The organism is Halovulum sp. GXIMD14794 (assembly GCF_054457455.1).
This window is the reverse complement of the sequence record NZ_JBTLNF010000014.1, coordinates 1-51,575: the sequence shown is the minus strand read 5'-3', so window position 1 is coordinate 51,575 and position 51,575 is coordinate 1. Positions and strand designations below refer to the sequence as shown.

Below are 51,575 nucleotides of genomic sequence, written 5' to 3'. Positions count from 1 at the left end.
CTCGGCGCGACGCACCGCCTCGCCAACCGCGGCAAGGTCGAGGTCGTCCTGATCGAGGTCCAGACCGGCGCATACCTCGGCGAGGACGACATCGTCCGATACGAGGACATATACGCCAGAACCTAGCCGCAGGCAGGCAGCGGCCATTGGATCCGCAGAGCCTCGCGGCACTGCGGATCAGCTCGTTTCCGCCCGCCCGTGCTTGCCGGGCAGGCGCGCTGGCGCCGTCAGTACAGCGCTGCGATATCGGTATCGCGCAGCATCCGGCGCGCAATCGGGAACGCGCCTGCGGTCAGCAGTTCCGGGAAGAGGGTCCTGATTTCGGCCCGCTGCTCGGTTTCGAGCGCATCCAGCGCCAGGTCCGACGGATTCAGGCTCTCGGCCGCCGCACCGTTCGCGGTGACGATTTCATGGTTATCGAACAGCAGGTGGAAATACTCCACCTCCCCGCCTTCTACCGCGAAGACGTCATCGCGCACGGTCAGCTGCCGAGCGGTCGCCAGAACCTCACGCTGCCCGAACAAGGCCTCGGCCTTCCAGCCCTCGATCAGCACCCGGTGCGCCGGCGAGACGGTGAGATCGCGGTCATTGCCGAGCACGCCGGCCTTGATGGTGATCGGCGCCAGCGCTCCTTCGGCCGGAACGGTGCGCGAGCCGACCCAGCGCAACGGTTGCGCGCCTCGGTCGCGGGTCAAGACCATGTCGCCCGCCTCGAGGTCCTCGACCGCGACCTCGCCCCGATCGGTCAGGATCATCGTGCCGCGGGTGAAGCAGATGATCTCGGAATAGAGGAAGCCGGTCAGATCGTTGACCGAATTGATGACCGAGGTGAGAGTCATTTCCGTCCCGACCGGGGGAACCTCGCCCTTGATCACGGTGATGGTTTCGAGCCCACTCGGCAGAAACACGTCCACCCGGCCGAATTCTGTCGTCTGGACTACACCGCCTCCGTCGGTCCAAGTGTAGACCCAGATCTTGCCCAGATCGATGGAGATATCGGTGTTAACCGTACCATCGCTTTCGGTGATGTCGGCTTCAGCATCGTGCCGGGGCTGTCCGTTGCCGTCAACGCCGCCAATTTCACGGAAGATGTTGTCGTCATCGGTGACAACCATGCTGCCCTTCGGCGCACCGAAAGTCGCATCGAAGTTTGCCTGGTCCATCGTGAACGTCGACCCGATCGTATTCGGGAACGTGCTTTGAGAGTTGAACTCGAAAAAAGTGACGTTGAAATCGGGCATTGTCGTACCTGGGTCCTCTACTCGTTAGGCTCCGAGAAGCTCGGCAGGGTCATCCGGAACATGGATCGACCCCAGAATGTTCACTGCGAGATTTGCGATCCCCTCAGGACAGAACTCCCCGATTATGTGCTCGGGCTACGCTCCATCCACCAGTCGGACCACGAGAAAATATAGGCATGCCCCGAATTTCAGGCAAGTTAATACGCGATCAGGATTAATTAATATGTTCAAAAGGTTAACTGGCCCTCGAAAATACTCATCGCATTATTTGGATACCACCCAGAGGCAAGAAGGGCGCTCAACTCATCTGCCTGCATTTGTGCGAATGGAGCGCCCCGGAGCGTCACTCGCATACGGCACCCAAGCCATCAGGCTCAGACCGGCGCCTATCTCTGCAAGGACATCATTCCGCGATAAGATCGCGTTACGCCACGGCGTGGTTCTGGCATGCATTCCTTGATCGCGACGGATCGGGAAAGGCAGCGGCCGACTACCGGGTGGATGTCTCTTTGAGGCCTCTTCGCACGAGACCCGGTCAGTCGCGCATCTTCAGGACCTTGGCAGGCACTCCGGCGACTATGGCGTTGTCGGGAACATCCTGCGTCACGACCGCACCGGCGCCTATGACAGCGCCCTCCCCTACCGTGACCCCCGCAGTCACTATGACCCGCGCTCCCAGCCAGGCTCCTGCGCCAATGCGAATATCACGCTCATTCTTGGGCTGGGCCGTTATCAGTTCATCCTTGGCCAACCCATAATCAGAAGCCGTCAGGAAACAGTCCGGCCCGAAGGTGGCGTCCGCGCCGATCTCGATGCGCCCCTTGCTGTCCCCCCCCCACAGTGAGCAGCGCGCTCCGATCTGCACCCGGTCCCCGATGCTGATCCGTTCCGGATTTGCAAAAGCCACATTCGGTGCGATGCGAACGCCCTGCCCTAGCGACACCCGGCGGAGCGGCGCGACATGCACATAATTATAGTAATGAAGCAAGCGCAGCCCATGCAGCAGCGCACGGGGATCCACGACCGATGCCGCCCCCCGCAAAGTCTTGACGAAAAGCCGAGTGTCCTTGCGATTCTTCATCCGGCGCGCCCCTCACCGGACAGCGCCGGGTACCCGGCCCGCCATTCATCCCGACGCCCCCAGACTTCGAGCCAACCGTCGCGGGTTTTGCGCCAGGAGGGCTTGCCCGTCACCAGCGCCAGCAGGGATGACAACATCAGACGTGAGGCTGGCCACAACGTCAGGAACGCTTTGGCCAACGGCTGCTGCCACACCGGAAAGGTCCGCTGTACCAAGGTCATCTTGGCCTTCAGCAGCATCACATGCTTGCGGCTGCGCACCGTCGTCGACGCCCCCACATAATGGATGATCTCGGCCTCTGGAGATATCCGGGGCTGCGCGCCCAGCTTGCGCGCCCGCAGACAGAGATCCGCCTCTTCGCCATACATGACGTAGGACAGGTCAAACCCCCCTAGCCGATCCCAGAACTCCCGTTCGATCAGGAAGAAACAGCCGGTGACGATGTCCACCTCACGCTCGGTATCGCGAGCCCACCCCCCGTATCCCTCGGCATTGAAAATCGGGCTGTTGGGAAAAACCCGTTCCAGTCCCAAGGTGCGGGACAGAAGCGTCCATAGGTTCATGCGGCGCCAGCAATTCGTCGGGTTCAGCTGGCCATCGCCGTACAATGTGCGGCCGCCCCAGATTTTTGCCTCCGGCGCACGGCGAGCAAAGGCCATCAGCCTGTCGATCGCACGATCCAGCACGACCGTATCGGGGTTCAAGAGCAGGACGTAATGTCCGGAGGAGTGCGGCACCGCCATGTTGTTGCCGCCCGCGAACCCATGATTCGACTTTTCCGCGAACAGGATCACGTCGGGAAACTGCGCCGCGATCGCCTCGGCCGAGCCGTCGTGGGAATCATTGTCGACCACGATGATCTCGTAGCTGGTTTCGCGCGTCTGCTCGATCACCGAGCGCAGGCAGGCCAGCGTCATTTCGCGTGTGTTGAAACTGACGATGATGATCGAGAGGTCAGGCGCCTCCGCCCCACCCTGTCCGTTCGTCACGCCTTCGGCCGTGCCGGATTTCCCCGTCATCCGTCTGTCCCCGATCCCCTCTGCTCCCCGCGTCCGACCCTAGTGTCCCCGGCGCCCCAAAGGAATCGCAATCGGCCAACGCGGAGTGAGAGAACACAACAATAACGCCGATTTCATGGTACTTCCGGATGTGATGGCAGCAAATTGCCCGAGTCCGACATGAACCGCACCGCACCGCACGGCCCGCCCCGCGTGTCCGTCGTCATCCCGCACCTGAACCACGCCGAGGCGCTGCGCCGCTGCCTGGCCGCGCTGGACGCCCAGCAGGACCCGCCGCCCTTCGAGGCGATCGTGGTCGACAACGGCTCGCACGCGCTGCCCGAGGCGGTGCTGGCGGCGTTCCCCTTCGCCCGCCTGCTGACCGAGGCAACGCCTGGCCCCGGCCCCGCGCGCAGCACCGGGGCGCGGCAGGCGCGGGGCGAGCTCCTGGCCTTCATCGACGCCGACTGCATCGCCGCGCCCGACTGGCTGGCGGTGCTGACGGATTACCTGGACGCGCACCCGCAGACCGGGGTGATCGGCGGCAACGTGACCATCGCCCTCGCCGATCCGGCCCTGCCGACCCCGGTCGAGGCCTATGAGAGCGTCTGGGGCTACCGCATGAAACTTTACGTCGAACGCGACGGCTATACCGCGACCTGCAACATGGCCACACGCCGCGCGGTGTTCGAGGCGATCGGCGATTTCGCCGGCATCGGCCTCGCCGAGGACGTGGACTGGGGCCGCCGGGCGAGCGCCGCCGGGGTGCGGCTGGACTATGTGCCGGACATGCGCATCGCCACCCCCGCCCGCGACAGCTTCGCCGAGCTGGCGCGCAAATGGGACCGGCACATCGGCCACGACCACGCCGCGGTGCGCGGGTTGGGGGGCCAACTGCGCTGGGGGGCGCGGGCACTGGCGCTGGCGGCCTCGCCGCTGGCCGAACTGCCCTTGCTGGCGCGCACCGACCGGCTGTCGGGCGCCCGGGCAAAGGCCCGCGCCTTCGGGTGCCTCACGCGAATCCGGCTGCACCGGACACGCCGCATGCTCAGCCTGTTGATGCGCGGCAGCGGCGAAGATCTGGCCGGGCGCTGGCGGCAAACCTGAATTTTGTCACAAAGCACCGCTATCGGAAGACTTACAGCGTGGAAACTGCGGTACCGCACGTCTAATCTCGGGCTCAGGGGACGTTGCCCGAACGGTGGGGACCGTTCGTGTGTGACAAGTGGGGAAGTGACAGCATGAAAGTAGCTATTTTCGCCGGCGGCAAGGGCTCGCGACTGATCGAGGAGACGCGGGTGCGGCCCAAGCCCCTCGTCGAGATCGGCAACCGGCCGATCCTGTGGCACATCATGCAGCACTATTCGCACCACGGGCACCACGAGTTCGTGCTCGCGCTCGGTTACATGGGCAACCTGATCAAGAAATACATCGCCGACCTGTGCCAGTATTCCGGCAACCTGCGGGTCGATTTCGGCCAGCGCGAGCTGTTCGGCCAGCCGGCGCTCAACGGCGTCGACAACGCGCCGCGCCCGCCCTGGGTGGTCGACCTGATCGACACCGGCGAAGAGACCATGACCGGCGGCCGCCTGGCCCGGCTGCAGCCCTATCTCGGCGGCGAGACCTTCATGCTGACCTATGGCGACGGGGTCTCGAACGTCGACCTCAAGGCGCTGATGGAATTCCACCGCTCGCACGGCAAGCTGGCGACCATGACCATGGTGCGGCCGCTGACCACCTTCGGCCATCTGGGCGTGCGCGAGGACGGGCTGGTCGAGGGCTTCCAGGAAAAGCCCGAGACCGCGATGGACTGGATCAACGGCGGCTTCTTCATCCTGGAGCCGGGCGTGTTCGACGCCGTGGCCGACGTCAACGGCGACGAGATCATGTGGGAGCAGGGACCGCTTCCCAAGCTGATGGAAATGGGCGAGCTGATGGCCTACCGCCATCCGGGCTTCTGGTATTGCATGGATCACCTGGCCGACAAGCGCCGGCTCGAGGACATGTGGGCCAGCGGCAAACGTCCCTGGGCCACCTGGGAGCGGGAGCATCCGCCCACCGACACCGCCGGCAAGGCCCACCAGCCCGGCGCCAGCGCCGGCATCGGCCGCGGCGGCAACCCCGGCGACTGGGTGCGTTACCAGTCGCTGTGATCCCGCGCCACCCGGTCGGCGGCCGTTACAGCAACGCGACCCCCAGGGCGAACAGCACCAGGTTGAGCAGGAAGGCCCAGAGATAGACTCGGGTCATCCGCACCGCGGCGCCGTCCGCGTTCCGGGAAAAGGCGATCACCGGCCAGGTGATCGCCGCAACGGCCGTCACCAGCGCCCCAAACAGCAGCCCCGCCGCCGCATAGACAAACAGGTGATACAGCGGCCGCTCGCCCAGCACCCCCAGGCGCAGCCGCGCGCCGGAGAGCGAGTCCCAGATCTCTGCCGGCCAGGGCAGAACGCCCAGCAGCGAAACCAGTGCCGAATAGACCGCGATGAAAGCCGCCGCACCCAGGAAGAAGAGCACACTTACCCACGTCGCCGTAGAAACCGAGTGCCACGTCATCGAACCCACCATTTTAGTCCCCCACCGGGCCAGTTTAACCGCTAAAGGCCAGACCGTGATAGAAAATCATCACACCATTGCCCGTAAATAGTTTCCGAGCTTACGTATTTAGGGTACGGTACGCGCCGGGGAGTATGCGTATGCACCGCCCTGGCGTATCCGTGGCGCCAGGACGGATGCTGGGGGTAATCACGGGCTACCGGTGACATCTTGCAACGTCTGGACTTCGTCGACAGCACCAGGGGCGTGGCGGTCGTACTCGCAATGCTCTCCCACAGCCTGATCGTGTATGCACCCGAGGTCAGCCTGTTCAAACCGATCACCCGCAGCGCCACGCCGACCTTCCTGATCCTGTTCGGCATCATGCTCGAGGTCGCCTACCTGTCCAAGGTCCGCGCCGGCCGGTCTCTGCTGTCCGCCCGGCGCCGACTGCTGGGCAAGGCGATCACCTGCTATCTGCTGTTCGCGCTCATCACGCTCGCCGCCTTCGTCACCGGAAAGCTCGCCGTCACCGAAACCCGAGACGCGCTGCTGATGTCCGGCGGCGGACGGTTCGGCAACATCCTGACGCTCTACACGGCGATGTTCCTGATCTTCTTCCTCGCCGCTCCGCTGGTGCTGCGCCACGGCGCGCCCCTGGTCGCGGGCGCGGCGGCGATCTGCTGGCTGGCCTCGGGCGTCGCGGCACGCGGCGGGCTGTCTGACGCCTATGCGCTGCAGTACCTGCTGGGGCACGACGCTGGACGCGGACCGGCGGTACTGCTGGGACTGGTCCTGGTCGCCTTCGGCATGTTCATCGGCGAAGCGCTGACCGGGCGCCGCAGCTGGCACGCCGCAGGAGCCATGCTGGCCGGGGCGACGACGCTGCTGGTCCATGATGCGGTGACGACGGCGCGCAGCGAAGGCCCAAAGGCATTCCTGTCGGACCTGGTCTATGTCTACCGGGGGACAAACAAACCCACGTACTACGCATACGGCATGATCTGTGCCGCCACATATATGCTTCTATTTAGATATCTAGGAAACACGGGAGTATCGCGGTTTTTCGCGGCGTTGGGATGGCAGACGCTGTTCTACTACGGTTTCGGGAACATCCTGCTGAACCTGCTTCCCGAATATTCCGCCGCCTTCCCGTTCGATATGCTGATCGTTGCGGCCTTCATCGGCGTCCTCACCGTTCTGGCGCTGGACCGCGCCAGCGTCGAACCGCTGCAGCAGCGCTTAAGCTTCGGGATATTCGACAGCGTGGGCAGGGTCTACAGCGGCGCGGTTTCGCGCAGCATCGAACAGGTTCCATTCCTGCGCGACGCGGCGCGGCGCTGAAAGCCCTTGCCTACCGCCGCTGCTTGAATCGTTCGGTGACCAGCGGGTCGGCCGTCACCTTGATCTTCTGCGGGATCTTGTAGGGTTCGAGCCGTCCCGAAAGGCCCTGGCGCAGGGCGGTGCGGACCGCCGTCGGGGTGGCCGCGGGGTCGGTCATGCGGATGCGTGCCGTCACCACTGCGCCCAGGATCGGGTGCGGGGCGCCGCTGACCGCGACCTCGGCGACGCCGGGCAGGCGGGCGATCTCGGCCTCGACCTCGGCCGGAAAGACCTTCTGCCCGCCGACGTTGATCACGTCGCTGTCCCTCCCGAGGAACCGCACCATGTCGCCGCGGACCTCGACCCGGTCGCCGGTGCGGTACCAGCCGTCCTCGGTGAAGGGCGAGGGTGCGTTCAGGTAGCCCAGCATCGCGGTGCCGGTCTTCACCTCCAGCAGCCCCTCGACGACGCGCCAGTCCGCACCCTGCCCTCCGATCCGGATCCAGCGCGAGGCGTTGCCTTCCGATTTCGAGCGCAGCGCGCCGATTTCCGAGGTTCCGTATTTCTGCACCAGCCGCGCCTTCGGAAGCGCCGCCGCGACCCGCTCCAGCAGGGCCTGGGGCATCATCTCGGCGCCGTAGGTGACGATCTTCAGGCTGCTCAGGTCATGGCGTTCATGCGCCCCCGACAGCAGCATCAGGTTCAGGAACGAGGGCGCCGTGGGCAGCACCTCGACCGCCTCGGCCGCGATCAGGCGGCAGATCGCCTCGGGGGTGCGATCGGCCGGACAGACGATCGTCGAGGCGTTCGACAGGCAGTAGAGCAGCGTGTCCACGCCCGCGATATGGTCGAACAGCAGGAAGGCCAGCGTGCGGAAATCCTTGCCGGGCGTCTCGAACTTCGACAGCAGCCGCGTCGCGTCGTGCACCGCGCCCTTGGAGACGCCGGTGGTCCCGGACGAGAAGATCACCAGCCCCGGCACCCCCCTGCCCCGCAGATCGTCATAGAGCGCGTGGGCGGAGGCCCCCGGCCCCGGCTCGATGGTTCCGCTGGCGGCGTCCACGATCCAGGCGGCCTGGCCGACGTCGGCGAACTCGGCGGCCTTTTCCAGGCTCACCGGGGCGACCGGCGAGACCACCGCGCCCCGCGCCCAGAGCGCCAGCAGGAAGGCCGTCGCCGCCGCGCCGAAATCGCCGCGCAGCTGCACCGAGGCGCCGGGGCCCACCCCCGCCGCATCGAGCGCCGCGCCCGCCTCCCCGATCCGCGCCAGCAGCCCGGCATAGCTCTCGCGGCTGCCGTCCGCCTCGACGAAGGCGGTCTTGTCCCCGGCCGCTGCGAAACGCTCCAGCAGGAAGCCGCCCGCCGTCATCGCCTCAGACCCCGCCCAGGTAGAGCGTCTGCCCGGTGACGAAATCCGACTCCCCCCGCAGGAAGAAGTCGCAGACGTTGAGCACATCCTCCATCGTGCCGTAGCGCGGGATCGCCTGGCGGGCGATCAGCGCGTCCATCTTCTCCTGCGGGACGGACCCCACGAGATCGGTCGGCACCGGCGTCGGGCCGACCGCGTTGACGGTGATGCCGAAGGGCGCGAACTCCCGCGCCAGCACTTCCGTCAGCGAGACCACGGCAGCCTTGGACGCGGCATAGACCGCCTCGCCCTCCAGCTTCAGCGGGGTGGCCACGGTGGCGAAGTTTACGATGCGCCCGGTCTTGCGGCGGCCCATGACCTTGGCTGCCTCGCGGCAGAAGTAGAAGCTGCCGTAGACGTTGGTCGCGAACACCCGCTGCATGGTCGAGCCCGGGGTCAGCATCGCATGGTTCATCGAGGCGATGCCGGCGTTGTTCAGGAGCGCGTCCAGCCGGCCATGCGCCCGGCCGACCTGGCGCATCATCGAGGCGACGGCGCGCTCGTCGGCCACGTCCAGTTCGAAATGCGTGTAGCGGCTGTCGTCGATGTCCGCGGCGCCGCGGGCGCAGCCCACGACGGTCCAGCCGCGCTCCAGGTATTGCTCCACCAGGAAGCGCCCGATCCCCTTGCGGGTGCCGGTGATGGCGATCACGCGGGTATCGGTCATTGGCGCTTCGGTCACGCGGTGGCGGCCTGTTCTTCGTTAGAGATCTCGACGGCATATTCGGCCAGCGCGCGCAGGCTGCGATAGGGGCTGCGCTTGCGCGACATGGCCGCCTCGGAGGCCAGCACGATGTCCTCGCCGGTGGCGTCCCCGAGGTGCTGCTCGGCGGCCATGACCAGGTTCACCAGGCCGACGGAATCGAGCAGGCTGCCGGGGCCGAACAGCACCGCGTCCGGGTCCTTGGACAGCTGCTTGTCTTCGGGCTGCGAGAGGTTCATCTCGTCGACGGCGCTCTCCATCGCGCCCAGGGCGGTCTCGTAGGTCAGGGGCATGCCGATACTCCTCGGAACTGAAAACGGTACAGGTACTGATGTGTCATTCGGGCTCCCGCGGAATGACGCGCGGCGGAGGGATGAACAGCGACCGGTCGGCGGGCACATCCGCCGAAACGACGCAATTGGGACCGATGCTGACATTGTCGCCGATGCTGACGTTGCCGATGACGATCACGCCCGGCGCGAAGGAGACGTTGTTGCCGACCACCGGCCCTTGTCCCCGCACCCAATCGGCACCGCTGCCGATGCCGAAGGTCACGCCCTGGCGCACCACGCAATCGTCGCCGATGGTACCGAACTGATGGAAGACGATGCCGTGCTGATGCGCGATCAGCAGGCGCCGCCCGATCCTGGCCGAGCGCATCAGCTCGATCCCGTAGACATTGCGGCAGAAGCGCCTCCCCAGGGAATAGACCAGGCCGACGAGCTGCCGCAGCCCGGGCGGCAGCGTGGTGGCCCAGGTGCCGATGCGGTAGATCCAGAGCGTCTGCAGGCCGGGGCGCGACAGCTCTCCGTGATGGGTGCGCAGATCCTCGCGCAGGATCGTCCAGATGCCCTGCGCACGGATCAGGTCGGCGCCCGTGAGGGTGCCGACACCGGCTTCCATCCCCTGTCCGTCCATGCTCATCCCGTAACCAGGCCTCTCGACAACACCCCCAGGCCAGCCTCCCATCATACCCGTTTCAGGCATGAAGCCCTCAGACAAAAATGCCGCGCATCATTTCTTGTTCCGCACTGGTTCCGTATCGGTCCGCTCCCCGTTCCCTCACTCCCCGATCAACGCCCAGTTCGCATCCTTCTCCGACAGCACCGAGACCGGCACAGGCCAGTCGATCCCCAGCGCCGGATCGTCGTAGCGGTATCCCCCCTCCACGCCCGGCGTGTAGAACTCACCCACCGAGTAGATCGCCTCGGCCCCGTCGGTCAGGGTCAGGTAGCCGTGGGCGAACATCTCGGGCACATAGAGCGCGCGGCGATTGGCGGCGCTCAGCTCCACCCCGAAATGCTGCATGTAGGTGGGCGAGTCGGGGCGGATGTCCACGATCACGTCCCAGATCGCCCCGGCGGTGCAGCGCACCAGCTTGGTCTCGGCGGCGGGGGGGCGCTGGTAGTGCAGCCCGCGCAACGTGCCAGCCTTGTGGTTGAAGGACAGGTTCGCCTGCGCGATCACAGGTTTCAGCCCCTGCGCCTCGAACTCCTTGGCGCAAAAGGCGCGGGCGAAGAACCCGCGGTCATCGCGGATCTCCTCGAGGTCGATGACATAGGCGCCGGCGAGGCCGGTCTCCGTGAAAATCATGCGGGCCCCATCCTTCTCGTTCGCAAGTCTACCCCTTCACCGCCAGGTGATCGGCCAGCCGCAGGGCCAGCTGAACGATGGTCAGCGTCGGATTGACATATCCCCCCGAGGGGAAGACCGACGAGCCGCCGACATAGAGATTGCCCAGGCCGTGCACTTTCAGATCGCTGTCCACGACGCCGTCCGCCGGGCTGGCGCTCATCCGGGTCCCGCCCATGTGGTGATAATGCGCGGGCGTCGATCCCAGCATCATCGGTCTCTCGGGACGAACGATCCAGTCGTTCGGCCGCATCCGGCCCAGGTCGGCCTCGGCGAACCGGCCTGCCAGGCCCAGGGTCAGCGTCTCGATCGTGCGACGGTCGGTTTCGGTGGCGCGCCAGTGCAGCTCCACCTCGGGCAGGCCCAGCGGGTCGGTCGTCGTCCCCAGCGCCACCCGGTTGTCGTAATCCGGAGCCTGCTCCCACATCGCCTGCACGCGGGCGCCGCAGACCAGGTCGCGCTCCAGCAGGCCCATCAGTCGCCGACCTATCGGCGGCGCCACGCACATGATGTCTGCGACCAGCTGCTTGGTGCCGGCATAGGCCTGTTCCAGAAACAGGAAAGTAGCGTTCAGCACCCCTTCACGGCGCTGGAACTCCTCGCTCATCGCGAAATAAAGCTCGCTTCCCTGGCTGCGCCAGGCGGGGCTTTCCATCTCGGCACCGGTCTGGTTCACCAAGTTCCGGGACACCACCGCCTCGGCCACGAGCCCGTCGAAATGCTCCATCCAGTAGCGCCCGATCAGATCCGGGTTCGGCACCAGGCTGCCCCCGGCCTGCTCGTTGGCCCACAGCAGCAGGCGGGAGTTCTCGATCCCGCCCAGGCACAGCACGAAAGTCTCGGCCTCGACGCTCCAGCGGCGGGTCGCCTCGCCCCCGGTCTGCCCCGAGACGATCTCGGCGCTCCGGATCCGCGGCCCGTCCGGCCCCTCGTCCGGGGTCAGGCCCACGAGGGCGCTGTTCAGGAAGACCCGCAGGTTCTGCGAGCGCTCGCAGTAATCGTAGTACTTGTCGCCAAAGCGTACGGGCGGGCTGAAATGGAACGTCACCCGGCGCAGATCCGGCGCCAGTTCCGTCTCGGGAAATTCGGCGGGGATCTCCAGCAACTCGCAGGCCGGTCCCAGCCAGGGATCGAGCGCCTCGCGGCCGATCGGCCAGTCCGCACCGGGCGTGATCGCCCCGATGGCGAAGTCGTGCGCGTCGAGCGGGCGGCACTGGCCGCCCCAATGCCCCGAGGTGCCGCCCAGCATCCGCAGGCGGGCGTCGCGCAGATCGAAATAGGGATCGCCCACGACCTTGCCGGCATAGAGCTCCTGCGAGTCCGGATCCCAGTCGCGGCCCCCGGCCTCGAGAAGCAGCACGTTCTTGCCGTTCTCTGCCAGACTATGGGCAATGGTCATGCCCGCCGGCCCCGAGCCGATCACGCAGACCTGCGCCCGCTCGACATGTCCGTCGGGGAACTCGGTTGCGGACAGGAACATCTCAGACGTCCCCCGGAGCCAGAACCCACCCTCCGCGCAGCAGCAGCGGCGCGCCGAAGCGGATTCCGCCCCCCATCAGCAACAGCGCCGCGGTGCCGGTCATCAGGACCCGGCGCCGAGCCGGTCTGCGGGGCGAATCCCCCCCGCTGTCGGTGTCAGGCATGAGCATGGCCGATGGTCTCCTCGCTTGCGTGACCGCCGTCCTGCATCACTGCGGCGGCGCGTTCTTCCAGCGCCCGCCGGCGGGAGGCGAGTTGCGGCCTCTCCGGCAGGTCGATCAGGTCCAGCAGTTGCTGCCAGCGCCAGGCATAGTCGTGCCGGCGCAGCGCGTTGGACACATTGCGGCGCCGGGCCGCGTCGAGCCGCGCGGGCTGACGCTCCAGTTCCGCCACGAAGGCACCGATGTCCGGGCAGTCGTAGGGGATCTGGAAGACCGCATCCTCCCAGCCGAAATGCGCGTCGAAGGCAGGATTGTCGATACGGTCGCCCAGAAGAATGGTCCCCGCGGCGGTGCCCTCGGTGTAGCGCAGGCCGAACTCGATCTGCGCACCGCGCTCGCCCGGGCGGCTCATCTTGGCCATGTGAGCGAAGAAATACTGCGTGCGCTGCAACTGGCCGGCATAGTTGCGGCGGTGCAGGACATGGGATTTCGCGTTGCGCCGCCCGCCGGTGGTGTCGTGCAGGTAGAACCGTCGCGTGTTCTCGGCATAGTCCACCAGCGCCGCGTGGGTCACCGGGGAGATCCCGCCGATATTGTAGAAATCGATCACCCGCTCCGGCGGATCCGGCCAGGGACAGAAGGCGAGCGCATCGACTCCCCAGGGCAGGTAGGTCACCGGCACCGACAGCCTCTGCTGTAGCGGCTCGGTGCTGTGGTGGAACGGGCTGATCACGTGGTCGAACGCATTCAGCACGTCGAGCAGCCGCCCGAGCGTGGCGATGTCGTCGACCCACAATTCCTGCAGCCAGCACACCGCGCGCCCCGCCCGCTTGCGCCAGTCCGGCAGCGAGCCAAGCGTCAGCAGGTCCCGCGGCTGCGCGGCGAAGAAGAAGAACAGGTCGTAATCCCGGTCGAGGGGAGCAACGTCCAGACCGCTGCCCATCCGCGCCGCAATCGGCGTGCGCCGGGACAACCAGCGATGCGCGCTCAGGCGACGTTCCGACAGGCCTCGGTGACGGGGAGTCAGGATCTCGGCATCGTCCAGATCGCTGGCGACCACATCCTCGAACTCGTAGCCACCGGCGCGCGAAACGTGCGCATCCAACTCACGCATGGAATAAATACACACGCGCGGCTGACCGGCGTGCTGTACCGAAGCATTCATGACCACCCCTCCCCCGGACGCGTTCCCCACCGCCCGAGGCGACGTCAAGCATATGCACGCTTAGGCCCGAGTCTAGCATCAAGGTGCCGCAGAAATGTGATTTTTCCGAGGCTGGAGCCGATCTTGCGCGCTCTGGTAGAGCGCGACTGCGTAGACGCTTCGCGATGAATGCGCCATAACCGCCCCGGGGTATCTTACAAACTGCAGGCGGGGGATTCATGATCCTGGTCGATTCTTCACTCCGGGCGCGGGCTGCGGCCGGCAACCCGGTTCGCTTCGGCATGTTCGGTGCCGGCTTCATGGGACGGGGCATCGCCAACCAGGTGCTGAACTACATGCCGGGCATGGAACTGTCGGTGATCTGCAACCGCACCGTCGCCGCCGCCATCGCCGCCTACGAGGATTACGGCGTCCCGCGCGAGCGCATCGTCGAGGTCACCACGCCGGGCGAGTTGCAGGACGCCATGGACGCCGGCAAGTTCGCCGTCACGGCCGATCCGGCCGTCGCCTGCGGCGCGCCGGGCATCGAGGCGCTGGTCGAGGCCACCGGCCATGTCGAATACGGCGCCCAAGTCACCATGGCCGCGATCGAGCACGGCAAGCACATGGTGCTGATGAACGCCGAACTCGACGGCACCGTCGGCCCGGTGCTGAAGGCCAAGGCCGATGCGGCAGGCGTGATCCTGACCGGCTGCGACGGCGATCAGCCCGGCGTGCAGATCAACCTGCTGCGCTTCGTCGAGAGCATCGGCCTGATCCCGCGGGTCTGCGGCAACATCAAGGGCCTGCAGGACCGCTATCGCAACCCCACCACGCAGGCCGGGTTCGCGAAACAATGGGGCCAGACCCCGCACATGGTCACCAGCTTCGCCGACGGCACCAAGATCTCGTTCGAGCAGGCCATCGTCGCCAATGCCACCGGCATGCAGGTCGCGCAGCGCGGCATGATCGGCATCGAGCATCGCGGCCCGGTCGACGACATGGTGAGCATGTACGACCTCGACATGCTGCGCGAGAAGGGCGGCATCGTCGAATACGTGGTTGGCGGCCTGCCCTCTCCGGGCGTCTATGTCTTCGCCGAGGCGCAGGACAAGGCGCAGGCGCATTACCTGAACTACGGCAAGCTGGGCGAAGGGCCGCTCTACAGCTTCTACGTGCCCTATCACCTGACGATCTTCGAGGTGCCGCTGTCGGTCGCCCGCGTGGTGCTGTTCGGCGATCACGTGATCGCGCCGAAGGGCGCGCCGGTGGTCGACGTGATCGCCACCGCGAAGATCGACCTCAAGGCCGGGCAGACCCTCGACGGGCTGGGCTGGTACATGACCTACGGCCAGTGCGAGAACTACGACGTGGTGCGCCGCGACAACCTGCTGCCGATGGGCCTGGCCGAGGGCGCGACCCTGCGCCGGGACATCCCCAAGGACCAGGTGCTGACGCTGGACGACGTGGACCTGCCCGACAACCTGGCCTGCAAGCTGCGCGCCGAGCAGGACGCGATGTTTCCGGCCGGTTGAGCCGGCAAATCCCGACGCCGGCCGGCCCTGCCATATTTCCGTGGGTCCGGCCTGCTAGTTCCCTTCACGAGTACCGATCCGACCGGAGGCCATTCCGCCCATGAAAACCGCCCAAGACGTCATCGAGGCCGATCTCGACCACATCTGCCGCAACCTCTCCGACGAGTTCCCCGACCTCTCGGGCAAGCGCCTGCTGATCGTCGGCGGCGGCGGGTTCCTGGGCTACTACCTGGTGCAGTCGGTGCTGCACTGGAACAGGACCTCGGGCCAGACGCCCTGCGACGTGACGGTCTGGGACAACTACATCCGCGGCGTGCCCGAGTGGCTGACGGCGCTGGACGGCGATCCCAACCTGACCCTGCAGAAGCACGACATCACCCACCCGCTGCCGGACGGCATGGGCGATTTCGACTACATCATCCACGCGGCCTCGATCGCCTCGCCGACCTATTACCGGCGCTACCCGATCGAGACCATGGACGCCAACGTGGACGGGCTGCGCCGCCTGCTGGACTACGCGCTGGCGCAGTCCAATGCCGGCAAGCCGCTCTCGGGGTTCCTGTTCTACTCGACCTCCGAGATCTACGGCGATCCGGACCCTGCGCACATCCCGACGCCCGAGACCTATCGCGGCAACGTCTCGTGCACCGGCCCGCGCGCCTGCTATGACGAGAGCAAGCGCTATGGCGAGACGCTCTGCGTGAACTTCGCCCGCGCCTACGGGCTGAAGATCTCGATCGCGCGGCCCTTCAACAATTACGGCCCCGGACTGAAGATCTCCGACCGCCGGGTGCTGCCGGATTTCGCCCGCGACATCCTGGAAGGCCGGGACATCGTGATGCTGTCGGACGGCTCGCCGACGCGGACCTTCTGCTACATCGCCGACGCCATCGTCGGCTATTACAAGATCCTGCTGCGGGGTGAACCGGGCGAGGCCTACAACATCGGCACCGAGGAGCCCGAGATCTCGATGGCGGAGCTCGCCGACCGGGTCGCCGAGCTGGGCCGCGAGCTCTACGACTACAAGGGCCAGGTGGTGCGCAAGGTCTCGGAGGAGGCCGCCTACCTGGTCGACAACCCCAACCGCCGCTGCCCGGTGATCGCCAAGGCGCGCGAGGCGCTGGGATACGATCCGTCGGTCGGCGCCGAGGACGGGCTGCGCCGGGCGCTGATCTGGTATGGCGAGAACGCCGTTGCGGAGGACGCGTGAGATGCGGGTATCGGTCATCGGAACGGGCTATGTGGGCCTCGTCTCGGGCGTGTGCCTCGCCTCCAAGGGGCACGAGGTGGTCTGCGTCGACGTGGACGCGGACAAGGTCGCGCGGATCAACGCGGGCGATCCGCCGATCTACGAGCTGGGCCTGGAAGAACTGCTGGGGCAGGTCGCGGGCAAGACCCTGACCGCCACCACCGACCTCGAGGCGGCGGTGCGTGACACCGAACTGTCGCTGATCGCCGTGGGCACGCCCTTCGACGGCAGCGCGATCGATCTGAAATACATCCGCACCGTGGCCGAACAGATCGGCGCGGTGCTGAAGGACAAACCCGGCTATCACTGCGTCGTCGTGAAAAGCACCGTGGTCCCCGGCACCACCGAGGACGAAGTTCTGCCGATCCTCGAACGGGTCTCTGGCAAGACCGCCGGCCCGGATTTCGGCGTCGGCATGAACCCCGAGTTCCTGAAGGAAGGCGAAGCCATCGCCGATTTCATGGAGCCCGACCGGATCGTGCTGGGCGGCATCGACGAGGCCTCCCGCGATGCGTTGGGGCAGCTTTACGACTGCTTCCCGGACGTCGACAAGATCCGCACCACGCCCCGCACCGCCGAGATGATCAAGTACACGGCCAACTCGCTGCTGGCGACGCTGATCTCGTTCTCGAACGAGATCGGCAATCTCTGCGCCGCCTCGGGCGTCGACGTGGTCGAGGCGATGGCGGGCGTGCACCTGGACAAGCGCTTCTCGCCCATCCTGCCGGACGGCAGCCGGGTCAGCCCCTCGTCGCTGGTCTACCTGGCCGCCGGCTGCGGCTTCGGCGGCTCGTGCTTCCCGAAGGACGTGAAGGCGCTGATCTCCTACGGCAAGGCGGCGGGCAACGGCATGGACCTGCTCAGCTCGGTCATCGCGGTAAACGAGGCGCAGCCCGCCCGGATGCTGGAGATGCTGCGGCGGCACCATCCCGACCTTGCGGGCCTGCGCGTGGCAGTGCTCGGCATGGCCTTCAAGCCGGGCACCGACGACATCCGCGAGAGCCCCTCGCTGCCGGTGACGCAGGCGCTGATCGACGCGGGCGCGGACGTCCACGCCCACGACCCGATCGCCCGCCACGAGGCCGAGAAGCAGTTCCCGCAGGGCGTCACCTTCCACGACGACCTGGGCGAGGCGCTGGAGGGCGCCGAGGCGGTGCTGCTGATGACCAGCTGGCCCGAGTACAAGGCCCTGCCCGAGCTGCTGGCGGGCCGCGATCCGGCACCGCTGGTCGTGGACGGCCGCCGGTTCCTGGCCAAGGATTCCCTGCCCCGCTACGAGGGTATCGGCCTGGCCGGTTCCTGAGGTCCTTGCCGTGAAACGGCTGTGCGTTTCGCACGCGAAACGGCTCTGAGTCGTGTTTCGCGTGCGAAACGGTTCTGAGTCATGTTTCGCGCGCGAAACGCTCGGCGCTGGCTCTGCTGACCGCCGCTCAGTCCTCGCAACTCAATCCTCGTCGCCCGGCTGGCGAAGCTTCCACCAGCACCAGGCCCAGTACCAAGCGTAGAGGGCCACGCCGAGGCCGCCCAGCCAGACCATGATCGGCACGCCCGGAAGCGTGTAGGCGTCGTGGGGGATGAGGTTCATCCGGCGCGGCCTTTGGTGGGGGTCTTTGGTGGGGGGCCGGGATCACTCGATCCCGATGCCCACGTCGAAGGTCACCGGCTGGGCGCCGGCGTTCATGATCTCGACGACATGGTCGCCCGATTGCCAGAGTTGCCCCTGGTAGGGCGTGTCCGAGGCGATCAGGTCCAGCAGCGCCGAGCCGTCCGGGTTCTCGATCCGGTAGTCCAGCGCACCGCCGTGAGAGCCGATGTCCACGTTCAGGACCTGCCCCTCGCTGGCGCCGAGGACATAGCGCACGGAGGTGTTCGGATCGAGTACCGCCGTCACCGCCATGCCGCTGGTGCCGGGGGCGAACTGCACCCGCTGGGTGCCCGACACGGCCGCACCCGCCATCGCGCCGCCGCCGTCGTCCGGGGCGTCCACCCCGCCATCAGCCCCACCATCAGAACGGCGCAGCTCGGCGACCTCGGGGCCGGACCAGACGATGCATTCCCAGGTGATGCCGTTCGCGTCCCTGAGCGTGACGAGGGTGCCCGCCTCGCTGCCCTCCTGCCCCAGGACCTCGCCGCCGACGTCCCCGTAGCGGGCGCGCATCTCGTCGATGCAGGCATTCGCCTCGTCGGAAATGTCGGCCAGGGCCGGAGCGGCCAGAAGGCTGCCCAGCACGATAACCCGTTTGAACATGTCGAAATCCCCCAGAGCTGAATGAACCAACCCGGAAAGAGTACCACAAGGGACCGCGGCCTCGTCATGAAGTTGCGCCACCCCTGCGCGCGCCTCCGCCCGTTTCGCGCGCGAAACATTCGACCCGTGTTTCGCGCGCGAAACGCTCAGTCCTGCCGCCAGCGCTCGACCAGGTCCAGGATCGCCCGGTGCAGTTCCGCGTCGACGCGCGGGCCGGTGAGCGTGACCTGCAGGCCCGCCCCCTTGCGTTTCGCGCCCACGGTGATGCCGGGGACGGTTTCGGGGGCTGGTGCGGGTTCAGGCGCAGGCGCGGCCTTGGGGGGCGTCAGCGCCTGCTCCAGGGCGGCCTGCTCGGCCTCGGGGGTCTCGGCATTCGCCTTCTCCAGCGCGCGGCGCAGCGCCCTGGCGGCGGCCCTGTCGTCGGAGACGTGCTTCGCAACGCGCAGGCCCAGCCGCTCTCCCAGCGCGTGGGGGAAGCGCAGCTGCGCGTCCAGCGCCCGGTAGACCGCAAGGAAACTGCCGATCTTCGAGCGTTTCGCGCGCGAAACATTCCCGAACAGCGCCCGCAGCGCCACGCGCTCGTTCTCGAAGACGCCGCGGTCGGCCGAGAGCGCCACGATCCGGGCGCGCTCGTAATGCGAGAGGCCCAGCCGGATCTCGTTCTCCTCGACCATGGCGACATAGGCATCGCCCGAGGTTTCGGGCCGGCGGACCAGCGCGCGGACCGATGCGAAACGCGGGTCGCCGGTCTCCTTCAGCAGCGCCGAAAGCGCGGTCAGCCGCCGCCAGCCCGAGATCAGCCCGTAGCGGCCGTCCGTCAGCGGCGTGACCTCGATCGGCGTGCGCTGGCCGTGGGCGCGCAGGCTTTCGCGCAGCGCCTCCATGTCCTCGTCGTCGCGGGGCAGGCGGTCGCGGTCCAGGTGATCGGCCAGAACGTCGCCCAGCGGCAGGTCCAGCACCATCCGGCCCTCGGCGCGGGCGCGGGCCATGTCGTCAGTCAGCGCCTCGAGCGCCGCGGTGGCCGAGGCCTCGCCCGCGACCTGCGCGATCGGCGCGCGGGAGACCTGGCTGGCAAGCCCGAAGGCCTTGGTTTCCAGCCCCGCACCCGGCTGGGCTGGGGCATCTGCAGGGGACTCGACGGGGGTCAGGCGGCGGCGGGCCATCAGGACGCCTCCTCTTTCAATTGTTGCTGCTCGTGCTGTTGCGCCAGTTCGTCCCTGCGCCACGCGCCGATCAGCAGGCGCTTGAAGGCGGCATAGGTGGCGTCGAAGGCGGCGCGCCCCCTAGCATACGTATCTCGGTTAAAATCCCGATAATCCGCCTCGTAAATTCCGTTCACCTGCTCGCCCGCCTGTCCCACGAGCGCGGTGAAGTCCTGCCGCACGGGGCTGAGCACCGGGCCCAGATAGGCCTGCATCAGCCCTGCCATCTCGGCCTGCTGCGAGCCGTCGAAACGGGTCACCACGGCGCGCACCGCGTCCCATTCGAAGCGCAGCCCCGGACGGCCAAGCGCGCGGGCGGCGGCGTTCTCGCCCTCTTCGATCGAGGCGAAGGTGGCGTGCAGCATGTCGAAGAACCGGCCCGTCGAGTCGAACTCCAGGAAGGACGCGCCCAGCGGCACCAGCAGGATGTCCGCCGTCGCCAGCCCGTTGATCGTCAGGTACCCAAGCGCCGGCGGCGTATCGAGCACGACCAGGTCGTACTGGTCCAGCAGCCCGTCCGCCTCGAGCCCGTTGGACAGCGCGTCCCACAGCTTCCAGCCGCGCAGGCCGGTGCGCCAGACGGGGATCTGGAACTCGGCCCAGTACAGGTTCAGCTGCGCGCCGATCAGGTCGATGTTTGGCCAGTGCGTGCCTTGCACCAGGTCGGCGGCTTTGGTGTCGAGCGCGGTTTGCAGCGCGTCGTCGAAGGGCAGGGGGGGCTCGCCGCGGTCGACGCGGCGGCGGTTCTCGGCCTGCAGGCTGCGGGCATAGTCGCGGGCCAGCAGCGGAAACACCGTCTGCCATTCGTCCGCCACCTGCCCGCCGAAGATCGAGGTGATCGAGCCCTGGCTGTCGAGGTCGATGACCAGCACCCGGTACCCGTCCAGCGCCGCCGACATCGCCAGATGCGCCGCGGTCGAGGTCTTGCCGACGCCGCCCTTGAAATTGGCGACCGCGACGACCTTGGCCGGCAGCCCCTCGGGGCGGTAGGGGCGGTATTCCTTGGCGCGGCTGCCTTCGGCGGCGAAATGGGCGCGCAGGCGCAGCACCTCGTCGAGGGTGAACCACTTGGCGCCGCCCTCGGTCTCGGACCGGCCCTGCGGCAGGTCCGGGTTGGCGCGCAGCACGCGGCGGAAATGGGCGGGGGCGACCGGGATCAGGTAGCGGGTGATCTCCCATGTCGAGAACAGGCGCAGCGTCTTGCGCCCCTCGGGGGACTGGCCGCGGCGGACCAGATCCTCGCGGCCCGAGAGCGAGCGGCTGGCGGTGTCGGCGAACCCGTCGGTGCCCACCGGATCGCCCAGTTCGCGCAAGGCCTGGTCGGGGTCGATATTGAAATACGGGGGCCGCTGGCCGGCCTCGGGATCCTGCATCGAAAACGCCTCATGTGCCCTGTTTTCGGCAATGTACCACAAAACGCGGCACATGTAAGCGAAAGCGGCATCCGATTCGATTTTCTCAGTGAAATCCGGCGTTTCCCAAGGCGATTCCGGCTGGAATCCGGGGCGCGGCGGCAACACTCCGCCAGCCCAGCCGTGTTATTGGGTGTTATATATAGTGTTACGGGTTTCGGGGCCTCTGGCCACCCCCTTGGTTTCACAGGGGAAAAACCGGCGCAGGACAGCCGCATGCGATTCCGGAACCACGTTCATGCGACTCTGAACCCACGCATCCGCGATTCCAAACCCACGTGGAAACCCGTGCCCCGTGCGCCTTGCCGCTGGACGGAGCGGGGGCCCGTCCGTAGGCTGGTGTAAATGAAACCACGATAAAAAACCCCGAGAAACAAGCAGGGTGAGGCAGAGCAGTCATGGCCTCGACACTTCTTCCGGACCGGCATCCGACCGGCGACTTCTTCGTCTGCGACGTGCTGGACGCAATCCCCAAGGACGACCTTGCGTCCATGGAGCATCCGGTGTTCTCGCTCTCGACCCGGCCCGACCGGCGGGTGCTGTCCTATGAGCACGCAGGCGCGAGCATCGAGATCACGCCCTCGGTCAAGGGGCTGGCGACGATCCACGACAAGGACATCCTGATCTACTGCATCAGCCAGCTGATGGCGGCGATCAATGCCGAGCGGCCCGTCAGCCGGCGCCTGGTGCTGACCGCGCGCGACCTGCTGGTGGCGACCAACCGCGAGACCAGCGGCGACGGTTATCGCCGGCTGCGCGAGGCGCTGGAGCGGCTGTCGGGCACGCGGATCGTCACCACGATCGCCACCGGGGGCGTCGAGACCACCCGCGGCTTCGGCCTGATCGACAGCTGGGAGATCGTGCGGCGGACAAGGGCGGGGCGGATGATCTCGGCCGAGGTGGTGCTGTCGGACTGGCTCTACCGCGCGGTGCTGGCGAAATCGGTGCTGACGCTGAGCCGCGACTATTTCCGCCTGCGCAAGCCGCTGGAGCGCCGGGTCTACGAGATCGCCCGCAAGCATTGCGGCCGGCAGCGGGAATGGACCATCGGGCTCGCAACGCTCTTGACCAAGACCGGGTCCACCTCACCTTTGCGGGTGTTTCGCAAGATGATCCGCGACATGGCGGCGGCGGACCTGCTGCCGGATTACTCGATCAGCGTCGAGCCGGGCGACCTGGTGCGGGTGCGCGCCCGGGCGAAGATGGCGGCGACGGGATCCGGGCGCGGGGCAGGGGGGGCGGAGCTGCCGCCGCTCTCTCCGGCGGCCTACGACCGGGCCCGCGCCGCCGCGCCGGGCTTCGACGTCTACGCCCTCGAGGCCGACTGGCGCGCCTGGTGGGCGGCCTCGGGCAAGCCCCGGCTGCACGCGCCGGAGGCGGCGTTCGTGGCGTTTGTGCGCACTCGGGCCAAACTGTGAGATGCAACGGTCGCACGCTCCGGTGGGGGATGGTATGAGGCCCGGCGGGCCGGATCATATTACCGGGCACAGAAGGAACAGCGCGCCATGAGCGTCCGACGCGGATTATTCTACAGCTTCGGCCAGACTGGCGGGCAGTTTTTCATCCAGTTCTTCTCGGCGATTGTCATCGCCCGGCTTCTGCCGCCCTCGGAACTCGGTGTGGCGGCGGTGGCGCTGGCCGCGATCGCGGTGCTCGAAGCGCTGCGTGAATTCGGGGTGCAGCGCTACGTGATCAAGGAGCCGGATCTGACCGAGGACAAGATCCGCACCGTATTCGGCGTGGCGCTGTTGGTCAGTTGGACGTTGGCCCTTGCCATCTTCCTGGGCCGAGAGCCTATCGCCGATTTCTATGACGAGCCGCGGCTGGCGCCGATTTTCGCGCTACTGTCGGTGAGCTTCCTGATCCTGCCCATCGGACTACCTGCGGGAGGGCTGCTGCGGCGTGACCGCCGCTACAAGGAACTGTCGGTAATCGTCTTGTCGGGAACGCTGGCCAATACCGTGGTCTCGATCCTTTTCGCGCTTGCCGGTTTTGGTCCGATCTCGCTGGCCTGGGGGGCGGTGGCGCAATCGGTGGGGTTCGTCGGTGTAACGTTGGCTTATCGTCGTGACCATCTGCACCTTCGTCCGTCGCTGAAGGAATGGCGTGCAGTGGCCAGTTTTGGCGGCCTGACCTCGATCGAGTCGGTGGTTTCGACTCTCGGATCGCAACTGCCGCAGATCCTTATGGGAAAGGTCTTCGCCTTCGATACTGTTGGCTATTACGTGCGGAGCTATCGCCTGGCGATCATGGTCCAGCGGCTATTCTTGAGTTCGGTCAACTGGGTCACCGGCTCCGAGTTGGGTGCCATGCATCGGGCCGGCGCCGACATGCGGCCGCTGTTGATGAAAGTCACCGCCTATACGCTGGTGGTGGCGTGGCCAGCGCTGCTGTTTATGGCGATTGAGGCATACGCGGTCATAGGTCTGCTCTTCGGGGAAAAGTGGCTTGGTGCTGCACCTGTATTGCAGGCGCTTTGCATTGCGCAGTTGCTGCAACTCATAGCGGGACAGGCCAATGCGGTCTACATAGCCACCGGCGACGTCAAGCTGAAGTTGCGTAACGAGCTGATCCTGCAGAGCATTGCGTTGGCGCTGCTGATGCTGGGGCTGAGCCATTCGGTTTTGGCGGTGGCCTGGTTGCGGGTCGGCTTCGGCGCGGCGCATCTGCTGGTACACATGACGGCGCTGCGGCGCTACGTAGGGCTGGATTTCGCGACCCTCGGCGCCACCGTGGCGCGTCCGGCAGCGATCTCGGTCCTGTTCGGATTGACCCTTCTGGGGTTGCGGCAGGCGCTGCCCGAAAGCTGGCGCGACGCGCCCCTGTCGGTGTTCCCGCTGGCGGCGGCCATGGGGCTGGTCTTCATGCTGTTGCTGGTGGTCTTCCGGCACCCGCTGGTGGGCGAGATCACCCGGTTGCTCGACCGCCGCCGCGCGGTCTGAGCGCGGTCCGAACTCGCGCCGCCTGGACCTGGGCGCTCAGAACCCCCAGCGGGCGGTGTTTATCCCCCATTCGTCGCGCAGCCGGGCCATGTCCGGGGCCAGCGTTTCGGCCACCTCGGCACGCTGCGCCGGGGTCAACCGCACCGGTTGCGGCCGCGTCGCCTCCAACAGCCGGCGAACCGGGGCCTTCACCCCGGCCGGCAGCCGCGAGAGCGCCGGGGCCGCGCGGCGCAGCATCCGTTCGGCTTCGGATTTCGGTCGGGCCGAGACGTTGCGTGCCGAACTGTCGGCGATCTCCGCCATCGGGGCGATGTCGAGAAAGGCACAGACTCTGTTGACGGTGGCGAGCGGCTTGTCGGTCAGGTCCTCGTAGTCGATCAGCAGCAGCGCCTCGCGGCCGAATACCCGCGTCCAGGCCTCCGCCTGGGCGAAGTAGTTCGAGGTCTGTACCAGGTCGGGATGCGTGATCGGCAGCCGCCATTGCGGGTGCCTGCGCATGAAATTGTAATGCGACTCGATCCGGGCAAACGGGTCGCGCATCGCATAGGCCAGCCGGGGACGGATCCCGTGCGCCGCGACCCGTTCCGCTACGCCGGGTTCCTCGTGCTTGGTATAGCCTGTAGAGGCTTCCATCGCCCAAGCGTGCCGGGCCGGATCGAAATCCCAAAGATCCGTATAGGCCGAGATGCTGTTGCGGGTGTCGTGGGGCCGTTCCTGGCGCGAGAAGTACTCCGGCTCCTTCACCGAGGCGGGGCAGACCGCCGGATGCTCGGCCAGGTAGCTGAACAGCGAGGTCGTGGCGCATTTCATCGAGCCGATGATCAGGAAATACTGATCGTCCCGGATCGTCGTGCTGGTATCAGGCATGTCGGCTCTCCGCAGGGCAGGGGCTTGGATTGCTTGGCCGAGCATCGTGCCCATTTCAAGGCATCGCCAATCCCGGGACGTGCGAAAAATCGTACCGGCCGCGCAAAAGCGCTTGGCCCAGTCGCGATCGGGCTGCCATAACACGTCGCGGGGGCGCCGGACGGCGTCGAGGGGCAGCCAGCAGGGCAGGAGACCGTATGACATATCCCGCCGGGAAGCCGACGGTTTCGGTGATCCTGCCGGTCTACAACCGTCTGCGCTCGCTCGATGATTCGATCCGCAGCGTGCTGGGGCAGACCTATGGCGACCTGGAACTGATCGTGGTCGACGACGCCTCGACCGAGGATCTGAGCCAGGTGATCGACCGGATCGACGATCCGCGGCTGCGTTACGTCCGCCGGCCGGTGAACGGCGGTGCCTCGGCGGCGCGCAACACCGGTCTTGCCGAGGCCCGTGGCGCGTTCATCGCTTTTCAGGACAGCGACGATCTGTGGTTACCGCGCAAGCTCGAGCGGCAGATGAAGCTCCTGGAGGAGCGACCCGAGATCGACGTGGTCACCGGCGCCAAGGTGCTCTACGGCGGCGGTCCGGACGGCAGTTACGGCATCGACAAGGTCTCGCTGCGCCCGCCGCCCGACGGGCGGCTACGCGAGGACGAGGACCAGGTCGCGAAATTCCTCGTCGAGAACCGGATCAGCCTGCAGAATGCGCTGTTCCGCCGCGACTGCTATCCGAGCATGACCTGGTTCGACGAGCGTGTGCGCTCGAACGCCGACTGGGCCTTCACCGTGTCGCTGGCCCAGCACGCCCGGATCCTGGAACAGGCCGAGCCGGTGGTGATGGCATTCTCGTCCACGGATTCGATCTCGAAGAACAAGCGGGCGAAGGCGATCGGCCTGGTGCGGATCCTGCGCCGCAACCGCGAGGCCTATGCCAGCCACCCGCGCGAGTATGCCCTCAACCTCTGGCGCCTGGGGCGTGCGCTGATCAATGCGGGCAAGCCGCGGATCGGCCGGCGCTTCTGCGGCGCCGCGCTGCGCCACCATCCGGCCCTCGGCGTGCAGATCCTGGGCGAGAAGCTCAGCCGCAAACCGCGGCTTTAGCTTGTCTCAGGTCTCGGCCCATCTGCGCACCCGGCGCCGGACTCGGCGCAGCAGCCGGTTCACCGGCCGCGCGCTGCGCGCGCGCGCGGCAGCTGCCTCTGCGATGATCTGCGGATCCAGCGTGGGTGGCGCGGCGATTGGATCAGGGCTGTCAGGTCGATAACCCAGGCGGCGGAAATCTTCGGCATAGATCTCGGCCAGCAGCGCAATCTCAGATGGACCGGCGCTGGCTTTCGTGGCTGTCTTGGCCCCTGCCATATTTACGCCCGGTGCCGTTTTTGCCGTGCCTCTGCTGTTGATGTGGCCGATTGCGCGGGGACCATCGGATACCCCAGTCAGCCGGTCGAGATAGGGCACCAGCGCATCCAGCCCGTGCTCCAGGTGGAAGATCGCGCAATCCTCGGGCAGGAAATCGACCTGCGGCCGGAAATGGTTGTCGATCGCGAACGGGTCCAGCGCCTGACGGCTGCGCATCTCCTGCAACCAGTCATGGAAGGAGATGTCCGCCGGAGCGGTGCCTTCGACTTCAATCTGGAAATGATAGGCACTGATCGCACGACTGACCGGGTGACGCACCACCGCGAAGGCGCCATCGAAGAACCCCTCGCCGAACAGCCGGCGGACGGTCGTCCAATCGGCGTGCTGTGGCGAGGTGCGGGTCCAGCGCTCGGCCTCGGGACGCAGCAGGAAGCGGTCGTCGAGAAAACTCATCTCGCCGAACCGTGTGCGCAGGTAAGCCTCGACAGAGGACCCGGCGCATTTCGGCACGTGCGCGAAATAGTAGATCCCCGATCCAGCCCTGAAGAAAGGCATGAGTCCCCCGTTCCCTTGCGCGCGGCATCCCCGTGCATCCATCCGCGCGCTGCAACCTAGCACTGCCACCGTGCAAATCGGAAGGCCGAACCCGCTGATGCTGCTTGGATATAGCCCGGCCGGAGACTACCATGCCATGGAGGTCGGGCCCGGCGGGTGTTTGCCGGAGGGCCCGGCCCGGGGGCGGGGGACATGTACGCAAGCCATACGCGCTTCGGCGCAGACACATCGCAGCCGGTGGTTTGGCGAAGCGGCCCTTTGCGTCCTTACGAGACGCTGACCAGACATGCGCTGATTATGGAGATCTTCGGTTCCTTCTCGGATGTGCCTGGCCGAAGCACAAAAGAGCCGCGGCTGGGTTCACATGGTGCGCAAGGCATCGGCCGGACGCCGACGTCTTGCGCTATTCCCGCTCCCAGCTCGTAGAGGCTCGCAAGGAGAGACATACGTGATACTTTCGATCCTGATCCGTGGCCCCATTCTGGGCCTCATCCTAGTAGTCATGGCGCTGGTGCCGGGGACAGTGGTCGCCGAGCAGCGCGTCACGACGCCTACGGAGCTGGGTGCGGCGCTGAAGGCCCCGGAAACCGGCCAGATCCTGCTGGCCCCTGGGGACTACGGTAAGCTGAAGATCCGCGGCACCTACCCGCAGGGGCTCGTGCTGCGTGCGGACCCGCCGCGTGAGGCGCGCTTCGACACGATTGAGATCTCCGGTGCTGTGAATGTCACCCTCGATGGCCTGCGTATCGGGGGAATGAAGACTGCCGGAAAATACCTTCAGGTGATCGACAGCAGCAGAAACATCACCATCCGCAATTCGGAGATCGGCGGCCCCCCTGGCAGCTACAAGGGTTTTGGAATCCGCGCCGCGAATGGCGCGCAGCTGGTTTACGAGAACAACTACGTTCACCACGTCACCAACGGCATTGCCAACTTCCAGAACTCGGACATCGTGCTGAAGGGCAATGTCGTCGACCATGTCGCGGGGGATTCCTACAAGTTCGGCGGCGTTAACGGCGGCCTCGTGGAGAATAATATCGGGGCGGCACATGTCTCTGCCCGCGAGGGTGCCCATAACGATTTCATGCAGTTTCAGGGCACGCCCTCGCGCAACATCGTTATCCGCGGCAATGCTGTGCTGCCGGCGGAAGGTGCTGACGCTTCGCACCAAGGCATCTTCGTCAACACCAAGGGCGATGTGGAGAACTTTCTGGTCGAACAGAACATCATTATCGGCGCACTGTTACGCGGCATCTCGATCGAGGACGGCAAGAACGTCACCATCCGCTATAACACGCTGCTAGATGTCCCCGGGCAGGCCGTTAATTCGACACGGATATTCGCGAACTCCAATGCCGTGATCGAGAACAACATTTGGACCGAGGAAACCGGTCGTGCCGACGGTAGCAACGTGGTCGTCCAGCATGTTTCCCCATATCGAGCGTACTATGTGTATGACCTGTTTCGGGATTTTCGCGGAACGGGTACCACGCTCGAAGGGCTGATACCGGTTGCCGGGAAGGCTGCCGAGGGGCGCGGTGCGCACCGCCGACTGATGCAGATGCTGGGTGGTTGACGAGAGGCCGTTATAAAGAGGCCTTTATAAAAAGGCCGGGTCCAGCGAACCGGACCCGGCCTTGTTTCAAGATCGGCTCGGGGATTGCGGCGAAAGCCGGATCTCAGAGCACGAAGTCGTTCTGATCCAGATCGGACACCTCGATACCCTTGAAGCGGATGCTGCCCTCGGTGCCCAGCACGGACATGTCGAAGCTGGCATCTCCACCGGCGCTGGAGAGCGCCGAGGCCAGGATGTCGCCGAAGTCGCCGCTATCGATGTCGAACCGGGTCAGGTCGATAAGGTCCGTCCCGGTCTCGAAATCGGTGATGACATCATTGCCTGGCGACAGGCGGAACTTGAACGTGTCGCTTCCGGCGCCGCCCGTCATCACGTCATCGCCGCGGCCACCGTCGACGATATCGTTGCCGTCGCCGCCATCGAGCGTGTCATTGCCCCTGGTGCCGCGCAGGACATCGTCGCCTTCGCCGCCGTTGAGTACGTCATCGCCGGTGCGACCGTTCAACCGGTCATTGCCGGTGCCACCACTGATTTTGTCATCGCCGCGACCGCCGTTCAGCCGGTCCGCGCCGCTGTTGCCATTGAGCGTGTCGTTGCCGCCATGAGCCTTGATGCGGTCGTCGCCGGCGCCGCCCTTGAGCGTGTCGTTTCCGGCATAGCCCGACAGCACGTCGTCGCCATCGCCGCCTGAGATATTGTTGGCGTTGCCGTCACCGTAAAGCCGGTCATCACCATCGTCGCCCGAAACCCAATCGCTGTCGGGGGTCTCGGGGGTGTCCGGCGTTGCATCGGGCGTCTCGGGCGCCGATGTGTCCGGCGTGTCCGAACTCTCGCCGGTCAGCAGTTCGACCAGACGGGCGTAGGCGCCCTTGCCGTCGACGACGCTGTCCTCGACCGGGATCAGCCCTTCGAGGGTGGTGCCGGTTCCGTGGAAGTCGGTGAACAGGTCGTAGATGTAGTTCTTGTCGCCTGCGTCGTCGTGCTGGACGATGACGTTGCTGCCCTCGGTCCCGCCGGACTGTTCCGTCCAGATGTTGTTCTCGACCACTGCACCCGCGCCCGCGATGATCTGCGTGGCGTCGGTGGCCTGTCCGGGGATATCGAGAACGGTATTGTCCCGGATCGTGACGTTCTTGCCGTCCTCGATGGAAATGCCCCGCAGCAGCGCCGACAGGACGATGTTCTGCTCGATCAGGACGTTCTGCGACGGGCTGTCGGTGTTGAAGAAGATGCCCTGATTGGTGGCATCGTCGCCTTCCGCCGGCAACAGCACATTGCCGCGGATCACGATGTCGTTCGACGCCTTGCCTTGGAACTGCATGAAATCGACATGCGCACCGTCGAGCGCCCGGACATGCGCCGCGCCGGTGTTGTTCTCGATCAGGCCGCCATCGACACCGCCGAACTTGTAGGAATCATGGCCGATGTGGTCGACCACATTGCCCTTCAGCACGATGTCCGAGTTCTGGAAGTTGGCAATGCCGTTGGTCACGTGGTGAACGTAGTTGTTCTGGTAGACCAGGTTCGACGATTCCGAGGCGTAGATGCCAAAGCCGTTGTAATTGCCACTCGGCCCCGCGATCTCGGAGTTCTTGATGGTGATGTTCTTGCTGCCATCGAGAATATCGACGAAGTGGGTCCTCTCACCAAGGCTGCCCGAGGGCGCGATCTTCAGCCCGTCGAGTGTCACGTTGGTGGCGCCGACGATGTCGACGAAGCCTAGTTCGGCCTTGAGCGGCGATGCCGACTTCAGCGTGACCTCGCTGGCGTAATCCTTGGTGATCGTCAGATCGCCATAGTCGCCGGCTTCCAGCAGGATGGTTTCGCCGCCATTTGCGGCCTTCAGCACTGCCTTGAGTTCCGAAGCGGAAGAAACAGTCACCGTCTTGCCGCTGGTCGAGGTGTTGTCGCTGGCTTCCGGGGTCCAGATCTCGGGCGCGTCACCGCCGTTCGTGCCGCTGTCGTCTGTTTCCGGGGCCGGCGAGGTGGTAGGGGTCTCGGTTTCGGGTTCAACCGGATCGGAACCGGTCGGAACACTCGGTGCTTCGCCGGTCAGAAGCTCGATCAGCCGGGCGTAGGCGCCTTTCTCGTCGACGGAACTGCCGTCCACGGGCATCAGCCCCTCGAGCGTGGTGCCGACGCCCTGATAGTCCTTGAACAGGTCGTAGAGGTAGTTGGTGTCGTTGGCATTGTCGTGCTGGACCACGACGTTGGTGCCTTCGGTGCCGCCGGCATAGCTGGTCCAGATGTTGTGCTCGACAGTGGCACTGTCGTTGGTGAGGATTTTTGTCGGATCCCCCGCCACTCCCGGCAGGTCGAGTACGGTGTTGTAGCGGATGGTTACGTTCGTGGGGTCTTCAAGCGAGATACCGCGCAGCAGAGCTGCCAGGATGATGTTCTGCTCGATCAGAATGTTGTCCGAACTGCCGCTGGTGTTGAAGAAGATGCCTTGGGTGGTTGCCTCGTTGGCCGGCAGCAGGATGTTGCCGCGGATCACGATGTCGTTCGACGGTGTGCCCTGAAACTGCATGAAGTCGTTGTGCGCACCGGCGGGGGCATTGATGTGCGCGGCACCGGTGTTGTTCTCGATCAGGCCGCCGTCGATGCCGCCGAACTTGAACGAATCGCCGCCGATATGGTCGATCACGTTGCCCTTCAGCACGATGTCCGAGTTCTGGAAGTTGGCAATGCCGTTGGTCACGTGGTGGATGTAGTTGTTCTCGTAGACCAGGTCCGACGACAGCGATGCATAGATGCCAAAGCCGTTGTAGCTCCCGCTTGGCCCGCCGATCTCGGAATTCTTGATCGTGATGTGATGGCTGCCGTCGACCACCTCGACATATCTGCCCGCCGTGCTGGTGCCGCCGACGCGGACGCCATCGAGGGTGATGTTGCTCGCGCCCGAGAACTCGACGGTGTCAAAACGGGCACCCTGAGGGTCGTCCGAGACGATGGTGACGTTGCTGGCAAAGTCCTGGGTGATCCGCAGATCGCCATAGGATCCGGATTCAAGGCGAATCGTGTCGCCGCCGGAGGCGCTGCTGAGCGCGGATTGCAGTTCTGACTTCGAAGATACGGTGTACGTAGCCATTGGGGGGAGAGCCTGTGTTTGTGGCCTTGGGGGTAGGCCAGTTTCCAGTTCAGGCGCGCGCACTTGTCCTGTACCCGCCCAAGGTTACGGAGCGGGGGCACAAGGTCCGAACTCCACTTCGAGTACTTCCTGACAAACCGAATATTTACGGCGCCAGGACAGACAAACTCAAAGTTTGCTCAGAACAAGGCTGACATTAAGGACACACACGCCTGCAGATTACTGAGTTAACTCAGGATTGTTACGTATTCATCTTGACTGATGTGTATCGGCCGATTCTGCCGAAATCAAGGCAACCCGCCGGAGCCAATTCCGGGTTGGCCGATTATCGCCAACCGTGCGCCGCAACACTGACATCACTGTCAAAATTTTATCGTGAGCCAAAGCACTTACTACATCGGCCCGCTTCCTGTAAGGACACAAGGGTGGGGTAACATTCTCGGGTGGGGGAGTATGAGGGTATCGGTTTTCGGCATGGGGTATGTCGGGGTGGTGTCGGCGGCCTGTCTGGCGCGTGATGGACATCAGGTGACGGGGGTCGATCCGCAGGAAGCCAAGGTCGCCCTGGTCAACGAGGGCAAGGCCCCGATCGTCGAGAAATACGTCGGCGAGCTGATCGAGGAGGCGGTCGCCGGGGGGCGGCTGACCGCCACGACGGACGCCGCCGCGGCGGTGGCGCAGAGCGACATGAGCCTTGTCTGCGTGGGCACGCCCTCGCGCCGCAACGGCAGTCTCGACACCACGGCGGTGGAACGGGTCTGCGAGCAGATCGGCCAGGCCATCGCCGCCAAGGATACGCCGCACCTGGTGGTGATGCGCTCGACGATTCTGCCCGGCACGATGCGCGGGACGGTGATCCCGACGCTGGAGAGCGCTTCGGGGCTGACGCAGGGGGCGCGGTTGAAGATCGCCAACAACCCCGAATTCCTGCGTGAATCGACCGCCGTCTACGATTACGACAATCCGCCCAAGACCGTGGTGGGCGCCTCGGACCCGGCGGTGGCCGAAGAGGTCCTGGCTCTCTACGAGGATCTGCCGGGCCCGAAGATCGCCACCGAGGTCGAAGTGGCCGAGATGGTGAAATACGCCGACAACGCCTGGCATGCGGTCAAGGTCGCCTTCGCCAACGAGATCGGCAATATCGCCAAGGCGGTCGGCGTCGACAGCTGGCAGGTGATGGACATCTTCTGCCAGGACGAGAAACTCAACATCTCGCCCTACTATCTCAAGCCGGGCTTCGCCTTCGGCGGCTCCTGCCTGCCCAAGGACGTACGGGCGCTGACCTACAAGGGCCGCGACCTGGACCTGGAACTGCCGCTGCTGCAGAGCGTGATGCCCACCAACGCCCGCCAGATCGAACGTGCCTTCGAGGCGATTGCCGCGCAGGGCCGGCGCAAGATCTCGTTCCTCGGCATCAGCTTCAAGTCCGGCACCGACGATCTGCGCGAAAGCCCGCAGGTCACCCTGGTCGAGCGGTTGATCGGCAAGGGGTACGATCTGCGCATCTATGACCGCAACGTGCACCTGGCCCGGCTGACCGGGGCCAACCGGGACTACATCCACAACGTGATCCCGCATATCTCCGAGATCCTGTCCGACGATCTCGACGCGGTGCTGGCGCATGGCGAACTGGTCGTGGTCGGCAATGGCGCGCCCGAGTTCCGCACGCTGCCGGGCCGCCTGGGTGCCGAGCAGGTTCTGTTCGACCTGGCCCGCATTCCCGGAGCGGCCGAAACGCTGGGGGCGCGCTATGACGGCGTCAACTGGTAACGGCCGCCGCGTCCTGATCATCGTCGAGAACCTGCCGGTGCCCTTCGATCGGCGGGTCTGGTCCGAGGCCACCGAACTGGCGCGCGCAGGCTACACGGTCTCGGTAATCTGCCCGACCGGCAAGGGTCACGATGCGGCCTACGAGGAGCTCGAGGGCGTCCACATCTATCGTCACCCGCTGCCGCTAGAGGCGCACGGGGCCTGGGGCTACCTGCGCGAGTACGGCGCCGCGCTGTGGCACGAGGCGCGGCTTGCCTTCCGGGTGCGCCGTGAGCATGGCATCGACCTGATCCACGGCTGCAACCCGCCGGACCTGATCTTCCTGGTCGCATGGCTGCTGCGCCCCTTCGGCGTGCGCTACCTGTTCGACCATCACGACATCTGCCCCGAGCTGTTCGAGACCAAGTTCGGCAAACGCGGACTGCTGTGGCGGCTGACCCTGCTGCAGGAGTGGCTGACCTTCAAGACCGCCATCGTCTCGATTGCCACCAATGAAAGCTACGCCCGCATCGCCCGCGAACGCGGCGGCATGGCGCCCGAGGATGTCTTCGTGGTCCGCTCCGGCCCGAAGGTCGAGAAGCTCGAACTGCGCCCGCCGCGGCCCGAGCTGAAAAAGGGTGCGGCGCATCTGATCGGCTATGTCGGGGTGATCGGCCAGCAGGAGGGGCTGGATCTGCTGATCGACGCGGCCGCGCACCTGACCGGGCCGATGGGTCGCCGGGACGTGCATTTCGGCATCGTCGGCGGCGGACCCGAACTGCCGGTCGTCGAGGCCGAGGTCGTCCGCCGTGGGCTGGAGGAGTTCTTCACCTTCACGGGCCGCGCCCCGGACGACCTGCTGCTCGACATGCTCAACACGGCCGACATCTGCGTGAACCCGGACCGGGCGACGCCGATGAACGACCTGTCGACGATGAACAAGATCCTCGAGTACATGACGCTCAAAAAGCCGATCGTGCAGTTCGATCTGCGGGAAGGTCGCGAAAGCGCGGGGCCGGCGTCGCTCTACGCCCGCAAGAATGATCCCGTCGACTTCGCCGAGAAGATCGCCGAACTGCTGGACGACCCCGACCGCCGGGCCGAGATGGGTGCCGCCGGCCGCGCCCGGATCCTCGACCGGTTCTCCTGGGACCATTCCGCGCCTGCGCTGCTGGCGGCATATGATCGTGCGTTCGGGAAGATGGGAAAGGATGTCATCGAACCCGGAACCGCGGAGAGCCGGACATGACGGCACCCCGGTTTTTCGTGGGCATCGGGGCCCAGAAGGCCGGGACAACCTGGTTGTCGGACTATCTCCGCGCCCATCCCGAGGTCGGCCTGTCGCCGATCAAGGAGCTGCACTTCTTCGATTCGCATTTCACCGACGTGCATGCCGGGGCGGATCGCGAGTGGCCTCGGCTCCGCCGCAACCTGGCGACCCTAGCCGCCGAGACCGCGGCGGCGCCCGGTCGGGGGTCGCGCCTGTCGCGGCACTACCTGGGCATGTTGCGCGGATCGGTGGAAAGCTACCGGCGCTATCTTGAGATCCTGCTCGATGGACATCGCATGGCGGGCGAGATCACCCCCGCCTACACGATGCTCGACGACGGCGGGTTCCGGCGAATCGAAAGCGCGCTGGACGGGCCTATCTACCTGCTGCTGCTACGCAACCCGGCCGACCGGTTCTGGTCGCAGATCCGTTATCGCGGCCGCTGGGCGCACGACGTCGAACAGGTGGATGACCTCGTCGACCTGCTGCAGCAGGAAACCTATCTTCTGCGCTCAAGTTGCGCGCGGGTGCAGGCCGCGATGGACCGGATCGCGGGCGATCGGCTGCTGGTGGTATTCTATGAGAACCTGTTTGCCGCTGGAAAAACCCAGGCCGTCTGCGACGAACTGTGCGACGCAATGGGGCTCTCGCATCTGCCCGCGGATCCGGGCAAGCGGGTGAATGCGGGCGACGTGTGGGCCGAGGACGGGTTCGACCGGACGGCGGTGGTCCGGGCGTTGAAAGAGGAATACCTGGATGCGGCGCGGCGCCATGGAGATGTGCTGCCCGAAAGCTGGCGAAGGGACATGGCGCTGCTGTAGGTCGAGGCCGCCCGGGGAGCCGCCGCCCCGAGCGGCGGCGTCACAGACCGAAGGGGATCGAAATCCCGACAGAGACTATGTGCGAGGTGGTCGAGGGGCCGGTCTCTTCCTCCTCGTAGGTGTATTCATAGCCCATGACCAGGTCGGCCCGCTCGCTCAGGGCGTAGTTGTATCCCAGATCGAAACTGGTTCCGGGCAGGTTGTCTATGTCGGAATCGTTCAGGCCGTTGCGCAGGAAGAAGCTGGCGCCGATCTCTGCCGAACTGCGGTTCGTCAGGTCCCGCTTCAAGGCGAGGCGCGCCGTCGAGCGCAGTTCGTCGTCGCCGTCCTGGTTGACCGCGATACGCTGATCCAGGCTGGCGCTCAGAACGTTGGTGCTGTTCAGCGCATAGTCAGTCGCCAGTCCGCCAACCACCGAAACATCTGCATCACGGTCGGTGTCGAGGCCGATAAAACCGCTGACATTGCCGCGCGCCGTCTCGCGCAAGGCGGTGATTTCGCCCGAGGGGCGCACAACGTCCTCAAACACCCGCACACCGGCGGCAGCGCCCAGCACCCAGAGCTTGCCTTCGTATTCGGCGCCGAGGTCGAAGAACAGGCTTTCGGTGGTGTCCAACTCGCCATCGTTCTCGGCGCCATCGGAGCGATAGCCCGCCCGGGCATTGACCGAGAGGCCCGGGGTCAGGCTGCGAATGACCTTGCCAGAGATCAGGTACTCCTGGGCAAAGGTATCCTCGTCCACTTCGTCCAGCCGGTAGTACCCGTCCAGTTCGAAGCCGGTACGCGTTCCCTCAATGCCGTAGAACAGCTCGACCGTGGGCAGCGCCTTGAAATCATCCGACTTGTCGGAGTCATCCCCGAAAATACGGCTGCGCCCGGCGACGGATGCATCCAGTGCGAAGGTCTGCGTCTCGGTCTCGGACAGAAAACCAAGCCCGAGAGTAGTGATGGAGCGCCACCCGAACTCGTCGTTGCCTGGCTCGAGCCCGAGGTTGGTGCCCGCTTCCAACGTTTCCGAGATGAATCCAGTCAACTGCGGGTTCGGCTCCTGCGCCTGCGTTCCGCTGCCGGCCGCCAGGAGCGCCACCGAACTGAGAAGACCGACCCTGCTCACCAGTCGGTCCTTGCTCATCGTTCGAACAGCCGCCGTTCGGGCACCACGATCACGTCACCGTTCTGCAGCGGGAACAGGTTGTTCAGCGCGGCGCCTTGGGTGACGGCCTTGTAGTTGAACATCGTGGTGTAGGTTTTCCCGGTGCTGGGATCTGTGCGGCGCAGCTGGATCCGCTTGGTGGCGGCGAAGCGCGACGGGCCGCCGGCGATCGCCAGCGCCTGCAGGATGTTGATGCCGGGCGAAACCTCGGCCAGGCCCGGGGAGTTCACCTCTCCCAGAACGAAGACGTCGATGGTCGCGGCGACCACTGGCGCGGCGGCCCGCGGCTCGGCCAGCGACGAGATGCCCACCGAGACGTTCGGGCGGCTGGCGAAGTTGCCGGCGATGCTGTCGGCGATCGAGGCCTGCACCTGCTCGACGGTCCGGCCCGAGGCCTGCACGGTCCCGGCCATCGGCAGCGAGATCCGCCCGTCGGGCAGCACCAGCGCCTGCCGGTTCAGGCTGTCGTCTTCCAGAACAGAGATGTCGAGCGTGTCGCCCGGCTTGATGAGATAGGAACTCTGCGCCAGCGCGGGCAGCGCCGCCATGACCAGAGAAAGAGCAACGATCAGTATCCGCATGGACTAACCCCTCCGAGCGTGGTGTCGCCAGACTCCGCCGCATGAAACTTCGGCGAAGAACTACCAGAAATGATAAGGATTTTCGCCCCGGAGGCGACAGATATTCCGGTGGGCGTAATGAAAATGCTACAGGTCCGGGTCAATAACCGTACTCCTCGGGCGTGTAGCGGCACTTGTTCACGACGATCCCCATGACGTTCGTATGGGCGCCGAGTTCGCGCTCGCAGCGGTCGATTTCGGCCATCTTGGATTCTTCCGCCGCCGCCACCAGCAGCACGCAGTCCACGTTCGGCAGGAAGGCCATCACGTCGTCGGCGCGCATCACCGGGGGCATGTCGCAGAGGATCACCTCGGGGGCGAAGATCGCTTCGATCCGCTTCATGGTGACCGAGGCGGTGCGGCTGTTGAGCACCTCCGACGGGTTGCCCGCCGCGTGGCCCGGCGTGCTGATCGCCAGCGTGTCGCCGTACCGCAGGAAATTGTCCTCGATCGGGGCGGCGCCGGTCAGCACCTCGGCCATCGTGCCCTGGCCCGGCAGGCCCAGCAGCCGCGCCAGCGACGGCCGGCGCAGGTCCAGGTCCATCACCACGGTGCGGGTGTCGGGCTGGTGCGCGAAGGAGAACGCCAGGTTGGCGATCAGCGTGCTCTTGCCGCAGTTCGGCCCGGGCGAGGTCACCACCACCGTGCGCCAGCCGTTCTCGCGCATGATCCGCAGCATCCGGGTGCGGATCATGTCGATCGGCGCATGGTCCGCGGTGCGGCGCTCGAAGCTGACGATGCGGTTGGCGCGCAGCAGTTTCTTGTTCGGCTCGTAGCTGCCGAGCGCGTCCCAGGCCATCGGCCAGCTGTCCTGCACCTCGATCGCGGGCCCGGCCGCAGGCGCCGGTTCGGGCGCGGCCGCTCCGGGTTCCGGGGGCGGCGGCTGCTTGAGGTGGAACCGCGGCGGCTGCGGCAGCGGCCCATGGCCGTCGCGCTTGCGGGCGGCGGCCGGGCGCGGCGGCTGCACCTCCGGTGCTGGCGGAATCGGCACCGGATCGGCCTGGGCCGGTTGCTCCGGGGCCTTGGCCAGCCGCAGCTTGCCGCCGGCGGGCGGTTCCGCCGAAGCGGGCGGCGGTGTGACCTCGGCCGATGTCCTTGTTTGGGGCGGCGTCTGGGTCTGCTCCGCCGAGACTGGATGGCCTTTCCAGTCCAGCCCTTTCTCGCCCGGCGGCTGCCGCCGCAGGGCCTGCTTCATTTCCTTCTGGCGCTTCTCGCGCAGCAGGTGGGCTTTCTCGATCGCCGCCTGAACTCTGTCCATGTCGTCCTCGCGAATTCCGATCGATCTAGAGACTGCTGTCCGCCGCGCCGGATCCGGCGCGGTCGGTCACCTGCAAGAGCAGTTGATCCAGCGGCATGTAGTAGACGTGCACCGCATAGGTGGCGAGCGGCAGGATCACCACCGCGGTCACCACCGCCGCGCCGATCGCCAGCCGCTTCACGATCATCTCGCGCCGGGTGCGGATATAGGGCACCGCGCCGAAGGCCTGGATGTCGAACTTGCGCGCCAGATCCTCGGGCCGGCGGATCGCGCCGTTCAGAAGCTCCAGCAGCAGCACCAGACCCAGCCCGGCGAACAGGCCCGCCGCCACCGCGCCCGCTGCGATCAGCTTGCGGTTCGGGCGGTCCGGCGAGGCGGAGGCGACCGCCTCCTGCACCACGGAGAACCGCTCTCCTTTCGAGAGCGCTTCGATCCGCTCGCCGGTTGCGGCGCTGGCAAGGTTCGCCACCGCGGCATCATACTGTCCCTGGACGCTCGAATAACGCCGCTCAAGGGCGTTGAGTCTGACTTCGTTGACCGGTGTTGCACTGATGGTTTCGCTTAGCTGCGCCAAGTCGGCCTGCAACCGCTCGGTCTCGGTCTCGATCTGGGAAATCTGCGTATCATAGTCGCGCAACTGCAATTCCAGCTGGCTGGGAGGTGCGGTTTGGGCATCTTCGCCGGTGGCCGCGCTGGCGGCATTCTCTTCGGCGACCCGTCGCTCCAGTGCCGCGACCCGGTTCTTGAGCATGACCACGCGAGGGTTGCTCTCTGAGAAAATCGCCAACTGCTGGTCCAGTTCGCGTCTCAGCTTCTGCAATTCCTCCTCGGTCGGCGACAGATCGCCCTGCGTCTCCAGAAGGCGCCCCGTGGATTCGTAGACCTCGACCAGGCGTGCCCGCGCGGCGCGCAGGGTGGAGACCTCTCTATCCAACTGCGTCAGGCGCTCTTGTACTCGGGCCTGTTCGGCGCGACGAAATTCGAGGCTGTCAGGCAGCGCGCTTATGTTGTCGTTCTTGAATTCCAAGATCTCGTTCGAGATCCTATCCAGCTCAACGCCAAGCCGCTCGACCTCGCTGTTGAAGAACTCCAGCGTATCCGAGGCCCGGCCCGTGCGCAGGCGCTGGTTCTCTTCCAGCACCAGGCTGGCAAATTCGTTCGCCACATCCGCGGCCACCTGCGGTGTGGGCGCTTCGAAAGCCAGCTCGATCGTGGGCGCAGGGGCTCGGCGGTCCCCCATGTCCCGAGCGTCGAAAAACAGCCGGGCACGCATTTCGGCGACCTGCTCACCCTCGCTCGTGGCTTCCGGGAATACTTCGAGCCGCTTCGCCACGTCGAGCAACGTATCGCGAGAGTACAATCGCTGCTGGATGATCTGGATGACCTGCATCGACTCGACCTCGACCGTCGACTGCGCCAGGTCCTCCGAAATCTGCCCCGGCTCGACCAGGATCATCGCTGACGAACGGTAGACCGCGGGCATCATCACCGCGACGCTGATCCCGGCGGCGGCGACGAACAGAAATACCACCAGGAAATAGGGCAGCCGGCGCAGGAAGATCTGCACGTAGAACTTGATGTCGGTCATGCTCATAGCCGGAGCCTCCCGCGGGACCGGGCCGCCTTGGCGGAGGTCTTGAGCGGCGCGAAGGAGCCGTTGACGTTGCGGTCCTCGACCACGGTCTCGATCATGTTGCGGTCGACCCGGTAGACGCCCTCGCCGAAGGCGTAGAGCAGGGAGTAGTCGCACAGCTGGTTGATAAGACGCGGCACGCCGCCGGTGGCCTCGTGGATCGCCGCCGCCGCGTCCTCGGTGAAGACGTTGCGGGTGGCGCCCGAGGTCAGCATGCGGAAGTCGATGTACTCGCGCACCGCCAGTTTCGACATCGAGTTCAGGTGGAAGTCCGACGAGACACGCTGCGCGAACTGCACCAGCTTGGGACTGGCCAGCTTCTCGCGCAGCTCGGGCTGTCCGACCAGGATCAGCTGCACCAGCTCGTCCTCGTCGGCATTGATGTTCGAGAACATCCGCAGTTCTTCCAGCGTGTCCTCGGACAGATTCTGTGCCTCGTCGAAGATCAAAATGGTGCGCCGCCCGGCGTTGTATTCCTCGATCAGGTAGGCCTGGAAGCGGCTGAAGAGCGAGACGTAGGACGCGTCCTCGGGGGCGTGCTGGCCGAGCGCCAGCAGCACCCATTGCAGCAGTTCGCCCCGGTCGCCGTGCGCGTTCGAGACCAGGCCGACGGTGATGTCGTCTTCAAGGTTGCGCAGCAGGTGCCGCACCAGCGTGGTCTTGCCGGCACCGATCTCGCCGGTGATGACGGTGATCGGCGCGTTGGTCATCACGCCGTATTCCAGCATCGCGTAGGCCTTCTTGTGCTGCGCCGACCAGAACAGGAAGTCCGGGTCCGGCTGCAGGGTGAAGGGCCTGCGCGTCAGGCCGAAGTATTCTGTATATATGTCCAGCCGGCCCGCCTTGCGGGCGGTTTCGGCGGATCCGCTCTTCTCGAACCCCACTCTGCGTACTACTCCCGACATGCCGCAGCCGACCGCCCCCGGCTGGCCGCAGCCCCCAATTACCACACGGGCCCATAACAACACGCTCCGCGGAAAGAGTCTCCCCGTAGATGACGCCTTCCCGGGCAGGTGTTAAAATTTTCACAGTGCCTGGGCCTTCCCGACACTAAACTATGCCATAAATTAGGCACAATTGCGGTTTTGTTATTGAATGAATCGTTAACATCGCGGAACATCGGACCCGTGGAAGGGGTTCCACCAGTTGTCCAGATCCTACAGACGGGGAATTAGGGTCTGACATTCACGAAATGCGATGTGTTCGATTCGTATCGTGTGACTGAGTACTTGGGTGGTAGTGTGTTGGGGGAAAGTAAATGGTAGGGGCTACAGATAGCCTTGCTCCGCTTAAAAGCGGACATGACAGTCGTTCCGGGCTGGGGTTGTATTCCGGATTCGGCAAAAGGCTGCTTGATATTGTACTGGTTCTACTGGCCGCACCCATAGTCTTGCCGGTGATTGCCGCGCTTGCGCTGTGGATCGGACTTCAGGGACAGTCTCCGTTCTACATCCAGGACCGGGTCGGCAAGGGTGGCCGCATCTTCCGGCTGTGGAAGCTGCGCACCATGGTGCCGAACGCCGAGGCCGCGCTCGAGGCCTATCTCGCGGCGAACCCGGCGGCCCGGCGCGAATGGGACACCAACCAGAAACTGGCCGACGATCCGCGGATCCTGCCCTGCGGGCATGTGCTGCGCGCGACCTCGCTGGACGAATTGCCGCAGCTCTGGAACGTGCTGGTGGGCGACATGAGCCTGATCGGCCCGCGCCCGATGATGCCGAGCCAGGTCCGGATGTATCCCGGCCGCGCCTATTACGCGCTGCGCCCGGGGATCAGCGGGCTGTGGCAGGTCTCGCAGCGCAACGCCTGCTCCTTCGAGGGCCGGGCGGCCTATGACACCACCTACTACGAGAAGCTCACGCTGCTTCTCGACCTGCGGGTGCTTGTCCAGACCGTCTCAGTGGTGCTGCGCCGGACCGGCGCCTGAACCCGCCCCACCACCTACCCGTTTCCACCGGCGGTCCCTTCGGGGGCCGCTTTTCCTTGCGCCCCATGCCCGGGGCTGGTCTTAAAGCTTCATACAGAGGACCTTTAACGGACCGCGCGGAGGAGATCGCATGAAGGTTACCGTTTTCGGCACCGGTTACGTGGGCCTGGTGCAGGGCGCCGCCCTGGCCGAGGTCGGCCACGAAGTCTGCTGCGTGGACGTGGACCCGGCCAAGGTAGCCGCGCTCGAAGAAGGCATCATCCCGATCTACGAGCCCGGCCTCGACCGGCTGGTGCAGGAGAACACCGCCGCCGGGCGGCTGAGCTTCTCGACCGATGCGGCGCATGGCGTGGCGCACGGGCGGGTGATCTTCATCGCCGTGGGCACGCCGCCGGGGCCCGATGGCGGCGCCGACCTGACCTATGTGCTGTCCGTGGCCGAAAGCGTCGCCACCCACATGGAAAAGCCCCGGCTGGTGATCAACAAGTCCACCGTGCCGGTGGGCACGGAATCCGCGGTGCGCGCGAAACTCGCCGAAACCCTGGCCGCCCGCGGCCGCGCGGATCTCGATTTCGACGTGGTCTCGAACCCCGAGTTCCTGAAGGAAGGCTCGGCGGTGGCCGACTGCATGCGCCCGGACCGGATCATCGTCGGCGTCACCCGCAAGGACAGCGAGGCGCTGCTGCGCGAGCTGTTCGCGCCCTTCAACCGCAACCGCGAGAAGATGATCGTGATGGACCCGCGCTCGGCCGAGCTGACCAAGTACGCGGCGAACTGCATGCTGGCGACCAAGATCAGCTTCATGAACGAGATGGCCGCCATCGCCGACCGGCTGGATTGCGACATCGAGGCGGTCCGCCAGGGCATCGGCTCGGACCCGCGGATCGGCTATCACTTCATCTACGCGGGCGCCGGCTATGGCGGCTCGTGCTTCCCCAAGGACGTGAAGGCGCTGATCCACACCGCACGCGCCGCCGGCTGCGAGCCGCATGTGCTGCGCGCGGTCGAGGACCGGAACGCCGACGCCAAGACGGTGATCTTCGAGAAGATGCAGGCGCATTTCGGGGCCAGATTCGGCGAGGACGGCCTGAAGGGCAAGACCATCGCGCTCTGGGGTCTGGCGTTCAAGCCGAACACCGACGACATGCGCGAGGCCTCGGCCCGCGTGCTGATGGAGGCCCTGTGGCAGGCTGGCGCCACCGTGCAGGCCTATGACCCGCAGGCGATGGAAGAGACCCAGAAGATCTACGGCAGCCGCGACGACCTGCGCCTGTGCGGCACCAAGGAGGCGGCGCTCTCGGGCGCCGACGCGCTGGTGGTGCTGACCGAATGGCGCGTCTTCCAGTCGCCGGATTTCGAGGCGATCCGCGAGGCGCTGTCCGAGCCCGTGCTCTTCGACGGCCGCAACCTCTACGACCCCGAGCGGATGCAGGACTACGGCTTCACCCATTACGGCATCGGCCGCGGCATGAGACCAGCGCAACGCCCAGTACAAGGTCCAGCATCAGTTTCTGACGTGGCACACAAGATATCGATATGACTCGATCAGAGGAAAAGTACGAAGCGCCGGGCTTCGTCAAGCTATTCTTAGTATTTCTTCTGATCCCGATATTTTTCGACATCGGACAGCTCAGCATGAGCTTTTCGAAATTATTTTTTATATTTGTGACCCCATACCTTGTAATAAAGATACTAAGTTCAAAAGAAATAAATCTAAATATAATTGACTATTTAATATTTTTCTTCTGCTTTTGGAACGGTGTGTCCATATTGAGAAATCACAACCCGTCCATAGCCGTGGAATTTACCGGATCCATATCCCTCACACTGCTTGGGGGGTACCTGATGGGCCGAATGTTTCTAACCGACAAGTTCAAGTTCATAGGAACGTTCAAGTTCCTTTCTCTGATAATACTTATCAGCCTTCCGTTTTCGATACATGAAGTCATCACCAGCAAGCCCATAATAACCACGACCTTGAGTTCGCTCGGGTTCGACACGCACAAGGACATCAACCATGACCCGAGGATGGGGTTGTGGAGGGCTCAGTTCATCTTCGTACACCCCATTCACTACGGGCTGTTTTGCGCGAGCTTGTTCTCGATAATATTTTACGGAGCCAGGAAGGCCACGAACGCGACATTCTGGTTCATGATGAGCGCGTCACTGGCGATTTGCTGCTTCCTCTCTCTTTCAAGCGGCCCCCTTCTATCCCTTCTTGTGCAGTTCGCTCTCATTTTCTGGGCTCTCGTGACAAGAAATCTTGAAAAACGCTGGGCCTATTTCTGGGTTCTGCTCGCGATACTCTATGTTGTCATCGAGATTCTGTCCGACAGAAGCGGCATCTACGCCGTTGTCGAAAGAATGACGTTCAACAAGCAAAACGCTTACGTAAGGCTTGTCCTGTTCGAATACGGAATTGAACAGATAGGAAGGGAGCCGATATTCGGAGTTGGTTACAATCCATGGCCTCTTCCCACATGGATGACCGGAAGCATCGACAACTACTGGCTCATGGCCGCGGTCCTGTTCGGGCTGCCCGCTTTCGTGGCCATCTTCGGAGCGTTCATCATCACGATGCTGAAAGTCGGCGCCAGGGACTTCAGTCAGAACCCAGAGCTGAACCTGATCCGTCGCGGCTGGATCTTCTCGGTGGTCGGCCTGATGCTCACGCTCGGAACCGTGGCCATATGGGGCGAAGTCTACTCCTTCGCGCTGTTCATCCTGGGCAGCGGCGCCTGGATGATAAGCACCGAAACCGTGACATCCGATGCCCCCGCCGCAGCGCGGCCGCTGCGCACCGCGCTGCCCTATTCCAGAGGGGCACCAGCGCGTCCGAACGCACTCGGGGTTCGCCGTGACTGATACCCCTCATCATTCGGCTGGCGGAACGGCCAGCCTCCAGGCGACGGCGACACGCCCTCACGCCCGGCATGGGCGCTCTGAGCCTCTCGACTGCATCCGGGCGGTGGCCATCATCAGCGTCGTCATCTTTCACGTCATGACGCGGTACGAGAGCCAGGAACTGGATGCCGTTGCCCGCTTCTTCAGGCGTTTCGGCCTTCTTGGCGTGGACATCTTCTTCCCGCTCAGCGGCTTCCTGATAACCGGGTACTTGATCAGAAGAAACGATCCGGGCTCCCTGAAGATCTTCTTCATGAGACGTTTCTACAGGATCGTCCCTCTGTATATGGCCGCCACGACCATATACTTCTGCATCTTCCAATTCGTTCTGAACGATGAAGCCAAAGTGTCCGGGATATGGAAGGTATACACGCTTCTGACCGGATGGTTCCTCTTCTTTGGGGGCGAAGAAAGCGTTCCCTACACGATAACGTGGTCAATATCCGTAGAGGAGTTTGCCTACATACTGTTCGGCCTTTCGGCACTTATCTTCAAGAGAAGATTCCTGTACATCATTGCCACTCTGGCAGCTCTTTCGATGCTGCTCAGGCTGTGCATAAATATGTATGATCTTGGGTATGGGTACTATTTCCCCCCGGCCCGCGTCGACTCGATCGCCATTGGCGGCCTGTGCGCATTCTTCTACCTGAAAAACAAATACCTAGCCACAGCGGTGTTTGCTGCCCTATCTATGGTATTTCTGGTCGTATTCCTGAATTATCCAGAGCTTAGACTGACATTCAAGTACACGCTCATCTCCTTCGCAACATGTACCGTAATATGTATTTTCGCCTCTCTTAAGGACAAGGGGTACGGATTATTTATAAGCCTGCTATCCCAGATAGGATTTTATTCGTACTTCACCTACCTCTTCCACCTGTTCAATATCGAGGCGATACTTTTGGTGTCTACCCGGATCGACTTGGGCGTGTTCGGCGAGCCATGGGGGGTCTCCGCGCTGGCGCTATTTCTGACGCATGTTCAGGCAATGGTGTCCTATCATGTGTTCGAAGGCCCGATCATGCGCTTCGGTCGAAGCCGGGAGTAATCCCATCAGGGCGCCCGGCCGATCAGGCCAGCGTGGCGACCTCTTCGGCGATCGACAGCGAACTGGTCAGGCCCGGCGACTCGATCCCGTAAAGCGCGACCCAGCCGGGCACGCCATGGCTCTCGCGGCCCTGGATCAGGAAATCCGTCGCCGCGCCGCCCGGACCATCGGTCTTGGGACGGATCCCGGCATAGGCCGGTTGCAGCGCGCCCTCGGGCAGGCCGGGCCAGTAGCGGCGGATCGCATCGTAGAACCGGACCCCGCGCGCCGGATCGACCGTGTAGTCGATCGCGTCCACCCATTCGACATCCGGGCCGAACTTGCCGCGCCCGGCCAGGTCCACGGTATAGTGACAGCCCAGCCCCCCCGGCTCGGGCACCGGGTAGACCGGGCGCGAGAACGGCTGTTTGCCGGTCAGGGTGAAATAGACCCCGCGCGCGAAGTGGCGCGGCGGGATGCTGGGGGCCGGAATGCCCGCGATCGACTGTGCCACCGGCTGCGCCCAGAGCCCGGCGGCGTTGACGACCGTCGTGGCGCAGACCGTCACCGGATCGGCGCCGCCGACGTGCAGCACGATGCCGTCATCGGTGATCGCGCCGCCCTCGACCGGGCTCGACAGCGCCAGCATCGCGCCGGCCTCTTCCGCATCGCCCAGCAGGGCCAGCATCAGCCCGTGACTGTCCACCAGCCCCGTCGAGGGCGACAGGATCGCGTCGGTGCAGGACACCTCGGGCTCCAGCGCGCGGGCCTCGGCCGCGCCGATGCGCCTCAGGTCCTCGACCCCCGCGCCGCGGGCGGCGGCGGCGATCCGGTCGAGGTCGGCGTGCTGCGCCGCGTCGCTGGCCACGATGATCTTGCCGCAGTTCCGGTGCGCCACCCCGTGCGCGGCGCAGAAGTCGTAGAGCATTTCCTTGCCGCGCACGCAGTGCCGCGCCTTGGCGCTGCCTTGCGGATAGTAGATCCCGGCGTGGATGATCTCGGAATTGCGGGCGCTGGTCTCGGTCCCGAAGGCGTTCGCCGCCTCGAGGATCACCACCTCGCGGCCCCGAAGCGCCAGCGCGCGGGCGCAGGCCAGGCCGACCACCCCCGCGCCGATCACCACAGCATCGAGCCGGTCCATCGCCTAGACCCGCTGCTCGACCAGACGGATCAGGTACTGTCCATATTCCGTCTTGAGGAAGGGTTTCGCCAGCGCCCGCAGCGCATCGGCGTCGATCCAGCCCTTCTGGTAGGCGACTTCCTCGGGGCAGCCGATCTTCAGCCCCTGCCGCTTTTCCAGCGTCTGCACGAAAGAGCCGGCCTCGAGCAGGCTGTCATGCGTGCCGGTGTCCAGCCAGCCATAGCCGCGGCCCAGCAGCGCCACGTCCAGGCTGCCATCGGCGAGATAGGTCTCCAGCAGGTCGACGATCTCCAGTTCCCCGCGGGGCGAGGGTTTCACCCCGCGCGCCCGGCGCGGCGCATCGCCGTCCAGGAAATAGAGCCCGGTCAGCGCGAAATCCGAGGGCGGGTTTTCCGGCTTCTCGATCAGCCGGGTGACCTTGCCGCCCTTGTCGAAGGCGACCACGCCGTAGCGCTCCGGGTCGCGCACCCGGTAGCCGAAGACCGTCCCGCCCGCATCGCGCGCGGCAGCCTTCACCACCACCTCCTGCATGCCGTGCCCGTAGAAGATGTTGTCGCCCAGAACCATCGCCGAGGGCGCCCCGTCCAGGAAATCCTCGGCCAGCAGATAGGCCTGCGCCAGCCCCTCGGGCTCGGGCTGCTCGATGAAGGTGAAGCCCATGCCCCATTGCGACCCGTCGCCCAGCAGGCGCTGGAACTGCTCGCGGTCGCGGGGCGTGGTGATGATCGCGACCTCGCGGATGCCGGACAGCATCAGCACGGTCAGCGGGTAATAGATCATCGGCTTGTCGTAGAGCGGCATCAGCTGTTTCGAGACCGCCATCGTCACCGGGTAGAGGCGCGTCCCCGAGCCGCCCGCCAGAATGATGCCCTTGCGGTTCATGTCAGCGCCTCCAGCACGCGGTCCAGCCCGGCGCGCCAGTCGGGCCGCGCGATGCCGAAGACCTGTTCGGTGCGGCTGCAATCCAGCCGCGAGTTCAGCGGCCGCGCCGCCGGGGTGGGATACTCGGATGAGGGGATGCGCTCGATGGCGCAGTCCAGCCCGGCGCGGGTCATGATCGCTTCGGCGAACCCGGCCCAGCTGACGTCCGGCGCGCCGGTGAAGTGATAGGCCCCCGAGGGCGCGCCATCCTTCAGCGCGGGCAGCATCGCCAGCAGCGCATCGGCGATGTCGCCCGCCTCGGTCGGCCCGCCGATCTGGTCGTCGACGACGCGCAGGCTGTCGCGCTCGGCCCCCAGCCGCAGCATGGTCTTCACGAAATTCCCGCCATCGGCCGAGAACACCCACGAGGTCCGCAGGATCGCATGGACCCCACCCGCCGCCGCGACCTGCGCCTCGCCCGCCGCCTTGGACCGGCCATAGGCCCCCAGCGGCGCGATCGGCGCATCGACCGGGTAAGGCGCATCGCCCTGCCCGGAAAACACGTAATCGCTGGAGACGTGCAGGAACGGGATTCCCGCCGCGGCCGCCGCGCGGGCCATCGCGCCGGGCGCATCGCCGTTGATGGTGGTGGCCAGCGCCTCTTCCTCTTCGGCGCGGTCCACGGCGGTATGGGCGGCGGCGTTGATCACCGCCTCCGCCCCGCTGTCGCGCACCGCCTGCGCGCAGGCCTCGGGGTTGGCCAGGTCGGCCGCGTCGCGGCCCAGGTAGGTTGCGTCCGGCGCGCGGCGGGCCAGCGCGCGGGCCAGCTGGCCGGTGCGGCCAAAGACCAGGACCCGCATCACGCCCGCGTCCCCAGGCGCTGGCCGACGCCCTCGCGGGCCTCCAGCGCCTGCCACCAGTCGGCATTCTCCAGGTACCAGGCGACGGTGCGCTCCAGCCCTTCCTCCAGCGTCAGCGAGGGGCGCCAGCCCAGTTCGCGGTCGATGAAGGACGGGTCGATCGCATAGCGCAGGTCGTGGCCGGGCCGGTCGGTGACGAACGCGATCAGCCGGTCATGCGGCGCGCCGTCCGGGCGCAGCCGGTCCAGCACCGCGCAGATCGCCCGCACCAGGTCGATGTTGCGCGCCTCGTTCTGGCCACCGATGACATAGGTCTGCCCCGGCGCGCCGGCCTCCAACACCCGCAGCAGCGCGGTGGCGTGGTCCTCGACATAAAGCCAGTCGCGCACGTTCTCGCCCTTGCCATAGACCGGGATCGGACGGCCCCGCAGCGCGTTCAGGATCACCACCGGGATCAGCTTTTCGGGGAACTGGTAGGGCCCGTAATTGTTCGAGCAGTTGGTGACGATCACCGGCAGGCCATAGGTCTCGCCCCAGGCGCGGGCCAGGTGGTCGCTGCCCGCCTTGGACGCCGAATAGGGCGAGCGCGGCGAATAGGGCGTGTGCTCGTCGAAGCGCGGATCCTCGGGCGAGAGCGAGCCGAAGACCTCGTCGGTCGAGACATGCACGAAGCGGAATGTGTCGGGCTTCCCCTGCCCCGCCCAATGCGCGCGGGCGGCCTCCAGCAAGGTGCAGGTGCCGCCGACATTGGTATCGACGAAATCCGCCGGCCCGTCGATCGAGCGGTCGACATGGCTTTCCGCGGCCAGGTGCAGCACCGCATCCGGGGCATGGGCGGCAAAGATCCGGTCCATCGCGGCCCGGTCGCGGATGTCGGCATGTTCGAAGACATAGCCGGGCGCATCCGCCACGCTGGCCACGTTGTCGAGGTTCGCCGCATAGGTCAGCGCATCGAGGTTGATCACCCGGTGCCCGGCGCCAATCGCCTGCCGCACCACCGCCGAGCCGATGAACCCGGCGCCACCAGTTACCAGAAGCTTCACATGTCCCTCCCGAACGGGGTCTGGAAATCCGCGAACCGGCCCGCGGCGGCGTCCTTGTCCGACAGGATCGCCTTGCCGGGGTCGATCCCCCAGTCGATGCCCAGGTCGGGGTCGTCGAACCGCACCGCGCCCTCGGTCTGCGGCGCATAGAAATCCGTGCACTTGTAGAGCACGTCGCAATCCGGGGTCAGCGTGGCATAGCCGTGCAGGAACCCTTTGGGCACCAGCAGCTGCCTGCCGTTCTCGGCCGAAAGCTCCATCCCGACCCACTGCCCGTAGGTGGGCGAGCCTGCGCGCACGTCCACCGCCACGTCCATGATCCGGCCCCGCACCACGCGCAGCAGCTTGTCCTGGGCATGGGGCGGCGCCTGGAAATGCAGGCCGCGCACGGTGCCAGCGTCGCGGGTCCAGGCGTGGTTGTCCTGCACGAAGTCCAGGTCCAGCCCGGCGTCCGCCAGCGCCCGCGCGTTCCAGGTCTCGGAAAAGAAGCCACGGTCGTCGCCGAAGCGGCGTGGCACCAGGATCACCACGCCGGGAAGCGCGGTCTCTTCGATCTGCATCGCAGTCCCCCATCTGTCCCCGGACCGGACCCTACCCCGGCCCCCCCGAACATCAACCGTTTCCTCAACCGTTTCTGTGGCTTTTGCGGCCTCAAGATGACCGCACGCCGGGGTCAGGCGCGGCGCACCGTGCGTTCGCTCACACGAAACAGGCGGGCGATCTCGGCGACGGTGCGGCCCTCCGCGTCGCGCATCCGCCGGACCTCGGCCTTCTGGGCGGGGCTCAGCGCCGGGGGCCGTCCGCCGACACGGCCGCGCGCCCGGGCGGCGGCCAGCCCCTCGCGGGTGCGTTCCGAGATCCGCTCCCGCTCGAACTGGGCGATCGAGGCGAAGACGTGGAAGATCAGCCGCCCGGCGGGCGTGGTCGTGTCGATGTCCTCGGCCAGCGAGCGGAACCCGGCGCCCCGCGCCCCGATCGCCTCGACGATCTCGAGCAGGTCTTTCAGCGAGCGCGCCAGCCGGTCGTACTTGGTCACCACGACCACATCGCCGTCGCGCAACTGATCGAGCATCCGGTCGAGTTCGGGCCGCGCGCGGCGGGCACCGCTGATCCGCTCGGCAAAGACACGCTCCGCCCCGGCGGCGTCCAGCGCGTCGGTCTGGGCGTCGAGCCTCTGGTCCTCGGTCGAGACGCGGGCATATCCGATGATCATGCCACCCACCCTGCCAAAAACCTGCCAGAACCGCAAAGCTTTTGCCGGGGGTTTTTGGCACGATTTTTCAAGGCCGGAATTCGGATCTGCGCGATACGGCCAGAAACGACCGTTTGTGCCGCAAGAACTCTCACAATGGGATTGCGGAAGTCCGATAAGGGACGATCCGCGCTGTTTCCTTCATCAGTTGCTTCAGCCATGATCGGGACGGGGAAATTCCTGGGGGCACATTTCTGATGGATCAACGCATTCTGCCGGTTGTTCTTTCTGGTGGCAGCGGCTCGCGGCTGTGGCCGATCTCGCGGCGGGCGCGGCCCAAGCAGTTCCTGCCGCTGGCCGGCGAGCGCACCAT

48 protein-coding genes and 1 pseudogene are annotated in these 51,575 nt (G+C 65.6%); 19 read left to right on the top strand and 30 right to left on the bottom strand.

The genetic code is table 11. The features are described 5' to 3' along the window. Positions 1-126, top strand: a pseudogene (locus ACW9UR_RS25145) (cupin domain-containing protein); the annotation flags it as partial. A 101-nt stretch (positions 127-227) separates the two neighbouring features. On the opposite strand, the gene ACW9UR_RS25140 reads toward ACW9UR_RS25145, so the two are convergent. From ACW9UR_RS25140 to ACW9UR_RS25130, 3 genes are all read right to left on the bottom strand, one after another. Then, entirely contained in the window at positions 228-1,241 is a 1,014-nt protein-coding gene (locus ACW9UR_RS25140) for a Hint domain-containing protein (protein ID WP_458919827.1), read from the bottom strand. A gap of 535 nt (positions 1,242-1,776) precedes the next feature. Next, positions 1,777-2,322 carry an acyltransferase gene (locus tag ACW9UR_RS25135; protein WP_458919826.1) on the bottom strand — a complete coding sequence of 182 codons (546 nt, stop codon included), beginning with the start codon at positions 2,320-2,322 and terminating at the stop codon, positions 1,777-1,779. Beyond that, positions 2,319-3,341, bottom strand: a complete 1,023-nt coding sequence (locus ACW9UR_RS25130) for a glycosyltransferase family 2 protein (RefSeq protein ID WP_458919825.1) — start codon at positions 3,339-3,341, stop codon at positions 2,319-2,321. The genes ACW9UR_RS25135 and ACW9UR_RS25130 overlap by 4 nt, the downstream gene beginning before the upstream one ends. A gap of 159 nt (positions 3,342-3,500) precedes the next feature. Between ACW9UR_RS25130 and ACW9UR_RS25125 the strand changes: the two genes are divergently transcribed. Together ACW9UR_RS25125 and rfbF are read left to right on the top strand one after the other, a co-directional pair. Further along, the gene (locus tag ACW9UR_RS25125; RefSeq protein ID WP_458919824.1) at positions 3,501-4,427 is read left to right on the top strand and encodes a glycosyltransferase family 2 protein; all 927 of its coding nucleotides are present in this window, start codon (positions 3,501-3,503) and stop codon (positions 4,425-4,427) included. Positions 4,428-4,561: 134 nt separating this feature from the next. Continuing rightward, positions 4,562-5,473: a glucose-1-phosphate cytidylyltransferase gene (gene rfbF, locus ACW9UR_RS25120; RefSeq protein WP_458919823.1), complete on the top strand. Its 912-nt coding sequence runs from the start codon at positions 4,562-4,564 to the stop codon at positions 5,471-5,473. 25 nt (positions 5,474-5,498) lie between these two features. Here rfbF and ACW9UR_RS25115 read toward each other — a convergent pair whose 3' ends face one another. Beyond that, positions 5,499-5,888 (bottom strand): hypothetical protein, encoded by a 390-nt coding sequence (locus tag ACW9UR_RS25115; RefSeq protein ID WP_458919822.1) that lies wholly within the window; start codon positions 5,886-5,888, stop codon positions 5,499-5,501. A gap of 198 nt (positions 5,889-6,086) precedes the next feature. On the opposite strand from ACW9UR_RS25115, the gene ACW9UR_RS25110 reads away from it, so the two are divergent. Next, the gene (locus tag ACW9UR_RS25110) at positions 6,087-7,199 is read left to right on the top strand and encodes a hypothetical protein (protein ID WP_458919821.1); all 1,113 of its coding nucleotides are present in this window, start codon (positions 6,087-6,089) and stop codon (positions 7,197-7,199) included. 10 nt (positions 7,200-7,209) lie between these two features. On the opposite strand, the gene ACW9UR_RS25105 is transcribed toward ACW9UR_RS25110, so the two are convergent. The 8 genes from ACW9UR_RS25105 to ACW9UR_RS25070 all read right to left on the bottom strand — a co-directional run bounded on the left by ACW9UR_RS25105 (position 7,210) and on the right by ACW9UR_RS25070 (position 13,726). After that, on the bottom strand, positions 7,210-8,547 hold the full coding sequence (locus ACW9UR_RS25105) for an ANL family adenylate-forming protein (protein WP_458919820.1): 1,338 nt from the start codon (positions 8,545-8,547) through the stop codon (positions 7,210-7,212). Between the two features lie 4 nt (positions 8,548-8,551). Next, positions 8,552-9,253: an SDR family NAD(P)-dependent oxidoreductase gene (locus tag ACW9UR_RS25100; RefSeq protein ID WP_458919819.1), complete on the bottom strand. Its 702-nt coding sequence runs from the start codon at positions 9,251-9,253 to the stop codon at positions 8,552-8,554. 11 nt (positions 9,254-9,264) lie between these two features. After that, positions 9,265-9,582, bottom strand: coding sequence for a hypothetical protein (locus tag ACW9UR_RS25095; protein WP_458919818.1), 318 nt, complete (start codon positions 9,580-9,582; stop codon positions 9,265-9,267). Between the two features lie 43 nt (positions 9,583-9,625). Further along, a complete protein-coding gene (locus tag ACW9UR_RS25090; RefSeq protein WP_458919817.1) occupies positions 9,626-10,207 on the bottom strand; it encodes a serine O-acetyltransferase in 582 nt (193 codons plus the stop codon). Positions 10,208-10,351: 144 nt separating this feature from the next. Further along, positions 10,352-10,882, bottom strand: a complete 531-nt coding sequence (rfbC, locus tag ACW9UR_RS25085) for a dTDP-4-dehydrorhamnose 3,5-epimerase (RefSeq protein ID WP_458919816.1) — start codon at positions 10,880-10,882, stop codon at positions 10,352-10,354. Positions 10,883-10,910: 28 nt separating this feature from the next. Beyond that, entirely contained in the window at positions 10,911-12,401 is a 1,491-nt protein-coding gene (locus ACW9UR_RS25080; RefSeq protein ID WP_458919815.1) for a GMC oxidoreductase, read from the bottom strand. A gap of 1 nt (position 12,402) precedes the next feature. Then, positions 12,403-12,570: a hypothetical protein gene (locus tag ACW9UR_RS25075; protein ID WP_458919814.1), complete on the bottom strand. Its 168-nt coding sequence runs from the start codon at positions 12,568-12,570 to the stop codon at positions 12,403-12,405. Beyond that, on the bottom strand, positions 12,557-13,726 hold the full coding sequence (locus tag ACW9UR_RS25070) for a glycosyltransferase family protein (protein ID WP_458919813.1): 1,170 nt from the start codon (positions 13,724-13,726) through the stop codon (positions 12,557-12,559). Before ACW9UR_RS25070 ends, ACW9UR_RS25075 begins: the two co-directional genes overlap by 14 nt. A 218-nt stretch (positions 13,727-13,944) precedes the next feature. On the opposite strand from ACW9UR_RS25070, the gene ACW9UR_RS25065 reads away from it, so the two are divergent. The 3 genes from ACW9UR_RS25065 to ACW9UR_RS25055 all read left to right on the top strand — a co-directional run bounded on the left by ACW9UR_RS25065 (position 13,945) and on the right by ACW9UR_RS25055 (position 17,792). Further along, a complete protein-coding gene (locus tag ACW9UR_RS25065; RefSeq protein WP_458919812.1) occupies positions 13,945-15,240 on the top strand; it encodes an NAD(P)H-dependent oxidoreductase in 1,296 nt (431 codons plus the stop codon). A gap of 100 nt (positions 15,241-15,340) precedes the next feature. Further along, positions 15,341-16,450, top strand: a complete 1,110-nt coding sequence (locus ACW9UR_RS25060) for an NAD-dependent epimerase/dehydratase family protein (protein ID WP_458919811.1) — start codon at positions 15,341-15,343, stop codon at positions 16,448-16,450. 1 nt (position 16,451) lies between these two features. Continuing rightward, positions 16,452-17,792 (top strand): UDP-glucose dehydrogenase family protein, encoded by a 1,341-nt coding sequence (locus ACW9UR_RS25055; RefSeq protein WP_458919810.1) that lies wholly within the window; start codon positions 16,452-16,454, stop codon positions 17,790-17,792. A 141-nt stretch (positions 17,793-17,933) separates the two neighbouring features. On the opposite strand, the gene ACW9UR_RS25050 is transcribed toward ACW9UR_RS25055, so the two are convergent. The 4 genes from ACW9UR_RS25050 to ACW9UR_RS25035 form a co-directional block, all read right to left on the bottom strand. Then, positions 17,934-18,074, bottom strand: coding sequence for a hypothetical protein (locus tag ACW9UR_RS25050; RefSeq protein ID WP_458919809.1), 141 nt, complete (start codon positions 18,072-18,074; stop codon positions 17,934-17,936). 42 nt (positions 18,075-18,116) lie between these two features. Further along, entirely contained in the window at positions 18,117-18,737 is a 621-nt protein-coding gene (locus tag ACW9UR_RS25045; protein ID WP_458919808.1) for a hypothetical protein, read from the bottom strand. A 146-nt stretch (positions 18,738-18,883) separates the two neighbouring features. Continuing rightward, positions 18,884-19,900, bottom strand: a complete 1,017-nt coding sequence (locus tag ACW9UR_RS25040; RefSeq protein WP_458919807.1) for a hypothetical protein — start codon at positions 19,898-19,900, stop codon at positions 18,884-18,886. After that, positions 19,900-21,312: an AAA family ATPase gene (locus ACW9UR_RS25035; protein WP_458919806.1), complete on the bottom strand. Its 1,413-nt coding sequence runs from the start codon at positions 21,310-21,312 to the stop codon at positions 19,900-19,902. Before ACW9UR_RS25035 ends, ACW9UR_RS25040 begins: the two co-directional genes overlap by 1 nt. A 437-nt stretch (positions 21,313-21,749) precedes the next feature. Here ACW9UR_RS25035 and ACW9UR_RS25030 point away from each other — a divergent pair, with 437 nt between their 5' ends. Both ACW9UR_RS25030 and ACW9UR_RS25025 read left to right on the top strand, forming a co-directional pair. Beyond that, positions 21,750-22,769, top strand: a complete 1,020-nt coding sequence (locus tag ACW9UR_RS25030; protein ID WP_458919805.1) for a replication initiator protein A — start codon at positions 21,750-21,752, stop codon at positions 22,767-22,769. Positions 22,770-22,856: 87 nt separating this feature from the next. Next, positions 22,857-24,293 (top strand): oligosaccharide flippase family protein, encoded by a 1,437-nt coding sequence (locus ACW9UR_RS25025; RefSeq protein ID WP_458919804.1) that lies wholly within the window; start codon positions 22,857-22,859, stop codon positions 24,291-24,293. Between the two features lie 36 nt (positions 24,294-24,329). Here the strand turns inward: ACW9UR_RS25025 and ACW9UR_RS25020 are convergent, their stop codons facing one another. Next, complete coding sequence (locus tag ACW9UR_RS25020) at positions 24,330-25,160, bottom strand: sulfotransferase (RefSeq protein ID WP_458919803.1); 831 nt, start codon at positions 25,158-25,160, stop codon at positions 24,330-24,332. A 197-nt stretch (positions 25,161-25,357) separates the two neighbouring features. Between ACW9UR_RS25020 and ACW9UR_RS25015 the strand changes: the two genes are divergently transcribed. After that, positions 25,358-26,263: a glycosyltransferase family 2 protein gene (locus ACW9UR_RS25015; protein WP_458919802.1), complete on the top strand. Its 906-nt coding sequence runs from the start codon at positions 25,358-25,360 to the stop codon at positions 26,261-26,263. 6 nt (positions 26,264-26,269) lie between these two features. On the opposite strand, the gene ACW9UR_RS25010 is transcribed toward ACW9UR_RS25015, so the two are convergent. After that, positions 26,270-27,076 carry a sulfotransferase family 2 domain-containing protein gene (locus tag ACW9UR_RS25010; RefSeq protein WP_458919801.1) on the bottom strand — a complete coding sequence of 269 codons (807 nt, stop codon included), beginning with the start codon at positions 27,074-27,076 and terminating at the stop codon, positions 26,270-26,272. A gap of 448 nt (positions 27,077-27,524) precedes the next feature. Between ACW9UR_RS25010 and ACW9UR_RS25005 the strand changes: the two genes are divergently transcribed. After that, a complete protein-coding gene (locus ACW9UR_RS25005; protein ID WP_458919800.1) occupies positions 27,525-28,652 on the top strand; it encodes a right-handed parallel beta-helix repeat-containing protein in 1,128 nt (375 codons plus the stop codon). Between the two features lie 103 nt (positions 28,653-28,755). Here ACW9UR_RS25005 and ACW9UR_RS25000 read toward each other — a convergent pair whose 3' ends face one another. After that, a complete protein-coding gene (locus ACW9UR_RS25000; protein ID WP_458919799.1) occupies positions 28,756-31,743 on the bottom strand; it encodes a right-handed parallel beta-helix repeat-containing protein in 2,988 nt (995 codons plus the stop codon). A gap of 453 nt (positions 31,744-32,196) precedes the next feature. Here ACW9UR_RS25000 and ACW9UR_RS24995 point away from each other — a divergent pair, with 453 nt between their 5' ends. Genes ACW9UR_RS24995 through ACW9UR_RS24985 form a run of 3 tightly spaced genes read left to right on the top strand, consistent with a single transcriptional unit; the run spans position 32,197 to position 35,583 of the window. Next, positions 32,197-33,513: a nucleotide sugar dehydrogenase gene (locus ACW9UR_RS24995; RefSeq protein ID WP_458919798.1), complete on the top strand. Its 1,317-nt coding sequence runs from the start codon at positions 32,197-32,199 to the stop codon at positions 33,511-33,513. After that, positions 33,494-34,741 carry a glycosyltransferase family 4 protein gene (locus ACW9UR_RS24990; protein WP_458919797.1) on the top strand — a complete coding sequence of 416 codons (1,248 nt, stop codon included), beginning with the start codon at positions 33,494-33,496 and terminating at the stop codon, positions 34,739-34,741. The genes ACW9UR_RS24995 and ACW9UR_RS24990 overlap by 20 nt, the downstream gene beginning before the upstream one ends. Then, positions 34,738-35,583: a sulfotransferase gene (locus ACW9UR_RS24985; protein WP_458919796.1), complete on the top strand. Its 846-nt coding sequence runs from the start codon at positions 34,738-34,740 to the stop codon at positions 35,581-35,583. Before ACW9UR_RS24990 ends, ACW9UR_RS24985 begins: the two co-directional genes overlap by 4 nt. A gap of 40 nt (positions 35,584-35,623) precedes the next feature. Here the strand turns inward: ACW9UR_RS24985 and ACW9UR_RS24980 are convergent, their stop codons facing one another. The 5 genes from ACW9UR_RS24980 to ACW9UR_RS24960 form a co-directional block, all read right to left on the bottom strand. Continuing rightward, a complete protein-coding gene (locus ACW9UR_RS24980) occupies positions 35,624-36,715 on the bottom strand; it encodes a hypothetical protein (RefSeq protein ID WP_458919795.1) in 1,092 nt (363 codons plus the stop codon). Next, positions 36,712-37,317 carry a polysaccharide biosynthesis/export family protein gene (locus ACW9UR_RS24975; RefSeq protein WP_458919794.1) on the bottom strand — a complete coding sequence of 202 codons (606 nt, stop codon included), beginning with the start codon at positions 37,315-37,317 and terminating at the stop codon, positions 36,712-36,714. The genes ACW9UR_RS24980 and ACW9UR_RS24975 overlap by 4 nt, the downstream gene beginning before the upstream one ends. Positions 37,318-37,456: 139 nt before the next feature. Then, positions 37,457-38,614: a CpsD/CapB family tyrosine-protein kinase gene (locus ACW9UR_RS24970; protein ID WP_458919793.1), complete on the bottom strand. Its 1,158-nt coding sequence runs from the start codon at positions 38,612-38,614 to the stop codon at positions 37,457-37,459. Between the two features lie 25 nt (positions 38,615-38,639). Beyond that, positions 38,640-40,208 (bottom strand): GumC family protein, encoded by a 1,569-nt coding sequence (locus tag ACW9UR_RS24965; protein WP_458919792.1) that lies wholly within the window; start codon positions 40,206-40,208, stop codon positions 38,640-38,642. Further along, complete coding sequence (locus tag ACW9UR_RS24960; RefSeq protein ID WP_458919791.1) at positions 40,205-41,131, bottom strand: ExeA family protein; 927 nt, start codon at positions 41,129-41,131, stop codon at positions 40,205-40,207. Before ACW9UR_RS24960 ends, ACW9UR_RS24965 begins: the two co-directional genes overlap by 4 nt. Positions 41,132-41,505: 374 nt before the next feature. Here ACW9UR_RS24960 and ACW9UR_RS24955 point away from each other — a divergent pair, with 374 nt between their 5' ends. From ACW9UR_RS24955 to ACW9UR_RS24940, 4 genes are all read left to right on the top strand, one after another. Continuing rightward, positions 41,506-42,174, top strand: coding sequence for a sugar transferase (locus tag ACW9UR_RS24955; RefSeq protein ID WP_458919790.1), 669 nt, complete (start codon positions 41,506-41,508; stop codon positions 42,172-42,174). 130 nt (positions 42,175-42,304) lie between these two features. Next, on the top strand, positions 42,305-43,714 hold the full coding sequence (locus tag ACW9UR_RS24950; protein ID WP_458919789.1) for a UDP-glucose dehydrogenase family protein: 1,410 nt from the start codon (positions 42,305-42,307) through the stop codon (positions 43,712-43,714). Beyond that, positions 43,711-45,039 carry an O-antigen ligase family protein gene (locus tag ACW9UR_RS24945; protein ID WP_458919788.1) on the top strand — a complete coding sequence of 443 codons (1,329 nt, stop codon included), beginning with the start codon at positions 43,711-43,713 and terminating at the stop codon, positions 45,037-45,039. The genes ACW9UR_RS24950 and ACW9UR_RS24945 overlap by 4 nt, the downstream gene beginning before the upstream one ends. After that, on the top strand, positions 45,032-46,126 hold the full coding sequence (locus ACW9UR_RS24940; protein WP_458919787.1) for an acyltransferase family protein: 1,095 nt from the start codon (positions 45,032-45,034) through the stop codon (positions 46,124-46,126). Before ACW9UR_RS24945 ends, ACW9UR_RS24940 begins: the two co-directional genes overlap by 8 nt. 22 nt (positions 46,127-46,148) lie before the next feature. Here the strand turns inward: ACW9UR_RS24940 and ACW9UR_RS24935 are convergent, their stop codons facing one another. The 6 genes from ACW9UR_RS24935 to ACW9UR_RS24910 all read right to left on the bottom strand — a co-directional run bounded on the left by ACW9UR_RS24935 (position 46,149) and on the right by ACW9UR_RS24910 (position 51,223). Beyond that, positions 46,149-47,246 (bottom strand): NAD(P)/FAD-dependent oxidoreductase, encoded by a 1,098-nt coding sequence (locus ACW9UR_RS24935; protein WP_458919786.1) that lies wholly within the window; start codon positions 47,244-47,246, stop codon positions 46,149-46,151. 3 nt (positions 47,247-47,249) lie between these two features. Then, a complete protein-coding gene (rfbA, locus tag ACW9UR_RS24930) occupies positions 47,250-48,128 on the bottom strand; it encodes a glucose-1-phosphate thymidylyltransferase RfbA (RefSeq protein ID WP_458919785.1) in 879 nt (292 codons plus the stop codon). After that, positions 48,125-48,967 (bottom strand): dTDP-4-dehydrorhamnose reductase, encoded by an 843-nt coding sequence (gene rfbD / locus ACW9UR_RS24925; RefSeq protein ID WP_458919829.1) that lies wholly within the window; start codon positions 48,965-48,967, stop codon positions 48,125-48,127. The genes rfbA and rfbD overlap by 4 nt, the downstream gene beginning before the upstream one ends. Then, on the bottom strand, positions 48,967-50,010 hold the full coding sequence (gene rfbB / locus ACW9UR_RS24920; RefSeq protein WP_458919784.1) for a dTDP-glucose 4,6-dehydratase: 1,044 nt from the start codon (positions 50,008-50,010) through the stop codon (positions 48,967-48,969). Before rfbB ends, rfbD begins: the two co-directional genes overlap by 1 nt. Further along, positions 50,007-50,570, bottom strand: a complete 564-nt coding sequence (gene rfbC / locus ACW9UR_RS24915) for a dTDP-4-dehydrorhamnose 3,5-epimerase (protein ID WP_458919783.1) — start codon at positions 50,568-50,570, stop codon at positions 50,007-50,009. The genes rfbB and rfbC (ACW9UR_RS24915) overlap by 4 nt, the downstream gene beginning before the upstream one ends. 113 nt (positions 50,571-50,683) lie before the next feature. Then, positions 50,684-51,223 carry a recombinase family protein gene (locus ACW9UR_RS24910; RefSeq protein WP_458919782.1) on the bottom strand — a complete coding sequence of 180 codons (540 nt, stop codon included), beginning with the start codon at positions 51,221-51,223 and terminating at the stop codon, positions 50,684-50,686. 236 nt (positions 51,224-51,459) lie between these two features. On the opposite strand from ACW9UR_RS24910, the gene ACW9UR_RS24905 reads away from it, so the two are divergent. After that, the coding region (locus tag ACW9UR_RS24905; RefSeq protein WP_458919828.1) for a sugar phosphate nucleotidyltransferase at positions 51,460-51,575 on the top strand (116 nt) is incomplete at its 3' end.

Coding starts and splice junctions, on each gene's coding strand:
- ACW9UR_RS25140 (WP_458919827.1), bottom strand. CDS start 1,241: ATGCCCGATTTCAACGTCACTTTTTTCGAGTTCAACTCTCAAAGCACG.
- ACW9UR_RS25135 (WP_458919826.1), bottom strand. CDS start 2,322: ATGAAGAATCGCAAGGACACTCGGCTTTTCGTCAAGACTTTGCGGGGG.
- ACW9UR_RS25130 (WP_458919825.1), bottom strand. CDS start 3,341: ATGACGGGGAAATCCGGCACGGCCGAAGGCGTGACGAACGGACAGGGT.
- ACW9UR_RS25125 (WP_458919824.1), top strand. CDS start 3,501: ATGAACCGCACCGCACCGCACGGCCCGCCCCGCGTGTCCGTCGTCATC.
- rfbF (WP_458919823.1), top strand. CDS start 4,562: ATGAAAGTAGCTATTTTCGCCGGCGGCAAGGGCTCGCGACTGATCGAG.
- ACW9UR_RS25115 (WP_458919822.1), bottom strand. CDS start 5,888: ATGGTGGGTTCGATGACGTGGCACTCGGTTTCTACGGCGACGTGGGTA.
- ACW9UR_RS25105 (WP_458919820.1), bottom strand. CDS start 8,547: ATGACGGCGGGCGGCTTCCTGCTGGAGCGTTTCGCAGCGGCCGGGGAC.
- ACW9UR_RS25100 (WP_458919819.1), bottom strand. CDS start 9,253: ATGACCGATACCCGCGTGATCGCCATCACCGGCACCCGCAAGGGGATC.
- ACW9UR_RS25095 (WP_458919818.1), bottom strand. CDS start 9,582: ATGCCCCTGACCTACGAGACCGCCCTGGGCGCGATGGAGAGCGCCGTC.
- ACW9UR_RS25090 (WP_458919817.1), bottom strand. CDS start 10,207: ATGGACGGACAGGGGATGGAAGCCGGTGTCGGCACCCTCACGGGCGCC.
- rfbC (WP_458919816.1), bottom strand. CDS start 10,882: ATGATTTTCACGGAGACCGGCCTCGCCGGCGCCTATGTCATCGACCTC.
- ACW9UR_RS25080 (WP_458919815.1), bottom strand. CDS start 12,401: ATGTTCCTGTCCGCAACCGAGTTCCCCGACGGACATGTCGAGCGGGCG.
- ACW9UR_RS25075 (WP_458919814.1), bottom strand. CDS start 12,570: ATGCTCATGCCTGACACCGACAGCGGGGGGGATTCGCCCCGCAGACCG.
- ACW9UR_RS25070 (WP_458919813.1), bottom strand. CDS start 13,726: ATGAATGCTTCGGTACAGCACGCCGGTCAGCCGCGCGTGTGTATTTAT.
- ACW9UR_RS25065 (WP_458919812.1), top strand. CDS start 13,945: ATGATCCTGGTCGATTCTTCACTCCGGGCGCGGGCTGCGGCCGGCAAC.
- ACW9UR_RS25060 (WP_458919811.1), top strand. CDS start 15,341: ATGAAAACCGCCCAAGACGTCATCGAGGCCGATCTCGACCACATCTGC.
- ACW9UR_RS25055 (WP_458919810.1), top strand. CDS start 16,452: ATGCGGGTATCGGTCATCGGAACGGGCTATGTGGGCCTCGTCTCGGGC.
- ACW9UR_RS25050 (WP_458919809.1), bottom strand. CDS start 18,074: ATGAACCTCATCCCCCACGACGCCTACACGCTTCCGGGCGTGCCGATC.
- ACW9UR_RS25045 (WP_458919808.1), bottom strand. CDS start 18,737: ATGTTCAAACGGGTTATCGTGCTGGGCAGCCTTCTGGCCGCTCCGGCC.
- ACW9UR_RS25040 (WP_458919807.1), bottom strand. CDS start 19,900: ATGGCCCGCCGCCGCCTGACCCCCGTCGAGTCCCCTGCAGATGCCCCA.
- ACW9UR_RS25035 (WP_458919806.1), bottom strand. CDS start 21,312: ATGCAGGATCCCGAGGCCGGCCAGCGGCCCCCGTATTTCAATATCGAC.
- ACW9UR_RS25030 (WP_458919805.1), top strand. CDS start 21,750: ATGGCCTCGACACTTCTTCCGGACCGGCATCCGACCGGCGACTTCTTC.
- ACW9UR_RS25025 (WP_458919804.1), top strand. CDS start 22,857: ATGAGCGTCCGACGCGGATTATTCTACAGCTTCGGCCAGACTGGCGGG.
- ACW9UR_RS25020 (WP_458919803.1), bottom strand. CDS start 25,160: ATGCCTGATACCAGCACGACGATCCGGGACGATCAGTATTTCCTGATC.
- ACW9UR_RS25015 (WP_458919802.1), top strand. CDS start 25,358: ATGACATATCCCGCCGGGAAGCCGACGGTTTCGGTGATCCTGCCGGTC.
- ACW9UR_RS25010 (WP_458919801.1), bottom strand. CDS start 27,076: ATGCCTTTCTTCAGGGCTGGATCGGGGATCTACTATTTCGCGCACGTG.
- ACW9UR_RS25000 (WP_458919799.1), bottom strand. CDS start 31,743: ATGGCTACGTACACCGTATCTTCGAAGTCAGAACTGCAATCCGCGCTC.
- ACW9UR_RS24995 (WP_458919798.1), top strand. CDS start 32,197: ATGAGGGTATCGGTTTTCGGCATGGGGTATGTCGGGGTGGTGTCGGCG.
- ACW9UR_RS24990 (WP_458919797.1), top strand. CDS start 33,494: ATGACGGCGTCAACTGGTAACGGCCGCCGCGTCCTGATCATCGTCGAG.
- ACW9UR_RS24985 (WP_458919796.1), top strand. CDS start 34,738: ATGACGGCACCCCGGTTTTTCGTGGGCATCGGGGCCCAGAAGGCCGGG.
- ACW9UR_RS24980 (WP_458919795.1), bottom strand. CDS start 36,715: ATGAGCAAGGACCGACTGGTGAGCAGGGTCGGTCTTCTCAGTTCGGTG.
- ACW9UR_RS24975 (WP_458919794.1), bottom strand. CDS start 37,317: ATGCGGATACTGATCGTTGCTCTTTCTCTGGTCATGGCGGCGCTGCCC.
- ACW9UR_RS24970 (WP_458919793.1), bottom strand. CDS start 38,614: ATGGACAGAGTTCAGGCGGCGATCGAGAAAGCCCACCTGCTGCGCGAG.
- ACW9UR_RS24965 (WP_458919792.1), bottom strand. CDS start 40,208: ATGAGCATGACCGACATCAAGTTCTACGTGCAGATCTTCCTGCGCCGG.
- ACW9UR_RS24955 (WP_458919790.1), top strand. CDS start 41,506: ATGGTAGGGGCTACAGATAGCCTTGCTCCGCTTAAAAGCGGACATGAC.
- ACW9UR_RS24950 (WP_458919789.1), top strand. CDS start 42,305: ATGAAGGTTACCGTTTTCGGCACCGGTTACGTGGGCCTGGTGCAGGGC.
- ACW9UR_RS24945 (WP_458919788.1), top strand. CDS start 43,711: ATGACTCGATCAGAGGAAAAGTACGAAGCGCCGGGCTTCGTCAAGCTA.
- ACW9UR_RS24935 (WP_458919786.1), bottom strand. CDS start 47,246: ATGGACCGGCTCGATGCTGTGGTGATCGGCGCGGGGGTGGTCGGCCTG.
- rfbA (WP_458919785.1), bottom strand. CDS start 48,128: ATGAACCGCAAGGGCATCATTCTGGCGGGCGGCTCGGGGACGCGCCTC.
- rfbD (WP_458919829.1), bottom strand. CDS start 48,967: ATGCGGGTCCTGGTCTTTGGCCGCACCGGCCAGCTGGCCCGCGCGCTG.
- rfbC (WP_458919783.1), bottom strand. CDS start 50,570: ATGCAGATCGAAGAGACCGCGCTTCCCGGCGTGGTGATCCTGGTGCCA.
- ACW9UR_RS24910 (WP_458919782.1), bottom strand. CDS start 51,223: ATGATCATCGGATATGCCCGCGTCTCGACCGAGGACCAGAGGCTCGAC.